The organism is Pseudomonas sp. ACN5 (assembly GCF_002303975.1).
GTDB classification, from domain to species: Bacteria; Pseudomonadota; Gammaproteobacteria; order Pseudomonadales; family Pseudomonadaceae; genus Aquipseudomonas; species Aquipseudomonas laurylsulfatiphila.
This window is the reverse complement of sequence record NZ_MRCP01000005.1, coordinates 230,687-288,357: the sequence shown is the minus strand read 5'-3', so window position 1 is coordinate 288,357 and position 57,671 is coordinate 230,687. Positions and strand designations below refer to the sequence as shown.

Genomic DNA, 57,671 nt, shown 5'->3' with positions numbered 1-57,671 from the left:
CGTCCTGTTCTTTCATTATTCTTTTCGGGGGGCATGCTTACGACGATCTGTCCATCATGCCTTACCCCTGGATTATTCCAGCTGCACAGTATGGATATCCGGGGGGTCAGCTGTTTTTCACGATCAGCGGCTTCGTGATGTTGATGGGCAATGGACGCTTTTCAGCTACTTTTACTCAATACCTCGCCAACATGACAATGCCCAGCGAGTTCATGAAAGTACCGTCTATCGATGGCGCCTACTGGTCAATCTTCATCGAAATCCGTTTTTATCTTTTGATCGCCATCCTGTTGGTCGCCCGACACCACGGAGTGGCGCCGCATCGGTTTTTATCTTGATCGTGTTTATTTGCACCGACATTCACGACAGACAACAAAAAAGGGCCCACCTTAGGGTGGGCCCTTCCAGACCGCCAGGCCGGGCGGATTTTGCCTGGTAGGCGCGATAGCCAATTGGCTGATAGCTAAAAGTTACTTCACGACATACCTGGCGCCGTGTGGATCGTTAAGCTTTGCCTGCAAAATCCCCCACTCGCGCTGAATGATCGAGTAAGGAATAAAGATGCTGATCCTCTCAGCACCCTTTACACCGGAGTGATTGCTCACATCGTTCAGAGTGGTTGAGTAGAAACCGATATTGATGCCGACAATACAGCCGTCACTGGTGAGGACCGGCCCACCCGACATGCCCTTGACCAGCGGGGCATCATGGATGGCATAGAGATCACCGCTGCGTTCATCGGTATTGAGGAACGGCGTTTGATACACCTTGCCTTTCCCGGTAGTGGTCATGAGGTAAGGACTCGCCCCAACGGCAGTGATGCTCTCGCCCACACGCGGTGCGCGCCATGATGGGTAGCGGCCGCTGGCCTTGTGCAGGATGAAGACGAGATCACAGCCTGTGCTGCAACTGTACTTCACGTTGGGGATGAACGGAGTGTGGCGCGTGGTTACCGCATAGTCATCGTTCCATTGCACGGCCGAGGCCATGTATAGATACGGTGCGGGAAACCCCGAATGGACTAAAAAGTATGAATCATTGGCAGCACCCGAAAAGTCGGGTTTTACGATGCCGTTGCATCCTGCAGTTACCGCTCCAATTAAAAAGTAGGCCATGATCTTGATCATGATATATCACCGACTTAATTGGGAGAGTGTGACTGTTTTTTGTTGTCAATATTTTGTCTTTTGTCGGGATTGCAGTACTCCTCGCCGCTTGTTCTAGTTGGACGTTTCCTTACTTATGGCTGAGTTTGTAATGACGCGTATGAATAAATCGCGCTAAAGCCAATCGCTTTTCGATCAACTCTAGAAGTTCAAATATTTGGCGCCTGAAAAGTGTTAAAGACGAGAAAGAAAATCAAGAGTTTCTATAGACTGTTTCGTTAGTGGCGCCAGCTGAATAAATCGCTATGCCCGCCAGCCACAAGAGCGACAAGAAGCCTGATGCTAGCCCAGTCGCCCTGCACTGCAGCTGCGCCGCAACTGGCTTGATATTCCGCCACGCGAAATATGATTCATACAGTTAAAGGAAGCTACGCAGAGAAACTTCTGTCAGGGATTCAACATAACTTTAACTAAACATCGCTGATTGCGAATCAACTCAACCCACTTAAATTAATCCAAATGCAAAAGTCCTGATTGATCCCAACCAGGGAACTTCTCTTATTCCTTAATAGTTGTTGGCACCCATTGTCTGACCGCAGGCATTAAAGCCGGGGACTGCTCCAGGCCGAGTAATTTATCGCACTACTGCGCCCCAACCCCTTCCAGACTTTGAGCCTGAATCGCCGTTCACATTGCCCCGCGTGAACGAAGCCGATACTTTGTGAGCGCTCTGCATGAAATCCCATACGAACAGAAGAAAGATGTCACCCCCTCGAATTATCGACGAGTCGGTCAACGAAGAACTCCATATGCCCTCTGGGGGTAGCCAGCAAAGGCCAAGCGTCGACCAATAAAGCGATTTCCTGAAATGCCTGGGCGCACTTGGAGCGCGGAAAGTGTTCGTAGACTGCCCGCTGCTTCTGCACTGCCCTGCGCGCACATTCATCGTACGGAATCGCTCCCACATACCGCAGGGTTACGTCGAGGAAGCGATCGGTGACTTTGGCCAATTTAGCGAACAGCGCGCGACCTTCCGTCGGGCCCTGCACCATATTGACCAACACCCGAAAACGGTCCATTCCGTAATCACGATTAAGCAGTTTGATCAGTGCGTAGGCATCGGTGATCGAGGTCGGTTCGTCGCAGACCACCAGCATGACTTCGTGGGCCGCCCGGACGAGACTGACCACCGACGAGCCGATGCCCGCAGCTGTGTCAATCACCAGCACATCGAGACTGTCACCGATTTCACTGAAGGCCTGGATCAGGCCTGCGTGCTGAGCCGCCGACAAATGCACCATGCTCTGGATGCCAGAAGCCGCGGGGACGATTCGTATCCCGCCCGGACCGCGCAAAAGTACATCGGAAAGCTCACAGCGACCTTCGATTAAATCGGCAAGCGTGTACTGCTGGGAAAGCCCCAACAGGACATCGATATTCGCCAAGCCAAGATCGCCATCAAGCAATACGACTCGCCGTCCAAGTTTCGCCAGCGCCAATGATAGATTCACGGCCACAGTCGTCTTGCCGACGCCGCCCTTTCCGCCGGTCACGGCGATAACTTGTACAGAACGCACACTATCCATGTTATTGGTTCCCTTCCATGTGCAACGCGTGCGAGTAATCGCAAAATAATCCCAGGTACGCAATGGTAACCGAAAAGTGCAGACTCATAGCCACTATGCTGTATCACAGGATCACCAGAAACGCGGCAACCCACCACATGGCAATTTCGCGAACCACTTCGAGAAGTTTAGGGTTGAGGTGCCAGGCGTGTTCAAGCCGGACCTCAGGAGGGTCAGAAAGAGCACGGCATCAACAACCAGCAGGACATTCACCAGCGCCTACTGAAGAGCCTGATAAGCGCCGACTTTGAAACCGCCGCTCGCATGCTTTCGAGTGTCACGACACCTTACGAGATTACCGAAAAGATGTCGCAATTGGTCAGAGCCAAAAGCCTGAGGGCACTGGAACAGGAGCCTGGTGAGCCGGAAGACGAAATAATCGAGCCGGCCTCAATTACCACGGCTGAGCCACAGGCTCTGCGTTGCGCCTGGCGACGTTCACATTGCCGCGTGTGAACGGACCCTATATTTTGTGAACGTTTTGATGAAATCCAGGACAACAAAAAAGGGCCCACCTTTCGGTGAGCCCTTCCAGACCGCCCAGCAGAGCGGATTTTGTTTGGTAGGCGCGATTGGACTCGAACCAACGACCCCCACCATGTCAAGGTGGTGCTCTAACCAACTGAGCTACGTGCCTGCTGTGAGGCGGCATTCTACGGAATTCCGGAGGGGTGTCAACACCTTTTTTCGCGCTAACCCTATGAATATGCAAAATATTTAATTTTGCCGGTACAAAGAAGATTTTCCGGGTGGCTGGCGGGCGATTTTCAACTCGGGTAGGATCAACGCACTCGTAAAATATATTAAACAGAGGCTGCCGGATGGCTAACACTCCCTACCCAGAGTCCTACTACGCCGCATCGGCCAATGCGGTTCCGCCGCGCCCGGCGTTGCAGGATGACGTCGAGACCGATGTCTGTGTGATTGGCGCCGGTTACACGGGGCTGTCCTCTGCCCTGTTTCTGCTGGAGAACGGTTTCAAGGTCACGGTGCTTGAGGCCGCCAAGGTGGGTTTCGGGGCGTCCGGGCGTAATGGCGGGCAGATCGTTAACAGCTATAGCCGCGACATCGATGTCATCGAGCGCACAGTCGGCCCCAAGCAGGCTCAGTTGCTGGGGCAGATGGCGTTTGAAGGTGGCCGGATCATTCGTGAGCGGGTCGCCAGGTACAACATCCAGTGCGATTTGAAGGACGGTGGCGTGTTCGCCGCGATGACCGCCAAGCAGATGGGTCATCTGGAGTCGCAGAAGCGCCTGTGGGAGCGATTCGGCCACACCCAACTCGAGTTGATGGATCAGCGCCGCATTCGCGAAGTGGTGGCGTGTGATCAGTACGTCGGCGGGATGCTGGACATGAGTGGCGGCCACATCCACCCGCTCAACCTGGCGCTGGGTGAAGCGGCGGCGGTCGAGTCCCTGGGCGGGACGATCTACGAGCAGTCGCCGGCCGTGCGTATCGAGCGCGGTGCGAATCCGGTGGTGCACACGCCGCAGGGTAAGGTCCGGGCCAAATTCATCATAGTCGCCGGCAACGCTTATCTGGGTAATCTGGTGCCGGAACTGGCCGCCAAGTCGATGCCTTGCGGAACGCAGGTGATTACCACCGAGCCACTGGGCGATGAACTGGCGAAGACCCTGCTGCCTCAGGACTACTGTGTCGAAGACTGCAATTACCTGCTCGACTACTACCGCCTCAGCGGTGACAAGCGCCTGATTTTCGGCGGCGGCGTGGTGTACGGCGCGCGGGATCCGGCGAACATCGAAGCGATCATTCGACCGAAGATGCTCAAGGCCTTCCCGCAGCTCAAGGACGTGAAGATCGATTACGCGTGGACCGGTAACTTCCTGCTGACCCTGTCGCGCCTGCCTCAGGTCGGACGCCTGGGCGACAACATCTACTACTCCCAGGGCTGCAGCGGCCATGGCGTGACCTACACGCACCTGGCGGGCAAGGTGCTGGCCGAAGCGTTGCGCGGCCAGGCCGAGCGTTTTGACGCGTTTGCCGACCTGCCCCACTACCCGTTCCCTGGCGGACAAATGCTGCGTACGCCGTTTGCGGCATTGGGCGCCTGGTATTACGGATTGCGGGACAAGTTCGGGTACTAAGCGACACGCAATACATTGTAGGAGCGAGCCTGCTCGCGATATCGGTCTGGCAGCCAACGGATGTGTTGGATGTTACGACCTCATCGCGAGCAAGCTCGCTCCCACAGGTTTTGGGGGTTAGAGACGATCTCGTGGGATACCGCTGCGAATCCGCAGGATATCCGCCAGCACCGCCAGGGCAATCTCCGCCGGCGTCTTGCTGCCCAGGTTCAGCCCGATTGGCGCATGAATCCGCCCCAACTCGACCTCCCCCAGACCGCCGATGCGCCGCAAACGCTCGAAGCGCTTCTGCGAGGTCTGCAGGGAGCCCATCACACCGATATAGAACGCCTCGGTGCGAACCGCCTCCATCATCGCCAGGTCATCGATACGCGGGTCGTGGGTCAACGCCACCACCGCCGTGTCGCTGTGGCAGCCGCCGTCGGCGATGAACACCGACGGCAGTTGGCGGCGAATCTCCACGTTGTCCAGCACGACGCCTTCCAGCACTTCGTCCCGCGGATCGCACAGAATCACCTCGAAACCCAGGCCCACGGCAAATTCCGCGCAGGCCTGAGCCACACTGGAATAGCCGGCCAGCAACAAGCGCTGGGCCGCGCCGACACGCACACGCACGCGGTCGATTTCACGCTCGATACGCACACCCTGCTCACGATCATCGAACAGGCTGCGCGCACCGCTTTGCAGATCGACTTCGCGGATCAACCGACGTCGGCCCAACAGTGCCGACTCCAGCTCGCGCAGATGCGCCTGCACCTCGCAATCGGCATCAAGCTTCTCGACCAGCACATCCAGCACCCCGCCACAGGGCAGGCTGACGCGCGAACGTGGGTCGTCGCCTTCGCCGTAACGAACGACGCTGACCGGCTGCAGAAACGCGCCCTCGGCGACTCGCTCGAGAAAATCCTCCTCGACACAACCACCGGACAGCGAGCCAATCCAGTGCCCGTCAGTGTTCACCGCCAGCAGCGAACCCGGTGCGCGCGGTGCCGAGCCGTACGTGGCCAGCACCGTGCACAGCCAGATGCGCTGACCGGCCGTCGACCACTCCAGCGCCCGGCGCACCACTTGCAGATCGAGATGCTGCATATCAGTGCGCCTTGTGCTCGAGCGGCGGCGCATCGGCCCGCAACGCCTGCACGTCGTTCACCGCCAGGTCATTGGGCTGACCACCCCAGCCCTGACGCAGGTAGTTCAGCAGATCCGTGAGTTGCCCGTCGCTCAACTTCTCGGCGAAGCCCGGCATCGGCTGCATGTGCTCGAACCCGGAGAACTTCTGCTCACCGATACCGTCGTCGATCACCCGCAGCAGGTTGCGCGGGTCTTCCAGGCGCAACGTGGTGTTGCCGCGCATGGCGACGGCGATGTGCGGCTTGCCCTCGCCGCCCGGCGCATGGCAACCGGCGCAGACGTTCAAATATTCCTGACGGCCACGCTGGGCACTCGGGCTCAGTTTGTCCAACGGCACTTCGGTGAGCACTTTCGCCGCTGGCGGCTGATCGCCGAGCAGGAAGGTCGCCATCGCCGCCAGATCCGCATCGCTGAGGCCTTGAGTGCTGTTGTGGAACACCGGGAACATCTCGTTGAACATCGTGCCCTGGGCGCTCATGCCGTGCTTGAGGAACGAGCTCAGGTCCTGATGGTTCCAGCCACGGGCCGCCAGGTCAGTGGCCAGCAGGCTTGGCGCCAGATAACCATTGAGAATGCCGCCGGTCATGCGCTTGTCCTGCTGCATCGCACCCGGCAAGCCACGCGGGGTGTGGCACTCGCCACAGTGACCGAGCACGTCGACCATGTACTGGCCGCGCTTCCAGGCTTCGCTTTTGCCTTCGGCAGACTCCAGCTTCACATCCTTGCCGTACATCATGTTCCAGCCCATCAGGCCCAGGCGCACGTTGAACGGAAAGCTCAGGCGGGTGACGGGGGCGGCGCGCTCGATCGGCTCGACGGTTTTCAGGTAGGCATGAATCGCATCGGAATCGGCGCGCGGCATCAGGTGATACGAAGTGTACGGCATCGCCGGATACAGGTTCGCGCCATCGCGGCGTTTGCCTTCGGTCAGCGCGGCGAAGAACTCGTCATCGCTGTACAGGCCGATGCCGTGTTCTTTGCTCGGGGTGATGTTGGTGCCGTAGATCGTGCCGAACGGCGACACGATCGGCAGGCCGCCCGCATAGGGTGCACCACCCGGCGCGGTGTGGCAGGCCATGCAATCGGCGGCGCGGGCAAGGTACGCGCCTTGCTTGACCTGCGCCTCATCGGCGTGGGCCAGCAACACAGGCGCAGCCAGGCCGACCGCCAGCGTCAGGCGGGACAATAGTGACTTCATGCTTAACCCTCCTTGACCAGGCCGAGATCAGTCAGCACGTTGCGGGTGGCGCTGTAGTAGCGCACGTACCCGGTGCAACGGCAGATGTGATGACCGAGGCTGTCCTCGATGACTTTTTCCAGCTGGCTTTTGACGATCGGCTGACGCTGCAGCTTTTCCACCAGCACGGTCGCGGCATTGACGAAGCCTGGTGCGCAGTAACTGCACTGGAAGGCGAATTCGTCGACGAAGCGCTGCTGGATCGGGTTCAGCTCGGTGACCTTGCCCTGCTCGTCGCAGGTCGCATGGCCTTCGATGGTCCGCACTTTCTTGCCTTCGAAATAGTGCGCACCGGTGATGCAGGTGCGCACTTCTTCGCTGGTGCCATCGGGGTTGTCGACGATCACCACGCAGGCGTGACAGATGCCCTGGCCGCAACCCAGGCGCGAACCGGTGAGGTTCTTGTATTCGTGCAGGTAGTCGATCATCGGCAGGTCATCAGGGATGTCCACCGGGCCGACGGATTGACCGTTGAGGGTCAGTTGAAGCGGACGGTTAGCCATTGAGGGCCTCCTTGATGCGTGCAGAAGTGATAGGCAGGTCGCGGACACGTTTACCGATGGCATGGGCCACGGCATTGCCGATGGCACCGACCACCGGAATCATCACCACTTCGGCGATGCCCTTGGACGGGTCGCTTGGCGAGAGTGGCGGCAGGATCTCCGCCGTCTGCTTCCACACCGCAACATGCCGCGCCATGGGCAGGCGGTAACGGTTGAAGTTCCAGTCACCCTCCCCCGGCCCGCCTTCGTACAGCGGCATTTCTTCCATCAGCGCATGGCCGATGCCCATGGCGATGCCGCCCTCGAGCTGGCCCTTGACCAGTTCCGGCACCAGCACACGACCGCACTCGACCCACGAGTGATGGTTGAGTACCGACACCTCGTTCGAACCCTTGTTGACCTTCACTTCCACCAGCGTCGCCACCGGGCTGTAGTAAGTCACTGCCGCGTTGTTCAACTGAGTTGCCGGATAGGCGATGCTCTGCCGGTCCAGCAAATGGAAACCGGCGCTGTTCATCTGCGCCTTCTTCGCTTTCGGTGCACCGTCGCCGTACTTCACGGCCAGGCCATCGAGCGGCAAGCGCTCACGCACGCCGTCGATGCTGAACTCGGCCTCGGCCCAGCTCCAGCGGTTGAAACCGTGCACCGTGGCGCCGCTCACCAGGCCGCGCTCGTGAACACGCTTGGCCAGCATGGCGAACGGCAATGGTTCCATGCCGTTGGCGGTGAGTTTGCCATCGACCCAATGGGCATCTTCGCGGCGCACCACGTAAGGGTTGGCCTGACCGCCGTAAGGGCCTTGGCGCCAGATCTCCATCGCCGCCGGCCACAGGCCGTGGTTGAACAGCACGCGTGCCGCTTCACGGGTGGCGTGGCTGAAGTAGTACGCCGAGTTGGTGGCCGACGATGCCGAAGCCACCTTGCCGACCCAACGCGGGTTGCGCAGGACATTATCCTGTTCGGCCTGGCTCATGATGTACGGGTTGCCGCTGCTGATCAGCTGCAACTCTTTCCATTCGGTTTCACCGGTCTTCACTTCGTGCGCCGGGACACCAAGGAAATCGGCCACGACCATGGCCTGCGAGGTCGACATGCCGGTGCCGATCTCGATACCGATGTGGCGCAGGCTGATGCGACCTTCGGCGGTGAATTCAATGCTGGCCATCGGCGCTTCGGAACCGGTGCCGAAGTCTTTCTGGCAGATGGCAAAACCCACCCCGTACCAGTTATCCGGATCGGCGGCTTCGCGTTGTTTCTTGAGCGCGTCGCGGTTTTTCCAGACTTCGTGGACAGCGGCCTTGTCGAGAATCTCGTGCAGGCGCAAGGCACCGGCCGGGATCGCGCCCTGGGTGTTTTTCATGCCCGAGCGCAGCGCGTTCTTGCGGCGCAGTTCAATGGCATCGATACCGAGGCGATCGGCGATTTCGTCAACCATCATTTCGGTCGACGCCATGCTCTGCAGGGTGCCGTAGCCACGCATCGACCCGGCTTCTACCGCACGGGAATGGTAAGCCGTGACCTGCAGGTCGTTCTGCGGCATGTAATAGATCGATTGCGCGGCCGTGGCGCCCACCGCCGCCACCGACGGGCTGTAGTTGATTCGCCCGCCACCGTCGACGCTCATTTCAGCGCGGAAGATCTTGAAACTGTGGTCGTTCTTGTCCACCGCCAACTGGTAGCGAATGTCGAACGGGTGACGCTTGATGCCGCTCTGGAACTGCTCGTAGCGGTCGTTGGCCAGGCGCACCGGCACACCGGCGCCGTACAACGCGGCCAGCGCTGCGTAGTAGACGAAAATGTTGTGGTCTTTGGAGCCGTAACCGACGGTGTAACCGGGGTGCATGTTCAGGTTGGCCAGGCCGAAACGCGACGGCGCGATCATCTTCGCGGTCTCGGTCGCGGTTTCCAGCGGGCACTGGGTGGCGACAACGAAATGCAAGGTCTTGGTGGCCGGGTCGTACCAGCCGTTGCCGTTGTCCGGCTCCAGGGCGGCCGGCTCGATCGATGGGGTCTTGTAGCGCTCGTCGAACACCAGCCAGTTGTCCGGCGGCGTATCGATCTGCTGCTTCATGCGCTCGGCGTAGAACAACCCGCGCTCAGTCAGGTTGCCGTGCAGGTTCGGCTGGGAGTTCCACACCGGACGACGGTTTTTCAGCATCGGGAACAGGATCGAATCCTTGAGGCTGGCGAATTCGTCTTCGTCGGCCGAGGTCGCACCGCCGACGCGCACGTAGCGGAAGCTGCCGTATGGATCGCCTTCATAGAACGGCACTTTATCGCCGTAGCGGATGGCCTTGTCATTGAACTTGAGCTGGTTCTTGGCCTGACGGAAGCGCTCGAAGTCGTTCCAGATCAGGATCGCCACCGGGTGCCCGATGAACATCGGCACCTTGCCGGCCGGCAACAACGGATCCGGGGCGTGTTCCTCAGGGAACACGATACCGTCCTTGACCAGGTCTTCGGCGGTGACGATGCGGTCCGGCTGCAACCCGGCGCCCAGCCACGACAGGTCGATGCCTGCGAAGATGTGGTCGGCCTTGATGGTTTTGAGCAGCATGGCGTGGCCTTGCTGCTGCGGCCAGCCCGGCATGTCCTTGGCGCGGATGTCGCGGGCAAAGACCTTGCTGCCGCAGACCTTGGACAAGGCATCGTTACGGGCGCGCGCCTGGCCATTGTTGCCGAGCCACTGCTCGGACGGCACGGTCACGCTGTTTTCCATCAAGGCGGCCAGCGCCTGGCTGCTCAATGGCGTGAGCGTCACGCTCACACCCGCTACCAGCCCGCCCTGAAGGAACGAGCGCCGGGATATATCACGGTTGGACATGGATCATCCTCTGGGCGGTTATGGGGTCCGCCCTTCTGGTTATGTACTGGAAATCTCGAGTCGTGCAGAAGCCCTTTTCGACGATGCAAAGGGCTGTTGTTGACAGTGCAAAGCTGACCGAAAGGTTAAGTTTATAGGCTTATGCCTTCGCGGAAAACTAAAAACTGACCAAGGAATCAAAAAACCGCGACTTTTCGACGCAGCAGTTCGATGAACAACCCCAACTCCCGGCTGATGTGCTCGCCCTTGCGCAACAACAACCCGAATGGCGCCATCTGCACATCCAGTTCCACCGGTAACGCCACCACCAGGCCCATTTTAAGATAGTCGCGCAATGCGGTTTCCGACAGGACCATGATCGCGTCGGTCAGCTGAATCAGTTGCTGCATGGAGTACACCGAACTGCATTCGATGATGTCCGCCGGTAGCGGCAAGGCTAACCGCTGCAACGCCTGATCCAGGCCGATGCGCGCCGGACTGGTTTCCGGTTGCAGGATCCACGGCCAACCGCTGACCAGCTCCGCCATGTCCAGTTTTTTGCGCCGGGCCAGCGGGTGGCCGGCGTGCACCACCACCAGCAAGCGTTCGTTACCCAATTGCTCGAAGACGTAATGCTCACTGTCGGTGGCAGCATTGCGCCGGGCGATGGCAAGGTCGATGCGGCCCTGTTCCAGCAACTGGATCACCTGGTCGCTGGTGTCGCCCATGATACGAATCCGCAGCTGCGGATTGAGCGCCTTGATCTCGGCAATCGAATCCATGACCAGGCCTGGCGCCGCGCCCATGATGGTACCGATCGACAGATAGCCGTAGCCGCCCTGCTGCCGCGCCATCAGGTCCTCGGCACAACGGTCCAGACCACTGATGGCCGACTCGGCAAAGCGAATCAGCTCCTGGCCCAGCGCTGTCGGGCGCATCCCCCGCGGCAGGCGCTCGAACAGATCGCAGCCGAACATGTCTTCAATCTCATGGAGCATGCGGGTTGCCGCCGGTTGCGACATGTTCAGGCTTTGCGAAGCGCGGTGCAGGTTCTGGCTGGAGCTGAGCGTCACCAGCATGTGCAGATGCTTGTAGCGCAAGCGATTGAGCAGGCTGCGGGAGATGATCGGCGTGGTCATGGCGGGCCTTTTTTATCGATACCCTCAAGGTATCAGTTGTGAGCTAGATTCGATTTGTAACGCATCGATCAGCGGCCGTACAGTCTTCCCCATAAGAACAAATGCCCTACCAAAGGAAAACTGCGATGAAGACTCTACCCGCGCCTCTGCTCGCCAAAATTTCCTGGCGGCTACTCCCGTTTCTCCTGCTGATGTACATCATGGCCTTCCTCGACCGCGCCAACGTCGGGTTCGCCAAGCAAGCCTTTCAAGCCGACACCAACATCAGCGATGCCGCCTTCGCCTTCGGCGCCGGGGTGTTCTTCGTGGGCTACGCGTTGCTTGAAGTGCCGAGCAACCTGATCCTGCACCGCGTCGGCGCCCGCCTGTGGATGTGCCGGATCATGGTCACCTGGGGCCTGGTCTCTGCGGCCATGGTCTTCGCCCACACAGAAACCAGCTTCTACATCCTGCGCTTCCTGCTGGGCGTGGCCGAAGCCGGCTTCTTCCCCGGCGTGATCCTTTACCTCACCTACTGGTTCCCCAGCGCCGCGCGCGGCAAGGCCATGGGTTTCTTCTATTTCGGTGCGCCGCTGGTGTTCATCTTCGGCAGCCCGCTGTCCGGCCTGCTGCTGGAACTGGACGGCTTCGCCGGCTTCCACGGCTGGCAGTGGCTGTTTGCCGTTGAAGGCCTGATGGCGACGGCGGTGGGCATCTGGGCCTACTGGTACCTGGACAACCGGCCGGCCGACGCCAAATGGCTGACCGTCGAGGAACGCCAGCAAGTACAAAGCCTGCTCGATCAGGAAGACAGCCATAAACAGAACCACGGCCGCAGCCTGCTCAACGTCATTTGCCAACCCTCGGTGCTGTACCTGTGCCTGATCTACCTGTTGATCCAGGCCAGTGTCTACGGCGTGGTGTTTTACCTGCCAAGCCAGGTCGGCGGACTGCTGGGGACCAAGGTCGGGTTGATGGTCGGCCTGGTCACGGCGATTCCATGGATCTGCGCCTTGATCGCCGCCTACCTGATCCCCGGCTACAGCGACCGCACCGGCGAACGCCGCCGCACCGCGTGCCTGACCTTGCTGATGGCCGCCGCCGGGATCGCCTGCTCGGTGACCTTCAGCAATCCGCTGCTGGGGATCATCGCCCTGTGTTTTGCCGCCTCAGGCTTCATCGCGGTGCAACCGGTGTTCTGGACCTTCCCCTCCAGCTACCTCGCCGGCAGCGCCGCCGCGGCCGGGATCGCCCTGATCAACTCGTTCGGCGCCCTCGGCGGCTTCATCGCCCCCATCCTGAAGAACTGGGCCGAAGGCGCTTTCCATTCACCGGCAGCAGGCTTGTACGTGCTGGCCGTGACCACCGTCATCGCCGCGTTGCTGGTGCTGGGCGTACGCGCGCCCGGCCATGAAGCCTCGAACAAACCGGCCACCGTTTAAACCTGACCGCCGTTTAACAAAAGGAATCACACCATGGGCATTCCAACCATCAAACACGTCCGCGCTTTCACCCTGCGTGGCGGCGGCGCGGACTATCACGACCAGGCCGACGGCCACTGGATCGACGATCACATTGCCACGCCGATGAGCAAATACCCCGAGTATCGCCAGAGCCGCCGCACCTTCGGCATCAACGTGCTCGGCACCCTGGTGGTGGAGATCGAGGCCAGCGACGGCACCGTCGGTTTTGCCGTGACCACGGGCGGCGAGCCGGCCGCCTACATTGTCGAGAAGCACCTGGCGCGCTTCCTTGAAGGCGCCCGGGTCACCGACATCGAAAAAATCTGGGACCAGATGTACCAGTCGACCCTGTATTACGGGCGCAAGGGCATCGTCATCAACACGATCTCCGGCGTCGACCTGGCGCTGTGGGATTTGCTCGGCAAGATCCGCCAGGAGCCCGTGCACCAGTTGCTCGGCGGTGCGGTGCGCGACGAATTGCAGTTCTACGCCACCGGCGCCCGTCCGGACCTGGCGCAGAAAATGGGCTTCATCGGCGGCAAGATGCCGCTGCACCACGGCCCGGCCGAAGGCGAAGAAGGCCTGCGCAAAAACCTCGAAGAACTGGCGACCATGCGCGAGCGTGTCGGCCCGGACTTCTGGCTGATGCTCGATTGCTGGATGAGCCTGGACCTCAACTACGCCACCAGACTGGCGGTCGGCGCCCACGAACATGGCTTGAAATGGATCGAAGAGGCCCTGCCGCCGGACGATTACTGGGGCTACGCCGCCCTGCGCAACAACGTGCCCAAGGGCATGCTGGTGACCACCGGCGAACATGAAGCCACGCGCTGGGGCTTCCGCATGCTGCTGGAGATGGGCTGCTGCGACATCATTCAGCCGGATGTCGGCTGGTGCGGCGGGATCACTGAACTGGTGAAGATCTCGGCCCTGGCCGACGCCCACAACGCGCTGGTCATCCCCCACGGCTCTTCGGTGTACAGCTACCACTTCGTCGCCACCCGGCATAACAGCCCGTTCGCCGAGTTCCTGATGATGGCGCCGAAGGCTGACGAAGTAGTGCCGATGTTCCACCCGCAATTGCTCGGCGAACCGGTGCCGGTCAATGGCCGCATGCGCCTGTCCGCACTCGACCAGCCAGGTTTCGGCGTGACCCTCAACCCGGAATGCCAACTGCATCGGCCGTATAACCGCTGAGAAAGGAGTTCGTGATGAACATGCCGCACAACGCGTTCAAGGCCGCACTGAACAACAGCCAAACCCGGTACGGCATCTGGGCCGGGTTCGCCACCGGCTACGCCGCCGAGATCGTCGCCACCACCGGTTACGACTGGATGCTGATCGATGGCGAGCACGCGCCCAACACCGTGCCCGGCGTACTCGCCCAGTTGCAGGCCGTGGCGCCTTACTCGACTGCGCCAGTGGTGCGCGCGGTGAACGGCGATGCCAACCTGATCAAGCAACTGCTGGATATCGGCGCGCAGACGCTGATGATCCCGATGGTCGAAACCGCCGAACAGGCACAGGCGCTGGTGCGTGCCATGCGCTACCCGCCCCACGGCATTCGCGGGGTCGGCGGCGGCCTGACCCGGGCCACGCGCTGGGACGCTGTGCCGGATTACCTGAATACCGCCCACGAACAACTGTGCCTGATCGTGCAGGTGGAATCGCGCACCGGCGTGGAAAACGTCGCTGCGATTGCCGCCGTCGAGGGCGTGGATGCGGTGTTTATCGGGCCGGCGGATTTGTCGATCGGCCTGGGTCACGCCGGCAACCCCGGCCACCCGCAAGTCCAGGAGCGGATTCAACACGCCGTGAACGCCACACTGGCGGCCGGCAAGGCCTGCGGCATTCTCGCACCCAACGAAGAAGACGCCCGCCGCTACCAGCGCTGGGGCTGCCAGTTCATTGCAGTGGCCATCGACATCAGCCTGCTGCGCCAAGGCGCCATGGCCACCCTCGCCCGCTACCGCGAACCTGCCACCCCTCAAGCGCCGTCACGCACTTACTGATCTGCCAAGGAGTCGCACCATGTCATCCGTGCCTGTTTACGAAAACTTCATCAACGGCCAATTCGTGGCCAGCGCTGCCCACCTCGATGTGATCAACCCGGCCACCGGCGCCGTGCTGTCGAAAGTCCCGGCCTCGACCGCCGAGGACGTCGACCGCGCCCTCGCCGCCGCCCGCGCCGCGCAGAAAGACTGGGCGCGCAAACCGGCGAATGACCGCGCCGGCTACTTGCGCCGGATCGCCGCGAAACTGCGGGAAAACGTCTCGCACCTGGCGCGCACCATCACCCTGGAGCAAGGCAAGATCAGCGGGCTGGCAGAAGTCGAAGTCAATTTCACCGCCGACTACCTCGACTACATGGCCGAATGGGCACGGCGCATCGAAGGCGAAATCATCACCAGCGACCGCCAGAACGAAAACATCTTCCTGTTGCGCAAACCACTGGGCGTGGTGGCCGGGATCCTGCCATGGAATTTCCCCTTCTTCCTGATTGCCCGAAAAATGGCCCCGGCCCTGCTGACCGGCAACACCATCGTCATCAAGCCCAGCGAAGAAACCCCGAACAACTGCTTCGAATTTGCCCGGCTGGTCGCCGAAACCGACCTGCCGCCCGGCGTGTTCAACGTGGTCTGCGGTGACGGCCGAGTCGGCGCGGCACTGAGCGCGCACAAGGGCGTGGACATGATCAGCTTCACCGGCAGCGTCGACACCGGCTCACGGATCATGGCCGCCGCCGCGCCGAACATCACCAAGCTCAACCTGGAACTGGGCGGCAAGGCGCCGGCCATTGTGCTGGCGGATGCAGACCTCGACCTGGCGGTCCGGGCGATCCGCGATTCGCGGATCATCAACAGCGGCCAGGTGTGCAATTGCGCCGAGCGGGTCTATGTCGAGCGCAAGGTGGCGGATCAGTTCATCGAACGCATCGCGGCGGCCATGAGTGCAACGCGCTATGGCGATCCGATTGCCCAGCCCGACGTGGAGATGGGCCCGCTGATCAACCGCCAGGGGCTGGACAGCGTCAACCGCAAAGTCCGCACCGCGTTGAGCCAGGGCGCCAGCCTGATCAGTGGCGGGCAAGTGGCCGACCTGCCCATTGGCTTCCACTTCCAGCCCACTGTTTTAGCCGGTTGTCGCGCCGACATGGAGATCATGCGCGAAGAGATTTTCGGGCCAGTGCTGCCGATCCAGATAATCGACGACCTGGACGAAGCCATCGCCCTGGCCAACGATTGCGACTATGGCCTGACTTCGTCGATCTACACCCGTGACCTCAGCAAAACCCTGCAGGCGATGCGCGAGCTGGATTTTGGCGAAACCTATGTCAATCGCGAGAATTTCGAAGCCATGCAGGGGTTCCATGCCGGTGTGCGCAAGTCCGGCATCGGCGGCGCGGATGGCAAGCACGGGCTGTACGAATACACCCATACCCACGCGGTGTATTTGCAAGGCTGAGTCAGGCACTTTCTGTGAAGGGCAGGCGCCTGTGCCATCGTTCAGGCGCCTGCCCCATCACCCTGAATGCACATCTCATCGGCATTTCCCCGGACGTAGCAACGGGCAGGTCGAGCAGTACTCAGCGGGTTCGGTGGCCAGGTAATAGAAGCAACAGGTTCGGCGAAAGCGAATGCTGCGCTGCCCATCGTCCACCCGCGTCGGCGGTCGGCGGAAATGGCTCAGCGGGTTGTAATCGAGACCGAACAACGCAGGCTCGGCGTGTGTCAGCAGCCAATTGAAATCCGCTTCACAGCGCTCGCGCACTGACGGGTCTTCGATTTTCGCCATGCGTTTTTCATACAGCGAGTACACGCGCACGGCCGTGTTTTCCCAGAGGATGCGCCGGGAGACACCGGTGACACGGTTGAAGGTGTGCCACAACGGTTGCAGAAGTCCCGCGAACAGTCCCCGCACCAGGGCCTCCCGCCAGGCCTCGCGCTCATTGGCCCCATAGGTCAGCGGCAGACCGTGATGCAGCGGCATCGACGACGTCCACTGCCCCTCATCGTGGCCGTATTCAATCAGCGTGTTGTCGAGGGTCAACAACAGCCCCTTGTCATACACCGACAGCGCATACAGACAGGCGCCAGTCGCCAGAAACGACAAGCGCTTGCCCAGCAGCGAGGCGGTGATCGCCCGGGTCGGCGAGCCGATCACCGGGCCCAAGGTGTCCAGCAGTTGCTCGCACACGTCCTCCTGCAACAAGTCCCGGGCCATCAGCGAGCGCAACGGGTCGCGCTCGTCGCCGTCCTTGAGCCGCAAGCCGCCGGACAACACCGTCCACTGCGACGCGGTGAAATGACGTGCCAGACTCATTGCGGCAATTCCCGGCCAAAGGGAATGCACAACGGCGTGCCGAAGAACGGATCGGCAATGATCCGGCAATTGAGGTCGAATACGGTTTTGACCAGGGGTTCGGTCAACACCTCGTCGGGCCGCCCTTGGGCAAAGGCCGTCCGGTTGTGCACCGCAACCATGTGGTCGGCGTAACGACAGGCCAGGTTGAGGTCGTGCAGCACCATGATGATGGTCTTGTTTTCGAGCCGGTTGAGGTCGCGCAGCAGGTCCAGCACTTCGATCTGGTGCGCCAGGTCGAGAAACGTGGTGGGTTCGTCGAGCAGCACGATGCCGGTGTCCTGGGCCAGGGTCATGGCGATCCACGCGCGCTGGCGCTGCCCGCCGGACAACGCGTCCACCGGTCGGTCCGCCAGGGCCTGCAGACTGGTTTGCGTCAGCGCGCGGTTGACCATGGCCTCATCTTCAGCCGACCACTGCTGCATCCAGCTCTGATACGGATAACGTCCCAGCGCCACCAACTGCCGCACGGTGATGCCCTCCGGCGCACTGGGGGTCTGAGGCAAAATGGCCAACTCCCTGGCCACGGCGGCCGTGGACTTTTGCTGGATATCCACGCCGTTGAGGATCACCGAGCCCTGCTGCGGTTTGAGCAGTCGGGCGAAGGATTTGAGCAAGGTACTTTTGCCGCAGCCGTTGCTGCCGATCAGTACCGAAATCTTGCCGTGGGGCAGTTGCATGTCCAGCGCGTCAATAATGACCTGGCGCTGGTAACTCAGGGTCAGGCCGCGACTTGCAATCGACGTCATGCGTTGAATTCCTTAATGACGCTGTTTAATCAACAAATAGAGAAAAAAGGGTGTGCCCAGCACGGCGACAAAAATCCCGGCCGGCAGGTCCAGCGGCAAAAACAGGACACGCCCGGCGAGGTCGGCCAGCACCACGAGGTTCGCCCCGACCAACGCCGCCATCGCCGCCTGGCCACCAAAACCCGGGGCTACCAGGCGCTTGGCAATGTGCGGCGCAATCAGCCCGACAAACGCGATCGCCCCGCCCCAGGCAATCGCAGCTCCAGCCAATGCCACGCTCACCAGCAACAAACCGGCGCGCAGCCACTGCACGCGCACGCCAATGCCCTGGGCCAGAGCGTCATCCAGTTGTTGCACCCTCACCTGCCGCGCCAATAGCACCAGCAGCGGGCAGATACCCAACAACCAGCGCCCCAGCGCCAGCGGTTCCGGCCAACTGGCGCCGTACACGCTGCCGGTCAGCCAGACATAAGCCGACAGGGTCGTGGTCAGCGGACTGAAGACCAGGATGAAGGTGGTCGCGGCAGTCAACATCGCGCTGATGCCGACCCCGATCAACACCAGGCGCAGCGGTGAGGCCCCCTGCTTCCAGGCCAGCAGATAGATCGCCAATGCCGCCAGCCCCGCACCGGACATCGCCGCCAGCGGCAGAAACTGCTGGCCCAGCGCCACGGAGAAAAACGCCAGATACAGCACGGCCGCCGCACTGGCCCCGCTGGTGATACCCAGCAGGTCAGGTGAAGCCAGCGGGTTGCGGATGATGCTTTGCAGAATCAACCCCGACACCGACAACGCCGCCCCGACCAACGCCGCCAGGAGCATGCGCGGCAAGCGCAGTTGCTCGACGATGAACGTCAGGCTGGCGTCCTGGCTCGACAGCACAATCCGCAGCACCTCCAACGGCGACAGCATGACTTTGCCCAGCGACAGTGAGCCGAGCATGATCAGCGCCGTCACCATCGACGCTGCCAGCAACCGCCACAACGTGGCGACATTGATCCGTCGGGAAAAGCCGCTACGGCGCCAGGTCAGGACCTTATCCATAACGACCTCCACGCCGGGCCAGCAGAATGAAAAACGGTGCGCCGAACAGTGCCGTCATCACGCCCACCGGGACCTCCTGCGGCAGGATCAACACCCGCGACAAGGTATCGGCCAGCAGCAGGACAATCGCGCCGAGTAGCGCACACCCCGGCAACAACCAGCGATGATCGATGGACAGGCCCTTGCGCACCATGTGCGGCACCAGCAGGCCGATAAACCCGATGCTGCCGGCCAATGCCACGGCACTGCCCGCCAGACAGACCACCAGCACGCTCATCAGCAGCCGGATCAAACCGGTGCGCTGCCCCAGGCCGGTGGCGATCTCCTCGCCTGCGTCAAGCACGTTGACCTGCCCCGCCAGCAACATCGCGCCGAACAACCCGAGTACGCCACAGATCAGCAGTGGCGCGGCGACCGACAGGCTGCGCTCGGTCAACGAACCCGCCAGCCAGAACAGCACCGTGTCCAGTCCATCCTGATTGACCACCAGCAACGCCTGACTGAACGCAGAGAACAAAGCGGCCATCGCCGCACCCGCCAGCACTATGCGCAGTGGGCTGAGACTGCCCTGCCCCATGTTGCCGATCAGCCACACCAGACTGCCGGCCACGGCCGCGCCGATGAACGCGCTCCACAGCCAGGCATCCGGGGATGACAGGGAAAACAGCGAGGAGCACAGGATGATGAAAAACGTCGCGCCGGCGTTGATCCCGAACAATCCGGGGGACGCCAGCGGATTGCGCGTCAGCGCCTGCATCAGGGCCCCCGCCACTGCCAGGCTCGCGCCCACGGCCATCGCCATCAAGGTGCGCGACAGGCGCGTGGTGGTCACCAGCACGTGACTGACGCTCAGCGGATCGGAATGCACGAACGCGGCGGCAATGTGCGACAGCGGAATCCAGGTGGCTCCGACCGCCAGGCTCAATACGCCGCTGAGCAGCAACACGACGGCGGCACAGCACAACTTCAAACCATTGCTCATCAGGACAGGTCCGCCGTGACCAGCCGCGCAATGTCATCGAGCATCAGGTTCGCCCCGAGCATCCCGCCCGACAGGCTCCAGGCCACTCCGTCGACCCGCCACACCTGCCCCTGTTGTGGCGCACGCATTTGCTGCCACAGCGGATGCTGCACCAGGCTTTCATAGTTTCGCTGCACTGCCGGTTTCTCCGCGCGCAAGAAGACAAAGAAAATGTCGGCATTGACCACCGCCAGACTCTCCTTGCTGGTGAGTTTGATCGATACCCCGTTCGCCGCCCGACTGGCCTCACTCCAGCCAAACCCCAGCTCGGTGATCACCGAACCCGGAAAACTGGCCGGCAGATAACTGCGGATATGGTCCTCACGGACATCCAGAATCGACACTGTCGGCGGCCAGCGCCCGGCAAATTCCTGCTGCAGTTGCTCGCGCAGTTGTGCTGTGCGCAACTGCCAGCGGGCCAACACCTCGTCGGCGCGCTGCTGGCGGTGCAAGGCCAGGCCCATCAACGCCAGGGTCTTTTTGAACTCGAACACTTCCTCGAGCATCACCACCGGGGCGATCTGCTTGAGCAACGGCGCGATACGTTCATGGCGAAAGCGCGAGGCGATGATCACGTCCGGCTTGAGCAGCGCGATGTCCTCAAGGCTGGGCTGGGTTTCCAGCCCGACATGGGGCACCGGCTCCAGTGCCGGGCGAAGATAGCGATAGGTGGGCTTTTCACTCCAGGAATCGACAATGCCGCAGGGTGTGATGCCCAACGCCACGGCACTGTCCGTGGCCCCCTGAAACAGGGTGATCACCCGCAGCGGCGCGGCGTCGGCCCGGGCCCACGTCGACGGGGCAAACCTGAGTGCAAGCAGGCCCAGGGACAGGCGCAGCAGCGTGCGCCTGGAGGGCGTATCGGGCTGTTCTTTCTTGAGCGGGTAAATCAGGCCGGGCATGCTTTCGTCCTCTGCAATCGATTCATGACACAACTCGGTCGCGCCCTTCCCTGTGGCGCAATCCACGGTTGAATCGATTCAGAAGTCGACGGTCGCCGAAAGCAGGTAGGTTCGTGGCGTCGCAAGCGTCAATCCAGGCTCGCTGTCATCCGAGGCCCCGGCCGAACTCCAGTAACGCTTGTCGGCCACGTTCTCGATATTGGCGCGCAGGGTGATGTTCTTTTCTTCAACCTTGAAGGCGTAGCGCGCACCCACGTCGATACGCGTCCAGGCATCGATTTCCTTGTTGTTGGACTGGTCCAGATACTGCGAGCTGGAATAGATGCCGCGGCTGGTGAGGGTCAGGCCTTGTACATTCGGCACGTCCCACTCGCCCCCCAGGCTGACGTTGTATTCCGGCGTGGCGGGCGCGCGGTTGCCGTCAAAGGTGCCGTTGGTGGTGTCGGTGAGTTCGCTGTCGATGTACATGACGCCACCGACCAGGCGGAAACCTTTGAGCGGCTCACCGAACACGTTGACTTCCACACCCTTGTTTTCGCGTTTGCCGTTCGGGCCGAAAACCCGCGTCGTGGCGTTGGTTTCATAGGCCGGCTGCTTGATCCGGAACACCGCAGTGGTAACGGCGAATGCACCCGCATCATATTTGGCACCGACCTCGACCTGCCGACTGATGAACGGCGGGAAGATCTCGTCCTCGTTCACCGAGGTCGACGGGGCGATCTTGCCCTGGCTCAGGCCTTCCATGTAGTTGGCATACAACGAGAGCTTGTCGGTGGCCTTGAACAGGATGCCGCCCGAGGGCGAAACCTTTTCTTCATCGTAGCCCGTGTCGCCTTTGACATTATCCGTCCAGTCGTCAACCTGCACTCGCTGCCAGCGTGCGCCGAGGGTCAACAGCACCTGGTCATCGAGAAAACCCAATGTGTCGGACAACGCCACGCTGCTGGAGCGGTTCTCGGTATACACCTGCGAATCAACGCGCGTGGGAATGTTGGGCGTCGGTGTTTCCACCGGGTTGTAGAGGTTGCTCGGGGCGGCGGCATAACGGGCGCCACCGTTTTCGAAGTCCATGTAGAAGTAGCTGGCAGCCAGGTTGATTTCATGACTCACCGGACCGGTATGGAACCAGTTGCGGACCCCGGCATTGGCTGTCCGGACATTTTCGTCGCGGGTGAAGTCACGTGGCTGAACGCTGAAATCGCCCGCGTTGTTGGTGACCGCTACGGCGTGCCGAAGGAAGTCGTGATTACTTTTACGCGCCCCCGCACCGGCGTACACCATGACGGAATCGCTGACATCGTACTCGCCGGTCACCGTACCGAAGGTGTCCTTGGTCCGAGCCTTGCTCCACGGCTGTGCATAGTTGTGGCGAACATCGCTGGCGTGCGGAACCTGAGCTTTGGCGCCGACCTGCACACGCTCCTGCGGGGCGTCGGTGTCACGCTCGTTATGCCCGACGTCCGTCGAGAGCCGCAGGCGCTCACCGCGAAAATCCAGGCCCAGCACTGCCATCTCGCGGTCAACACTCTGGTGATCCCATTCGGTGTCGCCGGACTGCTTCACGCCGTTGAAACGAACACCGAACATGTCCCCCTCACCAAAGCGCCGACCGATATCTACCGCACCGCCGACCTGGCTGTCGGAAGCGTAGTTGCCGGTAAACGAAGTAATGGGCACGTCGGTGGCGCGCTTGGGCACCACGTTGATCCCGCCGCCCACGCTGCCCCGCGGCGAGATGCCATTGATCAGCTGACTCGGGCCTTTGAGGACGTCGACGCGATCGGCCATTTCCATGTCGATGGTGTACGTCGGCAGAATGCCGTAGAGACCGTTGTAGGAGACATCACTGTTGAACAGGCTCATTCCGCGAATGGTGAACTGCTCATACCGCCCACCCGCCGGGTTGGTGGCGCGAACCGAGGGATCGCTGGCAACGAGGTCGCCCAAGGTACGAGCCTGCAGGTTTTTCACCAACTCACTGGTGTAGGTGGTCTCGCTGAACGGCGTCTCCATGAAGTCTTTCGAGCCCAGCAAGCCTTGCGACCCACGGCGTGCGACCTGCCCGCCGGCATACGGATCACCGTGCGCCGTGTCCGCCGTCGCGTAAATAGAGGTAGCGCCCAGTTGCAGGGTGCTGCCTGTTGGCGCCGGGGTCAGCATGTACGCCTGCTCGCCCACCGGTTGCAGTTGCAGACCGGAACCCTGTAGCAGTTGGGCAAAGCCCTCCTCCACCGCGAAGTCGCCGGAAAGGCCAGGGCTGGTGCGCCCGCTCACCAGTGCCGGGTCTACGGACAGATTGACCCCGGCCAACCCGGCGAAACGGGTCAGCGCTGCGCCGAGGCTACCGGCTGGCACCTGATAGCTGCGCCGTGGCGCGTCTTCGGCCCAACCGGCAGTGATGAACAACGGACAGGCACTCAGGCTCAACAACAGACTCAAGTGCATCAACGGGCGCAACCGGGATGGAGCCAGACGCGTACTACAAGGCATCACTGCAGGCATTGAGAATCTCTCTGATTTCGTTTCACTTGCCTTGAATGACAAGCGCCGCGAAAAAAGGGGACACGCGTTAAACACTATTTTTGCGCGGCACCAGCGTTACCCAATAACGCGTACGCGAATGCACCTCCAGCGGCAGGCTGACCGCCAGAAGCGCGAGGATGCGATCGGTGTCTTCCAGGCGAAAACTGCCGGTGATGCGCAGCGATTCCAGCGCTGGCTCCCAACGCAACACGCCCGGACGATAGGTACTGAGTTCGCGCAGGAAATCCCCCAAGGGTTGGTTCTGCGCCATCAGCACTCCGTCACGCCAGCCAGGGGCCAGCACATCGAATGGCTCCACAGCGCCGGCACCCGCCGATTGAAGGCTGACTTGCTGGCCGCCGCGCAACGAAAAGACCGGCCCGTGCAGAGGCTGCAACTGCACCGTGCCTCGAAGCACTGACACCTTGCAGCCCGTCTGCCCCTGACGCACACACACTTCGCTCTGACTGACGGTCACTTGCCCGAAGCGCGTGAGGATCGTCAGCGGCGAAGTCCCGGGCACGTTCAGCGCCATTTCGCCTTCCACCAGTGTCAGGTACCGGTTCTTCAGATCGATATCGACGGCACTGGCCGTGTTCAGTTGCACAGAGCTGCCATCGGCCAACCGGACTTTTTTGCTTTCCCCGGTGGCGGTGCGCAGGTCGGCCCCCCAGGTATCCAGAGGCAACTGCCGACTGATCAACCAGGCGGTCGGCAGCAACGCCACCGCACCGACGGCGCGCTTGAGCACCGTGCGTCGACTGGCTTGCGGCCGGTCCAGACTGGCCATGGCCAGGCCCGATGGCAGGTCGGCAAAACGTTGACGCAAGCACTGCGCTTTCTGCCAGGCCTGCTCATGGCTGCAATGGCTGTCGCGCCAGCTCTGCAGCTGCTCCCGGTCCCGATCATTGGCACAGCCGGATTCCATGAGGGCCAGCCACTGCGCGGCGGCCCGCACGACTTGTCGGGCCTGGGCCGAAGGTGCCGAACCGTTCACATGTCCACCAGCAGGCAATGTTCGTAGGCTTGAGCCATGTAGCGCTTGATCGTGCGTTCCGAGACTTGCAGGCGCTCGGCAATCTCCTGGTAGCCCAGGCCTTCCAGCTGACTCAAGAGAAACGCCCGCCGTACCGGCCCGGGCAATCCATCGAGCAATTCGTCCAGGGCCTGCAGGGTTTCCAGCAGGATCCAGCGTTGCTCCGGGGACGGCACACAGTCCTCGGGCAGCAGCGCCAATGCATCGAGATAGGCTTGCTCCAGGCTGCGGCGCTTGTAGAAGTTGCTCAGCAGTCGTTTGCCGACGGTCGCCAGGTAGGCGCGAGGCTCTTGCAAGTCGGCGATGCGCTGAGAGCTGGCAAGGACACGAACGAAGGTATCCTGGCTCAGGTCCGCCGCATCGCTGCCATTGCTCATGCGTCGTCTCAACCAGCCTTCGAGCCAGCCCCGATGGTCGCGGTACAGGTCGTGGAAGGCTTGCTCCGGCGGCATCGCGGCATCACTCATCTGAAGGAACCCTGGGTGAAGAAATATTTTAAATGCGACTCATTCTAATTAGTGTTGCGCAGACAATCCAAGCCCTTTGTACGAACTGCACCCGGTAAATGCTTGAATTATTTAATGACAGGCAGGCATTTCGGCCGCGCAGGTGCCGGTTTAACAAGGCTGCGGGTTATTGAGGGGGATTTTCGAGAGTCATTGGGCATCCGGCCAGACCGGCAGATGCGAAACCCTGAGGGTCGCGAGGCAGGAGAAAAAGCCAAATCGCAGGCACAAAAAACCCCGGTCTTTCGACCAGGGTCTTTGCTATCGACTCGAAGTAACCCGTGGTTTCTTCGTAGCTCCAAGGCGTTCAGTGGGCCTTGGGGCAGATATGGCGCAGCGGACGGGACTCGAACCCGCGACCCCCGGCGTGACAGGCCGGTATTCTAACCGACTGAACTACCGCTGCGTATCGCTTTGAGCAGATGCTCAAGTAACTCGTCTGATTGAAAACTCAGTAGCTTTTCAATCTCGAACCAGATGAATCTGACTCGGAAAATATGGCGCAGCGGACGGGACTCGAACCCGCGACCCCCGGCGTGACAGGCCGGTATTCTAACCGACTGAACTACCGCTGCGCGTCGGTGGAGGCATTTCAGCCTACCTCTTGCTTTCGCAAGTATCTCGGGAGTGGTGGGTGATGACGGGATCGAACCGCCGACATTCTGCTTGTAAGGCAGACGCTCTCCCAGCTGAGCTAATCACCCGTTTGCATCTCCGAGGCCGCGAAATTTACGCAGGTAGCGAACCTAAGTCAATAGCAGGATTGAAGTTTTTTTCAAAAACAGCTTTTAGCGGCAAGCTTCGAGCTACAAGTAAAAGCAAGCATGCATATAGCAGGCACACCACCGTCACGCTTTAACTTGCAGCTTGAAGCTTGAAGCTGCCTTTCACTGCTCATAGATCATCTTCTTGGTCATGCCGCCATCGACCACGAATTCCTGGCCGGTGACAAAACCGGCATTCCTCGACAGCAGCCAGGCCACCATCGCCGCCACATCCTCGACCGTCCCTACCCTGCCCGCCGGATGCTGGGCATGATCGGCCTCGGTCAAGGGTTCGGCACGCCGCACCGAAGGGTCGCGCGTATCGATCCAGCCTGGGCTGACGGCATTGACCCGGATCTCCGGGCCAAGGCTGATGGCCAATGCGTGAGTCAGGGCCAACAAGCCGCCCTTGCTCGCTGCATAGGCCTCGGTGTCGGGTTCCGACTGCGCGGCGCGGGTCGAGGCCAGATTGACGATGGCGCCGCTGTGAGCGCGCAGGTACGGCGCACAATGCTTGGCCAACAGCATCGGCCCGCTGAGGTTCACCGCCAACACCCGATTCCAGTGGGCCAGATCGAGGCTTTCCAGGGTGATGTTGTGCGGATCGGCAACCGCCGCATTGCAGACCAGCGCATCCAGGCGCCCGAACTGGCCGAGCACCTCGGCCACACCCAGCGCGACCTGCCCCTCGTTGGCGACATCCATGGCGATGAACCAGGCGTTGTCGCCCAGCACTTTCGCCACTTTCGACCCGCGCTCCCGGTCCAGATCCGTCAGCACGACTTGCCAGCCTTCGCTGATCAGCCAGGCCGAAATCCCCAGGCCTATGCCCCGCGCAGCACCGGTCACCAGCGCTACGCGGCCATTGGAGCCGGTGGTCGGCGTAGACAACTCGATCACAACGCAGCCAGGCCGCGCGCCAGATCGGCTTGCAGGTCCGCCACGTCTTCCAGGCCGACCGCAATGCGGATCAGGCTGTCACGAATGCCCGCCGCTTCACGCTCTTGCGGCGCCAGACGACCATGGGACGTGGTGCTCGGATGCGTGATGGTGGTTTTGCTGTCACCCAGGTTGGCGGTGATCGAAATCAGGCGCGTGGCGTCGATAAAGCGCCAGGCGCCCTCTTTGCCACCCTTCACCTCAAAACTGACCACCGCACCGAAACCCTTCTGCTGGCGCAGGGCCAGCTCGTGCTGCGGATGGCTCTTGAGGCCGGCGTAATGGACTTTCTCGATGCCTTCCTGCTGCTCCAGCCACTCGGCCAGTTGCTGGGCGTTGGCACAATGGGCCTTCATCCGCAGGTTCAGGGTTTCCAGGCCCTTGAGGAAAATCCAGGCGTTGAACGGGCTCAGGGTCGGCCCGGCGGTACGCAGGAAGCCAACCACTTCTTTCATCTGCTCGCTGCGACCGGCGACCACGCCACCCATGCAACGGCCCTGGCCGTCGATGAACTTGGTGGCCGAGTGCACGACGATGTCCGCGCCCATTTTCAGCGGCTGCTGCAAGGCCGGGGTGCAGAAGCAGTTGTCGACCACCAGCATCGCGCCTTTGGCGTGAGCGATTTTCGCCAGTTCGGCAATGTCGACCAACTCGGCCAGCGGGTTGGACGGCGATTCGACGAACAGCAGTTTGGTGTTGGACTTGATCGCCGCGTCCCAGCCGGACAGATCCGCCAGCGCCACGTAATCGACCTCGATACCGAAACGCTTGAAGTACTTTTCGAACAGGCTGATGGTCGAGCCGAACACGCTGCGCGACACCAATACGTGATCGCCGGCGCTGCACAGGCTCATCACCACGGCCATGATCGCAGCCATGCCGGTGGCGGTGGCCACGGCTTGCTCGGCGCTTTCCAGAGCGGCGATGCGCTCTTCGAAGGCGCGTACGGTCGGGTTGGTGTAGCGCGAGTAAACGTTGCCCGGTACTTCCCCGGCAAAACGCGCGGCTGCGTCGGCAGCGGTGCGGAATACATAGCTGGAAGTGAAGAACATCGGATCACCGTGTTCGCCTTCCGGCGTACGGTGCTGACCGGCACGTACGGCCAGGGTATCGAACGCTACGCCTTCGAGGTCGCTGTCCAGCCGACCGGCATCCCAATCCTGACTCATGCTGTCACTCCTTTCCCTATTCTCGTAATTTAAAAGCCGGATACAAAACCGGCCCCTCAGGGCCGGTAGAAACTCAGTTGTTGTACAGATCGATGATCGCGCTGACTGCCTGCGTCTTGACCTTGGAGGCATCGTTGCGTGCCTGTTCGATCTTGTTCAGGTAAGCCTCGTCGACGTCGCCAGTGACGTACTGGCCATCGAACACCGCGCAATCGAACTTGTCGATCTTGATCTTGCCGCCACCGACCGCTTCGATCAAGTCAGGCAGATCCTGATAGATCAGCCAGTCGGCGCCGATCAGGTCAGCCACGTCCTGGGTCGAACGGTTGTGCGCGATCAGCTCGTGGGCGCTCGGCATGTCGATGCCGTAGACGTTCGGGTAGCGAACCGCTGGCGCCGCGGAGCAGAAGTAGACGTTCTTGGCGCCGGCTTCGCGGGCCATCTGGATGATCTGCTTGCACGTGGTACCGCGCACGATGGAGTCATCCACCAGCATCACGTTCTTGCCGCGGAATTCCAGTTCGATGGCATTGAGCTTCTGGCGTACGGATTTTTTCCGTGCGGCCTGGCCCGGCATGATGAAGGTCCGGCCGATGTAGCGGTTCTTCACGAAGCCTTCGCGGAACTTCACGCCCAGGTGGTTCGCCAGCTCCAGCGCGGCGGTGCGGCTGGTGTCCGGAATCGGGATGACCACGTCGATGTCGTGATCCGGACGCTCGCGCAGGATCTTCTCGGCCAGTTTCTCACCCATGCGCAGACGGGCCTTGTAGACCGACACGCCGTCGATGATCGAGTCCGGACGCGCCAGGTAGACGTGTTCGAAGATGCACGGGGTCAGGGACGGGTTGGTCGCGCACTGACGGGTGTACAGCTTGCCCTCTTCAGTGATGTAGACCGCTTCGCCGGGCGCCAGGTCGCGAATCAGGGTGAAGCCCAGCACGTCCAGGGAAACGCTTTCCGAGGCGATCATGTACTCGACGCCTTCGTCGGTGTGACGCTGGCCGAAAACGATCGGACGGATGCCGTGCGGGTCGCGAAAGCCCACGATGCCGTAGCCGGTGATCATGGCTACAACGGCATAACCACCGACGCAACGGTTGTGCACGTCGGTGACGGCGGCAAACACGTCTTCTTCGGTCGGCTGCAATTTGCCGCGCTGGGCCAGCTCGTGCGCGAACACGTTGAGCAGCACTTCCGAATCGGAACTGGTGTTGACGTGGCGCAGGTCAGATTCGTAAATCTCCTTGGCCAGTTGTTCAACGTTGGTCAGGTTACCGTTATGCGCCAGGGTGATGCCGTAAGGCGAGTTGACGTAAAACGGTTGAGCTTCAGCCGACGTCGAGCTGCCCGCGGTCGGATAACGCACATGGCCAATGCCCATGTGACCGACCAGGCGCTGCATGTGACGCTGCTGGAACACGTCACGCACCAGGCCGTTATCCTTGCGCAGGAACAACCGGCCATCATGGCTGGTCACGATACCGGCAGCGTCCTGGCCGCGGTGCTGGAGGACGGTTAGCGCGTCATACAGCGCCTGATTGACGTTCGACTTACCGACGATACCGACGATGCCACACATGCGACGCAACCCCTACTTAATGGATCTGAACTGAACAACACTTACTGAGGCGTTTTGGCCATCGGCAAGAGCTGCTCCTTGAACGGAATATCAGCGGGTACGCTGATTCCGCTGGCAAGCCACTGACTGCTCCACCCGAGGATCAGGTTTTTGGACCAGTCGGCGACCAATAGAAATTTTGGCACGAGCTGTGACTCTTTCCACCACCCGTCCTGCTGTACCGGCCCCAGGCTCAACAGCCCGACGGCGATGACCACCAGCAACCCGCCACGCGCGGCGCCGAAGGCCATGCCGAGGAATCGGTCGGTCCCGGAGAGCCCGGTGACGCGAACCAGTTCGCCGATAAGATAATTGATCATTGCGCCTACGATTAAAGTGGCGACAAACATGATGGCACAGCCCGTGATTATACGGGCCGATGGCGTTTGAATGTACCCGCCGAGGTACTCGGACAGTGAGCCACCGAACATCCAGGCAACGACTCCTGCGATGATCCAGGTCAGCAGCGACAGTGCTTCTTTGACGAAGCCGCGGCTCAGACTGATCAATGCGGAGATGGCGACGATTGCTACGATCGCCCAGTCAACCCAGGTAAATGGCACAGTGCAGCCTACAGACGGATAAGGCGGCGCATTTTAGCAGAGCCCATGCTTATCGGTAAGCTGCGATTGTCAGTGCATTTCATATCGGGGCGATAGTTTTAGCCACGTTCAGGCTGAAAGCGCACGACAAACCCCTTCAGGTTCTGCTGGCGGTTCAGCAAATCCCGCAGCCGGTCGGCTTCTGCGCGCTCGATCAGCGGCCCGACAAACACCCGGTTTTTGCCGTCGGCGGTCCGGATGTAGGCATTGTAACCCTGGCTGCGCAGGGTTTTCTGAAGCTTTTCCGCGCTTTCGCGGTTCGCCAGGCTCGCCAGTTGCACCGACCAGCTGACCGACAAACCATTGGCATCGACACGGCTTTGCGTGGTGTCCGGCTTGCCGGGTGCTGCCGTGATGGGTTGGGCAGGCGCGGTCGCAGGTTTGGCGGCCAGCGCCGGGACTGGCGCAGGCGCAGGCGGCGGCGTAACCGGTTTGGCAGCAGGCGCCGGAGCCACCGGCACAGCCGGCACCGCCGATTCCTGCTGGGCGATTTCGTCATCGCTCGGCACGGGTTCCTGGGGCAAGGCTTGCGGCTCAGGCACCACCACGGGTTCGACCTGCACCTGGGGCAATGCAGGCGCCTGCGGAGCCGCCGGCGCTTCGACCGTCACCTGGCGCTGTTCGTCCTGGCGGGAAAACAGCATCGGCAGAAAAATAACCGCCAGCGCGACCAACACCAGGGCGCCAACCATGCGCTGTTTGTATGCCTTATCCAGCAACGCCATTTGCCGCTTCCTCCGTGGAGCGCCGGGCCAGCCATTCAAGGGCCTCGGCGACACAATAAAATGATCCGAACAACAGGATTTCGTCGTCGCTCGTGGCCTGCGCGCACTGCCCTTCCAGGGCGGCCGCTACACTGTCGTACGACGTGACCGAGGCCCCAAGACCTTGCAATGCATCGTGCAGATCCGCAACCGGACGCGCCCGAGGTGAATCCAGCGGTGCAACAGCCCAGTGCTGGACACTAGCATTCAATTCGCCGACAACACCACCCAGATCCTTGTCCGCCAGCAGCCCGAACACCGCCAGGCGCTTGCCGACCGGTGGACGGTTGGCCAGACGACGGGCCAGATACTCCGCCGCATGCGGGTTATGCCCCACATCCAGCAATAAATTCAAACGCTTGCCCTGCCACTCGAACGCGCGGCGATCCAGACGACCGACCACCTTCGTAGCCCGCAGCGCGTCGATAATCTGCGCATCCACCCAAGGCAAGCCAAGCAGCAGGTAAGCCTGCAACGCCAGCGCGGCGTTTTCCATCGGCAGGTCGAGCAGCGGCAAGTCGCGCAGCTCAACCGCACACCCCTGCGCATCGACACCGCGCCATTGCCAGTTGTGATCGGTCATGCCCAGATCAAAATCGCGCCCACGCAGGAAAAACGGGCAATTGAGCTCGCGCGCCTTGTCCAGCAAGGGTTGTGGAGGATTCAGATCGCCGCAGAGCGCAGGCGCGCCCTGGCGGAATATCCCGGCCTTCTCGAAGGCCACGGACTCTCGGGTATCACCCAGGTAATCGGCATGATCGACGCCAATACTGGTGACCAGTGCCATGTCGGCATCCACCACGTTGACCGTGTCCAGACGACCGCCCAGACCGACTTCCAGCACCACCGCATCAAGCCCGGAATGCTGGAACAGCCAGAACGCCGCCAGGGTGCCCATTTCGAAGTAGGTCAGAGAAGTGTCGCCACGCCCGGCCTCTACCGCAGCAAAGGCCTCGCACAGCTCGGCGTCAGTGGCTTCGACGCCGTTGACCGTTACCCGCTCGTTGTAGCGCAGCAGGTGCGGGGAGTTGTAAACCCCCACTTTCAAGCCCTGGGCCCGCAGCAAGGAAGCCACGAACGCGCAGGTGGAACCCTTGCCGTTGGTCCCGGTGACCGTAATCACCCGTGGCGCCGGCTTGCCCAGTCCCATGCGGGACGCTACCTGCTGCGATCGCTCCAGCCCCATGTCGATGGCCGAAGGGTGCAACTGCTCGAGGTAGGCGAGCCATTCGCCAAGGGTACGTTGGGTCATAGGCTGGCAGGTACCGGTGGAACCACGATTGGAACGATGGGTGCAGCCACGAACTTCGGCGTCGGCAGGCCCATCATTTGCGCCAGCAGGTTACCCAGGCGCGGACGCAGCTCCTGACGGTCGATGATCATGTCGATGGCACCGTGCTCCAGCAGGAACTCGCTGCGCTGGAAGCCTTCCGGCAGTTTTTCACGCACGGTCTGCTCGATCACACGCGGACCGGCAAAACCGATCAGCGCCTTCGGCTCGCCGACAATCACGTCGCCCAGCATCGCCAGGCTGGCGGAAACGCCGCCGTAGACCGGATCGGTCAGCACGGAGATGAACGGGATGCCTTCTTCACGCAGACGCGCCAGCACCGCAGAGGTCTTGGCCATCTGCATCAGGGAAATCAGCGCTTCCTGCATCCGCGCACCGCCGGAAGCCGAGAAACAGACCATCGGGCAACGTTTTTCCAGGGCGTAGTTGGCGGCGCGAACGAAACGCTCACCGACGATGGCGCCCATCGAACCACCCATGAAGGAAAACTCGAACGCCGAAACCACGATCGGCATGCCCAGCAACGTGCCGCTCATCGAAACCAGCGCATCTTTTTCGCCGGTCTGCTTTTGTGCAGCGGTCAGGCGGTCCTTGTACTTCTTGCCGTCGCGGAACTTCAGACGGTCAACCGGCTCCAGGTCTGCACCCAGTTCGGTACGGCCTTCAACGTCGAGGAAGATGTCGATACGGGCGCGGGCGCCGATACGCATGTGATGGTTGCACTTGGGGCAAACGTCCAGGGTCTTTTCCAACTCCGGACGATACAGCACAGCCTCGCAAGACGGGCATTTGTGCCAAAGACCTTCAGGCACCGAGCTCTTCTTGACCTCGGAACGCATGATCGAAGGGATCAGTTTGTCTACTAACCAGTTGCTCATGCTTTCTTTCTCCAGTACCGGCGGCCCGAACGCTCTGGTTCGCAGCCCCGTGTATGCCCTAGCGCTAAATTCATGTGTGCGGCGATGATCAGTGAATGGCCGGATCAGCGAAACGTGACCTGCGTACCACCCCATGACCCTCAGCCGTTTTGTACAGTGCAGTGGACGGCGGCAGTCTGCCAGCCGTCACATCAACAGGTGCTACCGCGTACCGCCTTGATAAATGCCTGAACCTTTGCGTGATCCTTGATGCCCTTGCTCGCCTCTACCCCGCCGCTGACATCCACGGCATAAGGCCGGACGCGGGCAATGGCTTCGGCGACGTTATCCGGCGTCAGGCCGCCGGCCAGAATGATCGGTTTGCTCAAGCCTTGCGGTATCAGTGACCAGTCAAACGCCTCACCGGTTCCTCCGGGAACGCCTTCGACATAGGTATCGAGCAGGATACCGCTGGCACTGGCATACGCATCACAGGCCGCGGCGATGTCATCACCGGCCTTGACCCGCAGCGCCTTGATGTACGGACGGTGCCAGCCTTCGCAATCCGCCGCGCTTTCATCGCCGTGAAATTGCAGCAGGTCCAGGGGCACTGCGTCGAGGAGTTCACCCAGTTCGCAACGGCTCGCATTGACGAACAGGCCCACGGTGGTCACGAACGGCGGCAGCGCCTGGATGATCGAGCGCGCCTGCTGGAACGTCACCGCACGGGGGCTTTTGGCATAGAACACGAAACCGATGGCATCCGCCCCGGCCTCGACGGCTGCCAACGCATCCTCTATGCGGGTAATCCCACAGATCTTGCTGCGAACGGCTGACATGTCGACACAACTCCAAGACAAATCCGGGAAAGTCCCGGATGGTAACAAAAGCATTCGAGGGCGTCAGCCGCCAAGTTCGGAGAAGCCGGTCAGGAAGTGTGGACCGATGTAACGTTCTGGCAATTGGAACTCGTCACGGTACTCGACCTGCACCAGATACAAGCCGAATGGATGCGCCGTCACGCCACCGGTCCGGCGAATCCGGCTCTCCAGCACCTCTTTCATCCACTCCACCGGACGCTCACCGGCGCCAATGGTCATCAGCACACCGGCGATGTTGCGCACCATGTGGTGCAGGAAGGCGCTGGCGCGAATGTCCAGCACGATCATCTTGCCGTGGCGGGTGACGCGCAGGTGATGCAGCTCCTTGATCGGCGACTTGGCCTGGCACTGGCCGGCACGGAAAGCGCTGAAATCATGGGTGCCAAGCAGGTATTGAGCGGCCTCGGCCATGCGCTCGACGTCCAGCGGACGGTGGTTCCAGGTCACTTCTTCGTTCAGGTGCGCGGGGCGGATCTGATCGTTGTAGATCACGTAGCGATAACGCCGGGCAATAGCCTTGAACCGCGCATGGAAATGCGCCGGCATGACCTTGGCCCAACTGACACTGACGTCGTGGGGCAAGTTGATGTTGGCGCCCATGGTCCAGGCCTTCATCGAACGCTCGACCTGGGTATCGAAATGCACCACCTGTCCGCAGGCATGCACCCCGGCGTCGGTACGCCCGGCGCACATCAGCGAGACGGGCGAATCGGCGACTTTGGACAAGGCGTTTTCGAGGGTTTCCTGCACAGTGAGCACCCCGGACGCCTGGCGCTGCCAGCCACGGTAGCGCGAGCCTTTGTATTCGACGCCCAGCGCGATCCGGAAAAAGCCGTCGGCTGCCATTTCGGCGGCCGGGTTATCTATATTTGCCAAGGAGGGACAGCCTGATGATGTACCAAAGGCGGGCATTATAAGGCCGCCGGGCGGGGATACCAGAGAGATCTCCTTTGACTGTTCCGGCCTCTTCGCGGGCAAGCCCGCTCCCACAGGTATTGTGAACGCCACAGAACCTTGTGGGAGCGGGCTTGCCCGCGAAGAGGCCACAGCAGACGACATCAATTCATCGCCCAAACAAAAACGGCAGCCTCACCGGGCTGCCGCTTTGTTTACAACGTACCGATCACTCAAGCCAGGCGCGAAAGCATCTCCCTGGCTTCGCTCTTCTGCTCGTCACTGCCTTCGCTCACGACCTCATTGAGGATGTCGCGGGCACCGTCGCTGTCTCCCATGTCGATATAGGCCTGCGCCAGATCGAGCTTGGTAGCGGCTTCATCGGTACCCGAGAGGAAGTCGAACTCGTCATCGCCATCCAGTGCGGCATCGGCTTCGGTAAAGGTCGGCTCACCGATGCTGTTGGACAGGCTTTCCAGCTCGGCATTGACATCATCCAGCTCGGCGGCGAACGCATCCGGTGTGCTCATTTCGTCGGCCAGCGACAGGTCGAAGTCGGCAGGCAAATCCAGATCATCCAGCGCAACGTCAGGAACAGCCGGAGTTTCGACGACGGGAAAATCCTTCACGCCCTCATCCAGATCCAGCAGGAAATCATCTTCAGCCAGCATCGCCGGCGAGGGTTGCGCACCGAGATCCAGGTCAAGGTCGAAGTCCGACAGATCGTCGAGGTTTTCCTTGATTTCAGTCTGTTGCTGCAACACCGACTCAAAACTCAGATCGTCATCCAGCGGGAATTCGTCCAGATCCGCCAAAGCCGCCACTTCAGGCTCCGGTACAGGTGCCGGTGCCGGTGCAGGCGCCACTGGCTGGATCGTGTCCAGATCATCCAGGCTCAGGTCGAAGGCGCTGTCGAGGTCATCCTCGAACGACGTCGGTTCCGGCGCGGGTGCTTGCGGCTCATCGAGCAACAGGTCCTTGACGTACTGCGCGTCCAGTTCGGCCGCAACGGCGGCGGCGGCGATGCCACCGGCAGCCACCAGCGCCATGGCCGGGAAGCGGCTTTTGAGCTTTTCCACCTGGGCGAAGTTGTCGCCATTGGCCACCAGCTTGCGCTCCTGGCTGACGAACGCATCGCGGTCGCCTTGCTGGCCGTAGACTTCCATCAGCTTCAAGCGCAAATCGCTGCGCTGCGGCTCTCGCTTGACGCCGTCCTCCAGCAACGCAGCCGCCTGGTTCAGGCGACCGGCATCGATGTGCGACTGAGCCTGGCCCAGTACATCGTCGGAACGCTCGGCAGCCGGCGACACCAATGGCGCGGCGATCGGCGTGGTCATCACGACCGGGGCAATGACCGGCGCAGGCGCGGGAGCTGGCGTCGGTGCAGTCGCCAGCTTCACGCTTGGCGACGGAACTTCCAGGCCTTCGAAGCTGCTTTCCGGCAAGTCGAGATCGGCCGAGAATGGCTGTTCTTCAGCCAGGGCACGCGCCATGCGCTGATGCTTCTCGGCTGCTTGCTGGGCTTTGCGGCGGCGCGCCAGCAACAGCAGCAAGAGCAGCAGAACGACAGCACCGCCACCCACCAGGCCCAGCAGCACCGGATTGCTCAGCAACTCATTGAATTTCTGATCGTCGGATGCGGCCGGCGTCGTCTCGACAGGTTGCCCGACCGGCGCCGCAGCTGCCTCGGGCGCCGCGGCCACAGGCGCAGTGTCTGCCGGCGCAGGTGCAGCCGGGTTGGGCGCCAGCTCGGCCGACATTGCCGGAGCCGTTGCGGTGCCTGGCGCGCCAGCCGCGCCCTCGGCCTGCAACTTGGCCAGTTGATTGTTCTTCAGCTCGATCAGGCGCTGCAGCTTGTCCACCTGGCTTTGCAGGTCGGCCATGCGGCTTTTCAGTTCGGCGTTATCACGACGACTGGAGTCGAGGCTTTCCTGAGTCACCGCCAGCTTGTTGCTAAGGGCCGCAGCATCGCCGGCAGGTCCTTTGCCACGATTCTTGCCGGACTCGGCAGACACCAGGCTCAGTTTGTCGCCGGCCGCTTGAGTCGGAGCAACATCGGTGCGAGCGCGATTGGTGGCGTCCAGTTGCTGCTGCCCTGCCCCGGGCTTGGCGACATAACGGCGCCCCTGACGCCAGGCCTTGTTCTGCGCGGCCACTTCGGCGATGGCCTTGGGTTGCGGCAGGTTCGTGCTCTGCGCCTGATCCGGCATACGCAGCACCTGGCCGGTTTTCAGGCGGTTGATGTTGCCGTCAATGAAGGCGTCCGGGTTCAGCGCCTGAATGGCCAGCATGGTTTGCTGGATCGAACCGCCATTACGCGCTTTCGCGGCGATTTCCCACAGGGTATCGCGCCGCGTAGTGGTGTATTGCGACGGTTTGGTCGCGCCGGTGACCGGCGCAGCGACGGTTGAAGTCGGTGCGGGCTGCGCAGCCGCATCAGCGGCTTGCGGCGAGAATTTCGATGGATCGAGCAGCACACTGTAGTCGCGCAGCAAACGGCCATTCGGCCACATCACCTGAACCAGGAATTTCACCATCGGTTCGGAGAGCGGCTTGCTGGAGGTCACGCGCAGGATGCTTTTGCCGTTGGCGTTAAGCACCGGGGTGAAGGTCAAGTCATTCAGAAACGCCTGGCGGTCGACGCCGGCCTTGGCGAAATCTTCCGGCGAAGCCAGGCTCGGCACCAATTCGGCAGCGGTGAGGTCCTTGACATCGAGCAGCTCGATTTCCGCCACCAGCGGCTGGTTGAGCGTCGATTTCAGGGTCAGTTCCCCGAGCCCGAGGGCATGCGCCATACCGGAGGACAGCGCCGAGGCGGCCGCTATTGCTAACACCAGTTTGCGAACTTGAACCATTAGCTCATCCTTAGTTTGAACATTCCTCGGCCAGCGAGAAGATATTGATAGCCGCCGCCGTACGGCATTGCGTGAAACGACGAAGGTCGTCGCGCGCGATCATTTGATTGATGCCCCGCAAAGCCCCGCGGAGTGGCTCGCCTACAGCACTCCGGCAAGCATAGGCTCGTGCGGAATCAATCGACAAATTGTTGCAAAGTATCTTTTACAGCAGGTCTTTAATCAACAACTCAGCCAACTGCACAGCGTTGAGCGCGGCGCCTTTGCGTACGTTATCTGACGTCAGCCACAAATTAAGTTCCGACAGGTCGTCGATACCGTGGCGAACCCGCCCCACGTAGACCACATCCTGGCCTACCGCGTCACCTACCGGCGTCGGGTAATCGCCCGCCTCGACCAGCTCGATACCGGGCGCGTCTTCCAACGCAGCATTGACTTTGGCCAAATCAATGTCCTTTGCGCACTGCAGGGTCACGCTATAGCTATCGCCAAAAAACACGGGGGCTTGAATGCAAGTGACGGAAATCTTCAATGAAGGCAGCGCCATGACCTGACGCAGCTCACGCACCAGGCGTTTTTCCAGCAGCGTATGACCTTGTTCATCCGGCTTGCCGACCTGGGCCAACAGGTTGAAGGCCATCTGCCGGTCAAAGAATTTCGGTTCCAGCGGCCGCACATTCAGCAGCTCGGCGGTTTGCCGGGCGAGCTCACTCACGGCTTCACGGCCCTGGGCCGATACCGCCAGGCTGGCGGTCAGGCTGACGCGCTGCAAATCGAGCACATCCATCAGCGGCGCGAGCACCACCGCCAGCGTGGTAGCCGAAGGACTTGGACTGCTGACCAGAAACGGCTTTTTCAAGCCCGCCAGCACCTGAGCGTTGGCCTCAGGCACGACCTGCGGTGCCTTATCCGCCGGCAAGGCACCGGACAGATCGATCACCGAGCAACCGGCATCGTTCGCACGGGAAGCAAAACTCAAGGAAACCGCCGGGCCGGCGGCAAAAAATGCCAACTGCACCTTGCTGAAGTCGAACTCATCGACTTCCCGCACCCGCACGTTCTTGCCACGAAAGGGTACGGAACTGCCGGCCGACTCGCTGCTGGCCAACAGGTGCAGGGTGCCGATCGGGAAATCGCGCTCTTCGAGAATCTGCACGAGTGTTTCGCCGACAGTACCGGTGGCGCCGATCACGGCAATATCAATGGTCTGGCTCATGGTTTTACCTCTGGCGAAACGGGGGGAGCGGCACTTTACCGGGTGGTGGGGATGCAGGCAATTCTGCCGGATATTTACGCTGGCTGTACCGGCCCCTTCGCGGGCAAGCCCGCTCCCACAGTGTTCGGTGTCGAGCACAAGGTTTGTGTACACCACTGAAACCTGTGGGAGCGGGCTTGCCCGCGAAGAGGCCGGTACGGGCAACCCATAAACGTCAGACAGTCAGGGATAAAAAAACCCGCACCTCTTTCAAGGCGCGGGTTCTTTCATTGCATCAGTCGATCAACGCTCGAGCAGGATCCGCAACATGCGACGCAGCGGTTCGGCCGCGCCCCACAGCAACTGGTCGCCGACGGTGAACGCGCCGACGAACTGCGAGCCCATGTTCAGCTTGCGCAGACGGCCAACCGGGATGTTCAGGGTGCCGGTGACCTTGTTCGGGCTCAGCTCCTGAATGCTGGTCTCACGGCTGTTCGGCACCAGCTTGACCCAAGGGTTGTGCTGGCTGATCAACCCTTCGATATCGGCGATCGGCACGTCTTTGTTCAGCTTGATGGTCAGCGCCTGGCTGTGGCAGCGCATGGCGCCGATGCGCACGCAGATGCCATCGACCGGGATCGGGCTCTTGAAGCGACCGAGGATCTTGTTGGTCTCGGCCTGGGCCTTCCACTCTTCACGGCTTTGACCGTTCGGCAGTTCCTTGTCGATCCACGGGATCAGGCTGCCAGCCAGCGGTACGCCGAAGTTTTCGGTCGGGTACGCGTCGCTGCGCATGGCTTCGGCCACACGACGGTCGATGTCGAGGATCGCGCTGGCCGGATCGGCCAGTTGATCGGCGACAGCGGCGTGGGTCGCGCCCATCTGCTTGATCAGTTCACGCATGTTCTGCGCGCCGGCACCGGAGGCCGCCTGATAGGTCATGGCGCTCATCCACTCGACCAAACCGGCTTCGAACAGGCCACCGAGGCCCATCAGCATCAGGCTGACGGTGCAGTTGCCGCCGATGTAGTTCTTGGTGCCCGCATCGAGCTGCTGGTCGATGACCTTGCGGTTCACCGGGTCCAGCACGATCACCGCGTCATCCTGCATGCGCAGGCTCGAAGCGGCGTCGATCCAGTAGCCCTGCCAGCCGGCTTCGCGCAGCTTGGGGAAGACTTCGCTGGTGTAGTCGCCACCCTGGCAGGTCAGAATCACGTCGAGGGTTTTCAGCTCTTCAATGCTGTAAGCGTCCTTGAGCGGAGCAATGTCCTTGCCCACGGACGGGCCTTGGCCACCGACATTGGAAGTGGTGAAAAACACCGGCTCGATAAGATCGAAATCCTGCTCTTCCAGCATCCGCTGCATGAGCACGGAACCGACCATACCGCGCCAACCGATCAGACCTACACGTTTCATCGCAACTACACCTTCTTGAAATGTGGGCCGCTGCCTTGTCTTGAATTTGGCAGCGGGCCCGAGAGATTACAGATTCCGCAGCGCGGCGACTACTGCGTCACCCATTTCCTGCGTACCGACTTTAGTGCAACCGACCGACCAGATGTCACCTGTGCGCAAGCCCTGATCGAGCACCAGGCTCACGGCTTTCTCGATGGCGTCGGCGGCAGCCTGCTGATTGAAGCTGTAACGCAGCATCATCGACACCGACAAAATGGTCGCCAGCGGGTTGGCAATGCCCTTGCCCGCGATGTCCGGTGCCGAACCGTGGCACGGCTCGTACATGCCCTTGTTGTTGGTGTCCAGGGACGCCGACGGCAGCATGCCGATGGAACCGGTGAGCATCGAAGCCTGGTCGGACAGGATGTCGCCGAACATGTTGTCGGTGACGATCACGTCGAACTGCTTCGGTGCACGCACCAGCTGCATGGCGGCGTTGTCGACGTACATGTGGCTCAGTTCGACTTCAGGATAATCCTTGGCCACCTGCTCGACCACTTCACGCCACAGCTGGCTGGAAGCCAGTACGTTGGCCTTGTCCACCGAGCACAGCTTCTTGCCGCGCACCATGGCCATGTCGAAGCCGACACGGGCGATACGACGGATTTCGCTTTCGCTGTACGGCAGGGTGTCGTAGGACTGACGCTCGCCGTTTTCCAGGGTACGGGTGCCACGCGGGGCACCGAAATAGATGCCGCCGGTCAGTTCGCGAACGATCAGGATGTCCAGCCCGGCAACGATTTCCGGCTTCAGGCTGGAAGCCTCGGCCAGTTGCGGGTACAGAATCGCCGGACGCAGGTTGCCGAACAGGCCCAGTTGCGCACGGATTTTCAACAGGCCGCGCTCAGGGCGGATGTCACGCTCGATGGTGTCCCATTTCGGGCCACCAACCGCGCCCAACAACACAGCATCGGCCGCGCGGGCACGCTCCAGGGTTTCATCGGCCAAAGGCACGCCGTGTTTGTCGATGGCCGCGCCACCGATCACGTCGTGGCTCAGCTCGAAGCCCAGAGAGAACTTGTCACTGGCCAGTTCCAGCACCTTGACCGCTTCGGCCATGATTTCCGGGCCAATACCGTCACCTGGGAGAATCAGAATCTGCTTGCTCATGCTTTCCTCATGTCATCAGTCGGTGCACCCTGGGGCGCTCCCGGAAAAATTCTATCGCTCGATACCTATCGTTCTACAAACAGCACCAGTACATCGGTACTGAACGAACCATCGGCCTCAATCTCAAAATATTCGCGCACTTCGTTGCCCATGGACTGCTGCAACTGGCGGATCGCCGCGCGCATCACTTCAGGGGTGCGCATGCGCTCGACCCAGCTGTTGTACTCCAGGCGCAAGCGCTGACGGGTGGTACTGCGGGTGTGCAACCCCGCCTCACTGACCTGACGCAACCACTCTCCGGCGGAATAATCGCGCACATGGCTGGTGTCACGCAGCACTTCGACGCTTTGCAGGTAAGTGTCGAACAACGGACTGCCCGGTGACAACACGTCGACAAATGCCGCCACGCCACCCGGTTTCAACACCCGGCGCACTTCCCGCAGGGCCACGCCCAGGTCGCTCCAATGGTGCGCCGAATAGCGGCTGAAGACGAAATCGAATTCGCCATCGGCGAACGGCAGGCGCTCGGCGGCACCGTTGACCGTGGACACATTGCTCAAACCCCGCTCGGCAGCGGCAACCGTCACCACATCGAGCATCTGTTGCGACAGGTCGTAGGCCACGACTTCCTTGACCAGCGGCGCTACGTGGAAACTCACGTGACCGGCGCCGCAACCCAGGTCCAGGACCCGGGCATCGCCCTGTCCCGCCAGTTCGGCCTGTAGCAGCGCGAATTCAGTGCCTTGAGCGTGGACGGCGCTGCTCAGGTAGGCGGCTGCCTGTTCACCGAATTGCTTTTGGACTACCTGACTGTGCTGGGCGGTGCTGGTCATGGGGACTTCCTTTTTGGGGTGAGCCTTGCGTTGTCTGGTCGGCCGTCTTCGCGAGCAAGCCCGCTCCCACATTGGAACGCATTTCAAAATGTGGGAGCGGGCTTGCTCGCGAAGAGGCCGGCCCTGCCTACATCAAATTCAGATCAATCACGCGTCGCGAAACAACCAGGGCTGGCTCGCCCGGTGCTTGGCCTCAAACGCTGCAATCGCATCACCGTCCTGCAAGGTCAGGCCGATATCGTCCAGGCCGTTGAGCAGGCAATGCTTGCGGAACGCATCGATTTCAAAGCTCAACACCTTGCCGTCAGGGCGGGTCACGGTCTGGGCTTGCAGATCGACCTGCAACTGATACCCCGGATTGGCCTCCACTTGCTGGAACAGTTCGTCGACTTCCGCATCGCTCAGGATGATCGGCAGCAAGCCGTTCTTGAAGCTGTTGTTGAAGAAGATGTCGGCATAGCTCGGCGCGATGATGCTGCGGAAACCGTACTCTTCCAGCGCCCACGGCGCGTGTTCACGACTGGACCCGCAACCGAAGTTCTCACGGGCCAGCAACACGCTGGCGCCCTGGTAACGCCCGGCATTGAGGACGAAGTCTTTGTTCAGCGGACGCTTGGAGTTGTCCTGGTACGGCTGCCCCACATCCAGGTAACGCCATTCATCGAACAGGTTCGGGCCAAAACCGGTGCGCTTGATCGACTTCAAGAACTGCTTCGGAATGATCTGGTCGGTGTCGACGTTGGCACGATCCAAAGGCGCGACAAGTCCAGTGTGCTGGGTAAAAGCTTTCATGCTGCGCTCCTTAAATCAATTCACGGACGTCGACGAAACGACCGTTTACGGCAGCGGCCGCGGCCATGGCCGGGCTGACGAGGTGGGTACGGCCACCGGCGCCCTGACGGCCTTCGAAGTTACGGTTGGAGGTCGAGGCGCAATGCTCGCCACTTTCCAAACGGTCCGGGTTCATCGCCAGGCACATCGAGCAACCCGGCTCACGCCATTCGAAACCGGCTTCGAGGAAAATCTTGTCCAGGCCTTCCGATTCAGCCTGAGCCTTCACCAGGCCCGAGCCTGGAACGACGATGGCCTGCTTGATGGTCGAGGCCACTTTGCGGCCCTTGGCGATCACCGCGGCGGCGCGCAGGTCTTCGATCCGCGAGTTGGTGCAGGAACCGATGAACACGCGGTCGAGCTGGATGTCGGTAATCGCCTGATTGGCGGTCAAACCCATGTATTTCAAGGCACGGACGATGGAATCACGCTTGACCAGGTCCATTTCCTTCGCAGGATCCGGCACGTTCTGGTCGACTGCCAGTACCATTTCCGGCGAGGTGCCCCAGCTGACCTGCGGCTTGATTTGCGTTGCGTCGAGCTCGACCACGGTGTCGAATCTGGCGTCGGCGTCAGACACCAGGTCTTTCCAGGCTTCGACGGCCAGGTCCCACTCCGCGCCTTTCGGAGCGAACGGACGACCCTTGACGTATTCCACAGTCTTTTCGTCTGCAGCCACCAGGCCTACGCGAGCGCCGGCTTCGATGGACATGTTGCAGATGGTCATGCGGCCTTCCACGGACAGGTCGCGAATTGCACTGCCGGCGAACTCGATGGCGTGGCCGTTACCGCCGGCGGTGCCGATCTTGCCGATCACGGCGAGCACGATGTCCTTGGCGGTCACGCCGAACGGCAATTGGCCTTCGACGCGCACCAGCATGTTTTTCATTTTCTTGGCGACCAGGCACTGGGTGGCGAGCACATGCTCGACCTCGGAAGTGCCGATACCGTGGGCCAATGCGCCGAATGCGCCGTGGGTCGAGGTATGGGAGTCGCCGCAGACCACGGTCATGCCCGGCAAGGTGGCGCCCTGCTCCGGGCCGATGACGTGGACGATGCCCTGGCGAACGTCGTTCATCTTGAATTCGACAATGCCGTATTCATCGCAGTTGTCATCGAGGGTCTGGACTTGCAGGCGCGAGACCTGGTCAACGATGGCGTCGATGCCACCCTTGCGCTCCGGGGTGGTCGGTACGTTGTGGTCCGGGGTCGCGATGTTGGCATCGATGCGCCATGGCTTGCGCCCGGCCAGACGCAGGCCTTCAAAGGCTTGCGGCGAAGTCACTTCGTGGATGATGTGACGGTCGATGTAGATCAGCGCAGAGCCATCGTCGCGCTGCTTGACCAAATGCGAATCCCAGAGCTTGTCGTAGAGCGTTTTGCCGGCCATCAGACGGTTTCCTCATCAGCTTGTTTCTATGCCCCGGATTTTGAATGACTCAATAACCCCTTGGCTTGTGAGGTCGATCCTATGGGGTTACATTAAATAACTCAAATTCATATTTTTTATGCTTTGGATAACCAACTGGAATGCGAACATGGACCTGGCCAACCTCAATGCTTTTATTGCCATTGCCGAGACCGGAAGTTTCTCCGGCGCAGGTGAACGGCTGCACCTGACCCAGCCGGCCATCAGCAAGCGCATCGCCGGACTGGAGCAGCAATTGAAGGTGCGGCTGTTCGATCGCCTGGGCCGTGAAGTGGGCTTGACCGAGGCCGGGCGCGCCCTGCTGCCACGGGCCTATCAGATTCTCAATGTGCTGGATGATACGCGCCGCGCCCTGACCAACCTCACTGGCGAAGTGACCGGCCGTCTGACCCTGGCCACCAGTCACCACATCGGCCTGCACCGCTTGCCGCCTTTATTAAGGGAATTCACCCGACGCTACCCGCAAGTGGCGCTGGATATTCAGTTTCTCGATTCGGAAGTGGCCTACGAGGAAATTCTCCATGGCCGCGCAGAACTGGCGGTCATCACCCTCGCACCGGAACCCCACACACTGGTCAAGGCCACACCGGTGTGGGACGACCCGCTGGATTTCGTGGTCGCCCCGGAGCATTCACTGCTCAACAACGGCAAGGTCAGCCTGGCGGACATCGCCCGACACCCGGCGGTATTCCCCGGCGGCAACACCTTTACCCACCACATCGTGCAACGGCTGTTTGAAGCCCAGGGCCTGACACCCAACATCGCCATGAGTACCAACTACCTGGAAACCATCAAGATGATGGTCTCGATCGGCCTGGCCTGGAGTGTCCTGCCGCGCACCATGCTCGATGACCAGGTGGCGCGCATACCTTTGCCGGGCATACAGCTCACTCGCCAGCTAGGCTATATCCTGCACACGGAAAGGACGCTGTCGAATGCTGCGCGGGCCTTCATGGCCTTGCTGGACGCTCAACTCGATCTGCCAGGGACTCAAGGCTAACTTGTGCTACTCCTATAGAGCCGCGAATGCCTGCAACAAACGCCCAACACCAGCCCAAGGCTTGCCAATGCCGAAATCTGTAGACCGTATTCCGCCGATGCCGCGTATCCAGGCAATTGATCCGAAAAGCTCCGAACAGAGCTGGGAAAGCGCCTCGCAATTGCTGGCCGCGCTCAACGGTGCGCGCCTGGGCGCCTGGTATTGGGACATCGAGCGCGGGCAGATCAGCTGGTCCCGGGGCACGCAGGCGCTGTTCGGGTTCGATCCACGGCAACCGCTGCCCCATGACCTGGAATACCTCGACCTGCTGCCACCCGAGGATCGCGCCAAAACCGTTCGCGCCTTTCACGCGGTCATTGGCGGTGCGCCACTGGAGCAGGCCATGCACCACCGTATCCGCTGGCCCGACGGCAGCCTGCACTGGCTGGAAATCAGCGGCAGCCTGTTGCCGGACAAGCATGGCCGGCCGCGGATGATTGGCGTGATCCGCGAGATCACTCACCAGCGCCAGCGTGAGCAGGCCTTGAGCAGCTCGGAAAAGCGCTTCGCCACCCTGTTTCACCTGTGCCCGAACATGGTTCTGCTGACCCGCCAGGAAGACGGCCTGATTACCGAAGCCAACCAGTATTTCGAAAGCCTGTTCGGTTGGCCTGTGCAAAACGCGATCGGGCGCACCACCCTGGAACTGGGGCTGTGGGTACACCCCGAGCAACGGACCGATCTGGTCAAGGCCACTAAAGCCAAAGGCGATGTGGTCAGCATGGAAGTGCAGTTTCGTGCCAGCAACGGCCAGATCCATGACGGCATCCTCAGTGCGCAAAAAGTCGAGCTCGAGGGCCAGCCCTATCTGCTGAGCACTTTTCTCGACACCACCGAACGCAAAGCCGCCGAACACGCCCTCAAGGACAGCCAGGAACGCCTCGACCTGGCCCTGGATTCGGCGCAACTCGGTACCTGGGACTGGCACATTCCCAGCGGCATGCTCTACGGATCGGCACGGGCCGCCCAACTGCACGGTCTGGAAGCCAAACCCTTTCACGAATCCTTCGACGCGTTTTTCGAAGGCGTGCCCGGCGAAGAGCGCGACACCATGCGCGACGCCTACCGCAGCCTGCGCGAAGGCCCGGCCGGCAACTATCAATTGACCTACCGCGTGCAATTGCCCGACGGCAGCTCACGCTACCTGGAAAGCCGCGCCCGCCTCTACCGCGATGACAACGGCGTGCCGGTGCGCATGGCCGGCACCTTGCTCGACATCACCGACCAGGTGGAGCGCGAACAACGGCTGGTGGCCTCCGAAGAAAAATTCGCCACGCTGTTCCAGGTCAGCCCCGATCCGATCTGCGTCACCCACCAGGACAGCGGCCAGTTCATAGAAATCAACTCCAGCTTCACCCAGACCTTCGGCTGGAGCGCCGCCGATGTGATCGGCCGCAGCGCCGACGAAATCGGCCTGTGGGACGCCTCGGCGAAAAGCCTGCGACGGATCGAACAAGTGATCCGCGAACAAGGCCTGAACAACGTCGCCATTCTCGTCCAGCACAAGGACGGACAGGCCCTGACCTGCGTGATTTCCAGCCGCCAGATCAGCGTCGGCGACCAGGCCTGCATCGTCACCACGCTGCGCGACATCACCCAGCAACAACGCTCGGAAGCGGCGCTCAAGGCCAGCGAAGAGAAATTCGCCAAGGCCTTCCACTCCAGCCCCGACGCCATCACCATCACCGAGCGCGACACCGGCCGCTATCTGGAGGTCAACGACGGTTTCTGCCGCCTGACCGGCTACCGCGCCGAAGAAGTGGTGGGGCGCACGGTGTACCAGGTCGGGATCTGGGCGGAAGAAAAACAACGCTCGGCGCTGCTGGCCGAATTGCAGATCAAGGGCCGGGTTCATCACCAGGAAATGCTCGGGCGCAACAAGCGCGGCGAACTGCTCACCGTCGAAGTCTCGGTGGAGCCGATCACCCTCAACGAAACCGCCTGCCTGCTGTTGACCGCGCGGGACGTGAGCCTGCTGAAAAACGCCGAAGCACAGATTCGCCATCTGGCCTACCACGACCCACTGACCAACCTGCCCAACCGTGCCTTGCTGATGGACCGCCTGAGCCAGCAGATCGCCCTGCTCAAACGGCATAACCTGCGCGGCGCGCTGATGTTCCTCGACCTCGACCATTTCAAGCACATCAACGACTCCCTCGGGCACCCGGTGGGCGATACCGTGCTGAAAATCATCACCGCGCGCCTGGAGGCCAGCGTGCGCATGGAGGACACCGTTGCACGCCTGGGTGGCGACGAATTCGTGGTGCTGCTCAGCGGTCTCGAAGGCTCGCGCAGCGAAGTCAGCGATCAGGTTCGGGAACTGGCCGACACCCTGCGCGACCTGCTGTCCGAACCGATGTTCCTCGACGGCCAGCGCCTGCAAGTGACGCCCAGTATCGGCATTGCGCTGATCCCCGATCACGGCTCGACCCCGACCGACCTGCTCAAGCGCGCCGACATTGCGCTCTATCGCGCCAAGGACTCGGGGCGCAATACCGCGCAGATGTACCACAACACCATGCAGAAGGCCGCGAGCGAACGCCTGCGCATGGAAACCGACCTGCGTCTGGCCCTGTCCCGGGGCGAGTTTCGCGTGCATTACCAACCCCAGGTCGACGCCCGGGGCGACCGCATCGTCGGCGCCGAGGCCCTGGTACGCTGGAATCATCCAGAGCTCGGCGCACAGTCACCCACCGAGTTCATCAAGGTGCTGGAAGACAGCGGACTGATCCTGGAGGTCGGCACCTGGATCCTCGACGAAGCCTGCCAGGCCTTCAAGAAATTGATCGACCGGGGCCTGGTGAACCCGTACAAGTTCAGCCTGTGCGTGAACATCAGCCCGCGCCAGTTCCGCCAGAACGATTTCGTTGAACGCGTTGAAAACAGCCTCGCCACCTATGGGCTGCCCTGCACGTTGCTGAAACTGGAAATCACCGAAGGCATCGTGATCCAGAACCTGGAAGACACCATCGGCAAAATGCGCCGCCTGAAAAAACTCGGTGTGAGCTTCGCCATGGACGACTTCGGCACTGGCTACTCCTCGCTGACCTACCTCAAGCGCTTGCCGGTCGATACCCTGAAAATCGACAAGTCGTTCATCCGCGACGCCACCAGCGACCCGAACGACGCCGAGATCATCCGCGCCATCGTCGCCATGGCCCACAGCCTGGATTTGAAAGTGATTGCCGAAGGGGTGGAAACAGCGGAGCAGCTTGAGTTCCTGCAGGGGCTGGAGTGTCATTTCTACCAAGGGTATTTGCACAGCCCGCCGCTGCCGGTGGAAGAGTTTCAGTTGTTGCTCAAATAGACGTTGGGGGGATCATTCTCACGCGCCAATTATCAGACAACCTGAGTAAAGAACACTCCTACACCAGATAAAGAAACGCCTGATTTATGCCTGCCTTCCACTTGCCTAACGTGCCCGCCCCTGCAGACAACAAAAAGGCGGTGCAGGCATGAGGCGCTCTCGCATCACGGACGGGCAACTGGACGCGCGCCGCAAGAACCCATCTACACTGAAAAATCGTATCGATCGACGCTCGCTCCACATACTCCTCCGGCTGAGACCCTATCGACGTGCCCAGCATCTACCAGATCAAACCCGCATTCCAAAACCTCCTGCGTCCCTTGGTCCGACGCTTGTTCGACAACGGCACCACGGCCAATCAGATCACTGTGCTGGCCGGCATCGGCTCGGTGCTGGTGGGCGCGGTGATCGCCGGTTTCGTGCATCACCCGTGGGTGTTCGCGCTGGTGCCGGTATGGATGATCGTGCGCATGGCGCTCAATGCCATCGACGGCATGCTGGCTCGGGAATTCGGCCAACAGTCGCGCCTGGGCGCCTACCTCAATGAGCTGTGCGATATCGCCGCCGACTGCGCCCTGATCCTGCCTTTTGCCCTGTTGCCGGACGTCAGCCTGTGGCTGGTGCTGCTGGTGACCCTGTTCGCCTTGTTCAGCGAGTACAGCGGCGTGCTGGGGCCGATGATCGGCGCCTCGCGGCGTTACGACGGGCCCATGGGCAAGAGTGACCGGGCTTTCGTGCTGGGGGTCGTGGCCGCCGGTATCGCCTTGGGTTGGATCAACGCCCCGTGGATCAATGGGGTGTTCGCGACCATCGCGGTGCTGCTGCTCTGCACACTGATCAATCGGGTCCGCCAGGGCCTCAGGGAAGTACAACAAGACGGCTCTTCAGCCTAAGGAATTGGCAATGCGCGAAGCTCGCGAGCAGACATTCACCACCCATGACGGCGTGGAACTGTTTTACCGATACTGGCCTGGCACCCCTGCCCCGGCCGTGGCGCGCAAGGCCGTGCTGTTGTTTCATCGCGGCCATGAGCACTCGGGGCGCATTGCCCACCTGGTGGATGAACTGGACCTGCCCGACTACGACTTCTTTGCCTGGGATGCCCGGGGTCATGGCCTCTCGCCGGGCGCCCGCGGCGACAGCCCGGGCTTTGCCACCAGCGTGCGCGACGTGCAGACCTTCTGCGAGCACCTGAAGGCGACTTACCGGATTGACGAGGAAAATCTCGCGGTGATCGCCCAGAGCGTCGGCGCAGTGATCGTCGCCACCTGGGCCCACGATTACGCGCCACGCGTAAGCTCGCTGGTGCTGGCGTCGCCGGCGTTCAAGGTCAAGCTCTATGTGCCCTTCGCCCGCCAAGGGTTGGCACTGCTGCGCAAGTGGCGCGGCAACTTTTTCGTCAACAGCTACGTCAAGGCGCGCTTTCTCAGTCATGATCCGCAACGCGTCGCCAGCTACGACAACGACCCGCTGATCACCAAGGCCATTTCGGTCAACGTCTTGCTCGGCCTCTACGAAGCCGCCGAACGTGTCGTGGCCGATGCCCAGGCCATTCAGATCCCCACCCAGTTGTTGATCTCCGGTGCCGATTTCGTCGTGCATCGCCAACCTCAGGAACAGTTCTTCGATCGCCTGGGCAGCCTGCACAAGGAAAAACACGTGCTGCCGGGGTTCTTCCACGACACCCTGGGCGAAAAGAATCGCAGCCCGGCCGTCGCCAGTGCACGCCGCTTCATCCTGCAGAACTTCGACCAACCGAGCGCCCGCCCTTCCCTGTTGGCCGCCGATCGCCTGGGCCTGACCTGCGCCGAGTCCGAATCGCTGGCCGCACCGCTGCCACACAACTCCTTGCGCGATCTGTATTGGCGCGCGACCCGCGCCAGCCTGCGCCTGGGCAGCCAGCTATCGTCGGGGATCAAGCTGGGATTCGACACAGGGTTCGACTCAGGCAGCACCCTGGACTACGTCTACCGCAACACACCCACCGGTACATCCGGTCTCGGTCGCATGATCGACCGCAATTACCTGGACTCCATCGGCTGGCGCGGCATTCGCCAACGCAAACTGCACGCCGAGGAACTGCTGCGCCTGGCGATGCAGCAATTGCGCGCCCAAGGACACGAAGTGCGCATCGTCGACATCGCCGCCGGACACGGGCGCTACATTCTCGAAGCCTTGCAGGGCGTCAGCCCGCTGCCCGAGTCGATTCTGTTGCGCGACTACAGCGACATCAATGTGCGCGACGGCAGTGCGCTGATCCGCGAAAAAGGCCTGGAGGGGATCGCTCGATTCGTCAAGGGCGATGCCTTCGACCGCGCCGATCTGGCCGCACTGGCCCCCAAGCCGACCCTGGCGGTGGTATCCGGTTTGTACGAGTTGTTCGCCGACAATCAAATGGTCAGCGCGTCCCTCGCCGGGCTGGCCGAAGCCGTCGAGCCCGGTGGCTATCTGGTCTATACCGGTCAACCCTGGCACCCGCAGCTGGAACTGATCGCCCGCGCTCTGACCAGCCACCGTGAAGGTCAGGCCTGGGTCATGCGCCGCCGCACTCAGGCGGAAATGGACCAACTGGTGGAGGCCGCCGGCTTTCGCAGAATCGACCTGCGCGTTGACGAGTGGGGCATTTTCAGCGTGGCCCTCGCGCAACGGGTGCCGTGATGCAGCTCACGGCAACGGCGGTACGCGAGCCTGGCTTGCTCAAATCGGCGGTGCTCTGGCTATTGCTGCTGGCGCCGATGTTTTTCGGCACCTACGGTTTCGCCACTTGGGTCACGACCCAGCGCGGCGATGTCGGCAGCCTGGTGTTCGAGTGGGAAAACCACATGCCATTCTGGGCCTGGACCATTGTCCCTTACTGGTCCATCGACCTGCTGTACGGTTTGTCCCTGCTGCTGCCACGCAGCCGCGAGGAACTGAAACGCCATGCCTTGCGCCTGCTGACCGCGCAGGTGATTGCCGTCAGTTGTTTCCTGATCTGGCCGCTGCGCTTCACCTTTGTCCGACCGGAACTGGATGGCGTATTTGGCTGGATGTTCGACGTCCTCGCCGGCTTTGACAAGCCGTTCAACCAGGCACCATCGCTGCACATCGCCTTGCTGGTGATCCTCTGGGCCTGCTATCAGCGGCATTTACAGGGCATCTGGCGCACGGTGATGCATGGCTGGTTCGCCCTGATCGGGATCTCGGTCCTGACCACTTACCAGCACCACTTCATCGATCTACCCACCGGAGCGATGCTCGGTTGGCTGTGTGTATGGCTATGGCCGCTGGAGGGCCCCTCCGTCCTGCAAACCGTGCGCCTGGCACCTCGGGGGAAACGCTGGAAACTGGCGCTGTATTACCTGCTGGGGGTGGCAGCGTTCACTGTTCCGGCTTTGGCGTTGGGGGGAGTCTGGCTGTGGTTACTCTGGCCGGCGCTGGCACTGCTGCTGGTGGCGTTCAATTACGCCGTGCTGGACGCTGGCGGCTTTCAGAAACGCGCCAATGGACGCCTGTCAGCCGCCGCCCGCTGGCTCCTGGCCCCCTATCTGGCCGCCGCCTGGCTCAATTCGCGCCTGTGGACCCGCAAGGATCCAGATCCCGATCGGGTACTCGACAACGTCTGGCTCGGGCGCATACCGACTCGCCAGGAACTCGAGGACCGTGCCTTTACTGCCGTGTTCGACCTGTGTGCCGAACTCTCGCTGAACCCGGGCTCCGTCGCTTACCGATCGCTGCCTGTATTGGACCTGACCGCCCCCAACGCCGCGCAATGCCAGGAGGCGGCGCAGGCCATCGAAAGCCTGCGTCAGCAAGGACCGTTGCTGGTCTGCTGCGCCCTGGGCTATTCGCGCAGCGCCACGGCGGTGGCCGCCTGGCTGCTGCAGACCGGGCGGGCCACGAGCGTCGATGATGCTATCCACCTGATCCAGCGCGCACGCCCGGGAATAGTGTTGGGTCCAATTCACCGAAAAGCCCTGCAGCAGGTAGCGACCCGCATGGAGAGCAGCATTGTCCATTGATATGCAACTGCAGGTGACAGCCAGTCTGTTGCGTCGTGGTGACTCACTGGATCGGCTGTCCACCGGGTTCACCCTGTTGGGCGCTTTGCTCGGCCTCAGTCAGTACGTCCTGACCAGCCCGGGGTTCTGGGGCGAGACCTTAAGCAGCGGGCTGCTGGTGCTCGGTCTGTGGCAGAAATACTGGGCAACGCGGGTCGCTTTCGATGCCGATCTGTTCCAGCGCCTTGCCGAGAGCGCTGCAGATCTCGGCGAGCGCACCCAGGCCCTGGATCAAGCCCTGGCAGCGCTGAATCTACAGCCCGCCGAACGCGCCGGCCGTACCTGGGACCAACGCATTGCCGGCGCCCTGAAGCTGTTGCGTCGCCAGGCATTGCTGGTGGCGGCACAAGTTCTGTTGACCCTGGTTTTCATCTTGGCCGCCCCTTGGCTGGCCGTAGCGGGATAAGGAGTTCTCATGCTGGAACCCGTGGTTGCCACACTCATCACCTCTGCCGCGCGTCTACTCACTGGCGCCCGTAGCCTATGGCTCGGTTGCGCACCGCAAGCAGTGCAGCGCATCTATTTCGCCAACCACAGCAGCCACGGCGATTTCGTGCTGCTGTGGGCGTCGTTGCCGCCGACCTTGCGCGATATCACCCGACCGGTCGCTGGCGCCGATTACTGGCTCAAAAGCCCACTACGTCGGTACATCATCAAACAGGTATTCAATGGCGTGCTGATTGACCGGGAGCGCAAGGACAATACCGAGAATCCGTTGCAGCCGATGCTCGATGCCCTGGCGAACGGCGATTCGCTGATCATCTTCCCCGAAGGTACACGCAACCCCGAAGACGGCCTGCTGCCGTTCAAAAGCGGGCTGTATCACCTGGCTAAACAGTACCCCGACGCGCAATTGATACCGGTGTGGATCGCCAACCTCAACCGGGTCATGCCCAAGGGACGCGTGCTGCCGCTACCGCTTTTATGCACCATCAGCTTTGGCGCCGCGCTGGCCCTGGACGAAGAGGAAAGCAAGGCGCAGTTTCTCGAGCGCAGTCGCGTAGCGCTGCTGGATCTGGCCGGGGAGCATGCCTGACATGGACAGACAGACATTGATGTTATTTGCCGGCATCGGTGCATTTCTACTGCTGGCCTCGCTCATCGGTTTCGTACTCAAACGACGCACCCAAGGCACCGCCAACCCGGTGATCGACAACCTCAACGCCCGGATAAATGCCTGGTGGGTGATGGTGCTGGTGATCGGGGCGGCCTTCTGGCTCGGTACCACTGCAGTGATCCTGCTGTTCTACACGGTATCGTTCTACGCCCTGCGCGAATTCATGACCCTCATGCCAACCCGCCGCAGCGACTACCCGGCCCTGGTCGCGGCTTTCTACCTGGCACTGCCGCTGCAATACCTGTTGATTTACTACGATTGGTACGGGCTGTTTTCGATCTTCATCCCGGTCTACGTGTTTTTGCTGCTGCCAATCCTGGCGTCCCTGGGCGGCGACAGCACACACTTTCTCGAGCGCGCCTCGAAGGTTCAGTGGGGCCTGATGATCGCGGTGTTCTGCGTGTCCCACGTGCCCGCCCTGCTGACGCTGGACATCGCTGGCTATGAAGGTCGAAACCTGCTGTTGATCGCCTATCTGGTGATCGTGGTGCAGATGTCGGATGTGCTGCAATACGTGTGCGGCAAGTTGTTCGGCAAACGCAAGATCGCGCCGAAACTGTCGCCCTCCAAAACTGTGGAAGGCTTTGTCGGCGGCATTTTGCTGGCCTCGCTGATCGGCTGCGCCTTGTGGTGGATCACACCGTTCACCGCCTGGCAGTCACTGTTCATCGCCTTACTGATCAACTTGCTGGGGTTCGCCGGTGGCATCGTGATGTCGGCGATCAAGCGCGACCGTGGCGTAAAGGACTGGGGGCACATGATCGAAGGCCATGGAGGCATGCTCGACCGACTGGACTCGGTCTGTTTTGCGGCGCCGATCTTCTTTCATCTGGTGCGCTACGGCTGGACTTGAACGCAAAAAAAGACCCCGACAAGTCGGGGTCTTTTTGTTCTAGCCGGCTGTTTGATCAATCACGACACCCGGCATCAAGCTCGACTCAGTGTTGCAGAGCCGGTTTTTGTGCCCCGTTGATCGGGATGCGCTTGGCTTTCGCCTCTTCCGGAATCACCCGCAGCAGGTCGATGCTCAACAGACCGTTGCTCAGGCCGGCCGCCTTGATCTCGATGTGATCCGCCAGACGGAAGGACAGCTTGAACGCACGCTGGGCAATGCCCTGATACAGATAAGTGACGTCTTCGTTTGCGTCGCGCTTACCGCCACTGATGGTCAGCACACCCTTCTCGACTTCGAGCTCCAGGTCTTCTTCCTGGAAACCAGCCGCTGCGATGACAATACGGTACTGGTCGTCGCCATGTTTTTCCACGTTATAGGGTGGATAGCTGCTGCCTGGTTCGTTGCGCAGGGCGGTCTCGAACAAGTCGTTGAAACGGTCGAAACCTACCGAGGACCGAAACAGTGGGGCCAGGGAAAATGTAGTAGCCATGATTCAAATCTCCTGAAAACAATCAGCAAGGTTTTTTGTCTCCGCGACCCGAATTCGGCATCGCGTAACCCTTAGATAGGGACCGCTGATTGCATTTCAAGAGCCTATTTTCTGCTTTTTTTTAAAACAGCCTCAGGCGGCTTCAGCCACCGGCAGCCCCAACAAACGCGAGACGTTATCCAGTTCGGTCTCACGACGCAGGACGGTGAACAGCTCTACCGCCTCGGGATAATTGCGGGTCAGCATCGCCAGCCATTGCTTCAGGCGACCCGGCGATTGGCGTGGCGTCATCTGCGCCTTGGCTTGCAGCCAGAAGTCCTGGATCAGCGGCAGCAGCTCGTTCCAGGTCATCTCCACGACCTCTTCACCGGCCCGGGCAGCGGCGATCTGCCTGGCCAGATCGGGGCGCGAGACCAGGCCGCGACCGAGCATGATGTCTTCCACGCCACTGATCTCGCGGCAACGCCGCCAGTCTTCGACGCTCCAGATATCACCATTGGCGAACACCGGCACCGTGACCACGTCCTGGACACGTGGAATCCACTCCCAGTGCGCCGGCGGCTTGTAGCCATCCACCTTGGTCCGCGCGTGCACCACGATGTGTTCCGCACCGCCTTCGGCCAGGGCCGTGGCACACACCAGCGAACCGTCCGGGCTGTCGAAGCCCAGGCGCATCTTGGCGGTGACCGGAATGTGCGCGGGGACGGCACGACGGACGTGCTCGACGATCTGGTTGAGCAGCTCGGGTTCCTTGAGCAGGACCGCGCCACCACGGGATTTGTTGACGGTCTTGGCCGGGCAGCCGAAGTTCAGGTCAATCACTTCGGAACCCAGCTCGCACGCCAGCGCGGCATTTTCCGCCAGGCACACCGGATCGGAACCGAGCAGTTGCACACGCAGCGGCACGCCGGAGGCGGTCCGGGCACCGTTGAGCAGCTCCGGGCCGAACTTGTGGAAATAGGCAGGCGTCAGCAACTGGTCGTTGACCCGAATGAACTCGGTGACGCACCAGTCAATACCACCCACGCGGGTCAGTACATCGCGCAGGATGTCGTCGACCAACCCCTCCATGGGCGCCAAAGCAATTTGCATGAAAAACACACTCGAGGAAAAACGTGGGGCAGTTTACTGGGTTTCAGAGAAAATCTGCAGAACATCGCAAATCCAATGTGGGAGCGGGCTTGCTCGCGAAAGCGTCGTGTCAGCCAACATTTAATTTGCTGACACACTGCATTCGCGAGCAAGCCCGCTCCCACAGGGAATCAGGGTTGCACCAACTCCTGCACCTGGATCGCCAGGCCATAGCCTTCGATGAACTCCGTCGGCATGCGCTTGGGCTTGCCGGTGGACAGCTCGATGCAGACGAACGTGGTTTGCGCACGCAGCAACGTTGCATTATCGCTGGGGCGGATCAGCTGGAAGTGTCGGGTCATTTTCAGGCGCTGATCCCAATCGACGATCCAGGTCGCCAATTGCAGCTCATCGCCTTCGTAGGCCGCTGCCAGGTAATCGATCTCGTGGCGCACCACCGCCATCGCCCGGTCCAGCCGCCGGTATTCGACCAGATCCAGGCCAAGGCGTTGGGAGTGGCGCCAGGCGCAGCGCTCGAGCCAGGTCACGTAGACCGCGTTGTTCGCGTGTCCCAACCCGTCGATGTCCTCGGCGTCCACTTGCAGATCAATGATAAATGGCGTTTCCCGATCCCAGCCCATGCCCCACTCCCGGTCAGATGATTTCGACCGGCGCAGTGTAACGGAAGCTCAAGCGGATTGGCGTGATTGCAGACTGCGACCGGCCAGCAGTGATAACACGCCATCAATCACTCGGGGGTCGGCCAATACACGCTGATGACCACCCTCCGTCAAACGCAGCAAGCGACTGTCGAACCACGCTTCGTGGATCAATTGCGACTCGCTGACCGGGACGAAGTTGTCATCTTCGGCATGAACGATCAGGCCGGGCATATCGAGTTGATAGTGCGCGACATCCAGCATTGCGGCGCGCATGCCGACATCATTTTCCACCTGGCGAATGAACGCCGAGCGAGCCTTCGGTGGCAGCC

The 57,671-nt window shown here is 61.3% G+C and carries 49 protein-coding genes and 4 tRNA genes (1 of these 53 cut by a window edge); 14 read left to right on the top strand and 39 right to left on the bottom strand.

The features are described from left to right. Positions 1-56 precede the first annotated feature (56 nt). Positions 57-338, top strand: coding sequence for a hypothetical protein (locus tag BSF40_RS12295; RefSeq protein WP_095965320.1), 282 nt, complete (start codon positions 57-59; stop codon positions 336-338). Between the two features lie 132 nt (positions 339-470). Here BSF40_RS12295 and BSF40_RS12290 read toward each other — a convergent pair whose 3' ends face one another. From BSF40_RS12290 to BSF40_RS12275, 3 genes are all read right to left on the bottom strand, one after another. Continuing rightward, positions 471-1,127, bottom strand: coding sequence for a trypsin-like peptidase domain-containing protein (locus BSF40_RS12290; RefSeq protein WP_095965319.1), 657 nt, complete (start codon positions 1,125-1,127; stop codon positions 471-473). 743 nt (positions 1,128-1,870) lie between these two features. Continuing rightward, positions 1,871-2,692, bottom strand: coding sequence for a MinD/ParA family protein (locus tag BSF40_RS12285; RefSeq protein ID WP_095965318.1), 822 nt, complete (start codon positions 2,690-2,692; stop codon positions 1,871-1,873). 599 nt (positions 2,693-3,291) lie between these two features. Then, positions 3,292-3,368: transfer RNA gene (locus tag BSF40_RS12275), tRNA-Val, on the bottom strand. Positions 3,369-3,552: 184 nt separating this feature from the next. Between BSF40_RS12275 and BSF40_RS12270 the strand changes: the two genes are divergently transcribed. Further along, positions 3,553-4,836, top strand: coding sequence for an FAD-binding oxidoreductase (locus BSF40_RS12270; protein WP_095965317.1), 1,284 nt, complete (start codon positions 3,553-3,555; stop codon positions 4,834-4,836). 117 nt (positions 4,837-4,953) lie between these two features. Here BSF40_RS12270 and BSF40_RS12265 read toward each other — a convergent pair whose 3' ends face one another. From BSF40_RS12265 to BSF40_RS12245, 5 genes are all read right to left on the bottom strand, one after another. After that, positions 4,954-5,925, bottom strand: coding sequence for an XdhC family protein (locus tag BSF40_RS12265; RefSeq protein WP_095965316.1), 972 nt, complete (start codon positions 5,923-5,925; stop codon positions 4,954-4,956). Between the two features lies 1 nt (position 5,926). Then, entirely contained in the window at positions 5,927-7,165 is a 1,239-nt protein-coding gene (locus tag BSF40_RS12260; RefSeq protein WP_095965315.1) for a cytochrome c, read from the bottom strand. Between the two features lie 2 nt (positions 7,166-7,167). After that, positions 7,168-7,707, bottom strand: coding sequence for a (2Fe-2S)-binding protein (locus BSF40_RS12255; RefSeq protein WP_015095868.1), 540 nt, complete (start codon positions 7,705-7,707; stop codon positions 7,168-7,170). Beyond that, positions 7,700-10,531, bottom strand: a complete 2,832-nt coding sequence (locus BSF40_RS12250) for a xanthine dehydrogenase family protein molybdopterin-binding subunit (RefSeq protein WP_095965314.1) — start codon at positions 10,529-10,531, stop codon at positions 7,700-7,702. The genes BSF40_RS12255 and BSF40_RS12250 overlap by 8 nt, the downstream gene beginning before the upstream one ends. Before the next feature lie 176 nt (positions 10,532-10,707). Continuing rightward, positions 10,708-11,649, bottom strand: a complete 942-nt coding sequence (locus tag BSF40_RS12245; protein WP_015095870.1) for a LysR family transcriptional regulator — start codon at positions 11,647-11,649, stop codon at positions 10,708-10,710. Between the two features lie 125 nt (positions 11,650-11,774). Between BSF40_RS12245 and BSF40_RS12240 the strand changes: the two genes are divergently transcribed. The 4 genes from BSF40_RS12240 to aldA are packed head-to-tail and all read left to right on the top strand — an operon-like array spanning position 11,775 to position 16,556. Next, positions 11,775-13,070 (top strand): MFS transporter, encoded by a 1,296-nt coding sequence (locus BSF40_RS12240; protein ID WP_095965313.1) that lies wholly within the window; start codon positions 11,775-11,777, stop codon positions 13,068-13,070. Between the two features lie 33 nt (positions 13,071-13,103). Next, positions 13,104-14,288, top strand: coding sequence for an L-rhamnonate dehydratase (gene rhmD / locus BSF40_RS12235; RefSeq protein ID WP_008047298.1), 1,185 nt, complete (start codon positions 13,104-13,106; stop codon positions 14,286-14,288). 14 nt (positions 14,289-14,302) lie between these two features. Then, entirely contained in the window at positions 14,303-15,103 is an 801-nt protein-coding gene (locus tag BSF40_RS12230) for an aldolase/citrate lyase family protein (protein ID WP_095965312.1), read from the top strand. Between the two features lie 19 nt (positions 15,104-15,122). Beyond that, a complete protein-coding gene (aldA, locus tag BSF40_RS12225) occupies positions 15,123-16,556 on the top strand; it encodes an aldehyde dehydrogenase (protein ID WP_095965311.1) in 1,434 nt (477 codons plus the stop codon). A gap of 75 nt (positions 16,557-16,631) precedes the next feature. Here the strand turns inward: aldA and BSF40_RS12220 are convergent, their stop codons facing one another. The 27 genes from BSF40_RS12220 to leuC form a co-directional block, all read right to left on the bottom strand. Continuing rightward, a complete protein-coding gene (locus BSF40_RS12220) occupies positions 16,632-17,414 on the bottom strand; it encodes an IucA/IucC family C-terminal-domain containing protein (protein ID WP_095965310.1) in 783 nt (260 codons plus the stop codon). Further along, positions 17,411-18,202 carry an ABC transporter ATP-binding protein gene (locus tag BSF40_RS12215; protein WP_095965309.1) on the bottom strand — a complete coding sequence of 264 codons (792 nt, stop codon included), beginning with the start codon at positions 18,200-18,202 and terminating at the stop codon, positions 17,411-17,413. The genes BSF40_RS12220 and BSF40_RS12215 overlap by 4 nt, the downstream gene beginning before the upstream one ends. 12 nt (positions 18,203-18,214) lie before the next feature. Beyond that, entirely contained in the window at positions 18,215-19,246 is a 1,032-nt protein-coding gene (locus tag BSF40_RS12210; RefSeq protein ID WP_095965308.1) for an iron chelate uptake ABC transporter family permease subunit, read from the bottom strand. Next, entirely contained in the window at positions 19,239-20,228 is a 990-nt protein-coding gene (locus BSF40_RS12205; RefSeq protein WP_095965307.1) for an iron ABC transporter permease, read from the bottom strand. Before BSF40_RS12205 ends, BSF40_RS12210 begins: the two co-directional genes overlap by 8 nt. Continuing rightward, a complete protein-coding gene (locus BSF40_RS12200; RefSeq protein WP_095965306.1) occupies positions 20,228-21,169 on the bottom strand; it encodes an ABC transporter substrate-binding protein in 942 nt (313 codons plus the stop codon). The genes BSF40_RS12205 and BSF40_RS12200 overlap by 1 nt, the downstream gene beginning before the upstream one ends. Before the next feature lie 78 nt (positions 21,170-21,247). After that, on the bottom strand, positions 21,248-23,671 hold the full coding sequence (locus tag BSF40_RS12195; RefSeq protein ID WP_095965305.1) for a TonB-dependent receptor: 2,424 nt from the start codon (positions 23,669-23,671) through the stop codon (positions 21,248-21,250). 67 nt (positions 23,672-23,738) lie between these two features. Beyond that, on the bottom strand, positions 23,739-24,689 hold the full coding sequence (locus tag BSF40_RS12190) for a FecR domain-containing protein (protein ID WP_095965304.1): 951 nt from the start codon (positions 24,687-24,689) through the stop codon (positions 23,739-23,741). Beyond that, positions 24,686-25,195 carry a sigma-70 family RNA polymerase sigma factor gene (locus BSF40_RS12185; RefSeq protein WP_095965303.1) on the bottom strand — a complete coding sequence of 170 codons (510 nt, stop codon included), beginning with the start codon at positions 25,193-25,195 and terminating at the stop codon, positions 24,686-24,688. The genes BSF40_RS12190 and BSF40_RS12185 overlap by 4 nt, the downstream gene beginning before the upstream one ends. 368 nt (positions 25,196-25,563) lie before the next feature. Further along, a tRNA-Asp gene (locus BSF40_RS12180) sits at positions 25,564-25,640 on the bottom strand. A 92-nt stretch (positions 25,641-25,732) separates the two neighbouring features. Beyond that, positions 25,733-25,809 (bottom strand) — tRNA-Asp (locus BSF40_RS12175). Between the two features lie 53 nt (positions 25,810-25,862). Further along, positions 25,863-25,938: transfer RNA gene (locus BSF40_RS12170), tRNA-Val, on the bottom strand. Positions 25,939-26,121: 183 nt separating this feature from the next. Then, positions 26,122-26,898: an SDR family oxidoreductase gene (locus BSF40_RS12165; protein ID WP_095965302.1), complete on the bottom strand. Its 777-nt coding sequence runs from the start codon at positions 26,896-26,898 to the stop codon at positions 26,122-26,124. Next, entirely contained in the window at positions 26,895-28,106 is a 1,212-nt protein-coding gene (locus BSF40_RS12160) for an O-succinylhomoserine sulfhydrylase (RefSeq protein WP_015095883.1), read from the bottom strand. Before BSF40_RS12160 ends, BSF40_RS12165 begins: the two co-directional genes overlap by 4 nt. Before the next feature lie 73 nt (positions 28,107-28,179). Beyond that, complete coding sequence (purF, locus tag BSF40_RS12155) at positions 28,180-29,685, bottom strand: amidophosphoribosyltransferase (protein ID WP_007975670.1); 1,506 nt, start codon at positions 29,683-29,685, stop codon at positions 28,180-28,182. A 41-nt stretch (positions 29,686-29,726) separates the two neighbouring features. Next, complete coding sequence (locus BSF40_RS12150; protein ID WP_007975669.1) at positions 29,727-30,287, bottom strand: CvpA family protein; 561 nt, start codon at positions 30,285-30,287, stop codon at positions 29,727-29,729. A 98-nt stretch (positions 30,288-30,385) separates the two neighbouring features. Continuing rightward, the gene (locus tag BSF40_RS12145; protein ID WP_095965301.1) at positions 30,386-31,051 is read right to left on the bottom strand and encodes an SPOR domain-containing protein; all 666 of its coding nucleotides are present in this window, start codon (positions 31,049-31,051) and stop codon (positions 30,386-30,388) included. After that, positions 31,035-32,342, bottom strand: coding sequence for a bifunctional tetrahydrofolate synthase/dihydrofolate synthase (folC, locus tag BSF40_RS12140; RefSeq protein ID WP_095965300.1), 1,308 nt, complete (start codon positions 32,340-32,342; stop codon positions 31,035-31,037). Before folC ends, BSF40_RS12145 begins: the two co-directional genes overlap by 17 nt. Continuing rightward, the gene (gene accD / locus BSF40_RS12135) at positions 32,339-33,259 is read right to left on the bottom strand and encodes an acetyl-CoA carboxylase, carboxyltransferase subunit beta (RefSeq protein ID WP_015095887.1); all 921 of its coding nucleotides are present in this window, start codon (positions 33,257-33,259) and stop codon (positions 32,339-32,341) included. Before accD ends, folC begins: the two co-directional genes overlap by 4 nt. Positions 33,260-33,450: 191 nt before the next feature. After that, on the bottom strand, positions 33,451-34,077 hold the full coding sequence (locus BSF40_RS12130) for a phosphoribosylanthranilate isomerase (RefSeq protein ID WP_095965299.1): 627 nt from the start codon (positions 34,075-34,077) through the stop codon (positions 33,451-33,453). Between the two features lie 63 nt (positions 34,078-34,140). Continuing rightward, positions 34,141-34,965 (bottom strand): tRNA pseudouridine(38-40) synthase TruA, encoded by an 825-nt coding sequence (gene truA, locus BSF40_RS12125; RefSeq protein WP_095943676.1) that lies wholly within the window; start codon positions 34,963-34,965, stop codon positions 34,141-34,143. Between the two features lie 281 nt (positions 34,966-35,246). Further along, a complete protein-coding gene (locus BSF40_RS12120) occupies positions 35,247-37,868 on the bottom strand; it encodes a FimV/HubP family polar landmark protein (protein WP_095965298.1) in 2,622 nt (873 codons plus the stop codon). A 205-nt stretch (positions 37,869-38,073) separates the two neighbouring features. Then, positions 38,074-39,084 (bottom strand): aspartate-semialdehyde dehydrogenase, encoded by a 1,011-nt coding sequence (locus tag BSF40_RS12115; RefSeq protein ID WP_095965297.1) that lies wholly within the window; start codon positions 39,082-39,084, stop codon positions 38,074-38,076. Between the two features lie 282 nt (positions 39,085-39,366). Next, a complete protein-coding gene (gene asd, locus BSF40_RS12110) occupies positions 39,367-40,479 on the bottom strand; it encodes an aspartate-semialdehyde dehydrogenase (protein WP_007975660.1) in 1,113 nt (370 codons plus the stop codon). Positions 40,480-40,545: 66 nt separating this feature from the next. Next, positions 40,546-41,628 (bottom strand): 3-isopropylmalate dehydrogenase, encoded by a 1,083-nt coding sequence (gene leuB / locus BSF40_RS12105; RefSeq protein WP_095965296.1) that lies wholly within the window; start codon positions 41,626-41,628, stop codon positions 40,546-40,548. Positions 41,629-41,693: 65 nt separating this feature from the next. Then, positions 41,694-42,461 carry a class I SAM-dependent methyltransferase gene (locus BSF40_RS12100; RefSeq protein ID WP_095965295.1) on the bottom strand — a complete coding sequence of 256 codons (768 nt, stop codon included), beginning with the start codon at positions 42,459-42,461 and terminating at the stop codon, positions 41,694-41,696. Between the two features lie 147 nt (positions 42,462-42,608). Further along, a complete protein-coding gene (gene leuD, locus BSF40_RS12095; protein WP_095965294.1) occupies positions 42,609-43,253 on the bottom strand; it encodes a 3-isopropylmalate dehydratase small subunit in 645 nt (214 codons plus the stop codon). Positions 43,254-43,263: 10 nt separating this feature from the next. Further along, complete coding sequence (leuC, locus tag BSF40_RS12090) at positions 43,264-44,682, bottom strand: 3-isopropylmalate dehydratase large subunit (RefSeq protein WP_008047334.1); 1,419 nt, start codon at positions 44,680-44,682, stop codon at positions 43,264-43,266. Between the two features lie 148 nt (positions 44,683-44,830). Here leuC and BSF40_RS12085 point away from each other — a divergent pair, with 148 nt between their 5' ends. From BSF40_RS12085 to BSF40_RS12050, 8 genes are all read left to right on the top strand, one after another. Beyond that, complete coding sequence (locus BSF40_RS12085) at positions 44,831-45,721, top strand: LysR family transcriptional regulator (protein ID WP_007975654.1); 891 nt, start codon at positions 44,831-44,833, stop codon at positions 45,719-45,721. Positions 45,722-45,788: 67 nt separating this feature from the next. Next, a complete protein-coding gene (locus tag BSF40_RS12080; RefSeq protein ID WP_095965293.1) occupies positions 45,789-49,067 on the top strand; it encodes a PAS domain S-box protein in 3,279 nt (1,092 codons plus the stop codon). Between the two features lie 269 nt (positions 49,068-49,336). Continuing rightward, positions 49,337-49,960: a CDP-alcohol phosphatidyltransferase family protein gene (locus tag BSF40_RS12075; protein WP_095965292.1), complete on the top strand. Its 624-nt coding sequence runs from the start codon at positions 49,337-49,339 to the stop codon at positions 49,958-49,960. Between the two features lie 10 nt (positions 49,961-49,970). Then, positions 49,971-51,725, top strand: coding sequence for a bifunctional alpha/beta hydrolase/class I SAM-dependent methyltransferase (locus BSF40_RS12070; RefSeq protein ID WP_095965291.1), 1,755 nt, complete (start codon positions 49,971-49,973; stop codon positions 51,723-51,725). Continuing rightward, a complete protein-coding gene (locus tag BSF40_RS12065; RefSeq protein ID WP_095965290.1) occupies positions 51,725-53,068 on the top strand; it encodes a phosphatase PAP2/dual specificity phosphatase family protein in 1,344 nt (447 codons plus the stop codon). Before BSF40_RS12070 ends, BSF40_RS12065 begins: the two co-directional genes overlap by 1 nt. Then, positions 53,058-53,513: a hypothetical protein gene (locus BSF40_RS12060; RefSeq protein ID WP_095965289.1), complete on the top strand. Its 456-nt coding sequence runs from the start codon at positions 53,058-53,060 to the stop codon at positions 53,511-53,513. Before BSF40_RS12065 ends, BSF40_RS12060 begins: the two co-directional genes overlap by 11 nt. 9 nt (positions 53,514-53,522) lie before the next feature. Continuing rightward, entirely contained in the window at positions 53,523-54,143 is a 621-nt protein-coding gene (locus tag BSF40_RS12055; RefSeq protein ID WP_095965288.1) for a 1-acyl-sn-glycerol-3-phosphate acyltransferase, read from the top strand. 1 nt (position 54,144) lies between these two features. After that, positions 54,145-55,077 carry a phosphatidate cytidylyltransferase gene (locus BSF40_RS12050; RefSeq protein ID WP_095965287.1) on the top strand — a complete coding sequence of 311 codons (933 nt, stop codon included), beginning with the start codon at positions 54,145-54,147 and terminating at the stop codon, positions 55,075-55,077. An 85-nt stretch (positions 55,078-55,162) separates the two neighbouring features. On the opposite strand, the gene BSF40_RS12045 is transcribed toward BSF40_RS12050, so the two are convergent. From BSF40_RS12045 to BSF40_RS12030, 4 genes are all read right to left on the bottom strand, one after another. Then, positions 55,163-55,609: an Hsp20 family protein gene (locus BSF40_RS12045; RefSeq protein ID WP_095965286.1), complete on the bottom strand. Its 447-nt coding sequence runs from the start codon at positions 55,607-55,609 to the stop codon at positions 55,163-55,165. 132 nt (positions 55,610-55,741) lie between these two features. Next, positions 55,742-56,701, bottom strand: a complete 960-nt coding sequence (locus tag BSF40_RS12040; protein ID WP_095965285.1) for a tRNA-dihydrouridine synthase — start codon at positions 56,699-56,701, stop codon at positions 55,742-55,744. 170 nt (positions 56,702-56,871) lie between these two features. Continuing rightward, the gene (locus BSF40_RS12035) at positions 56,872-57,321 is read right to left on the bottom strand and encodes a thioesterase family protein (RefSeq protein ID WP_095965284.1); all 450 of its coding nucleotides are present in this window, start codon (positions 57,319-57,321) and stop codon (positions 56,872-56,874) included. 48 nt (positions 57,322-57,369) lie between these two features. Next, positions 57,370-57,671, bottom strand: partial view of an alpha/beta fold hydrolase gene (locus tag BSF40_RS12030; RefSeq protein ID WP_095965283.1) — the 3' end only. Its footprint extends 532 nt past the window's final position; only the last 302 of its 834 coding nucleotides appear in the window; its start codon lies beyond the right edge, outside the window; its stop codon occupies positions 57,370-57,372.

Coding starts and splice junctions, on each gene's coding strand:
- BSF40_RS12120 (WP_095965298.1), bottom strand. CDS start 37,868: ATGGTTCAAGTTCGCAAACTGGTGTTAGCAATAGCGGCCGCCTCGGCG.
- BSF40_RS12065 (WP_095965290.1), top strand. CDS start 51,725: ATGCAGCTCACGGCAACGGCGGTACGCGAGCCTGGCTTGCTCAAATCG.
- BSF40_RS12270 (WP_095965317.1), top strand. CDS start 3,553: ATGGCTAACACTCCCTACCCAGAGTCCTACTACGCCGCATCGGCCAAT.
- BSF40_RS12045 (WP_095965286.1), bottom strand. CDS start 55,609: ATGGCTACTACATTTTCCCTGGCCCCACTGTTTCGGTCCTCGGTAGGT.
- BSF40_RS12195 (WP_095965305.1), bottom strand. CDS start 23,671: ATGCCTGCAGTGATGCCTTGTAGTACGCGTCTGGCTCCATCCCGGTTG.
- accD (WP_015095887.1), bottom strand. CDS start 33,259: ATGAGCAACTGGTTAGTAGACAAACTGATCCCTTCGATCATGCGTTCC.
- BSF40_RS12085 (WP_007975654.1), top strand. CDS start 44,831: ATGGACCTGGCCAACCTCAATGCTTTTATTGCCATTGCCGAGACCGGA.
- BSF40_RS12050 (WP_095965287.1), top strand. CDS start 54,145: ATGGACAGACAGACATTGATGTTATTTGCCGGCATCGGTGCATTTCTA.
- BSF40_RS12145 (WP_095965301.1), bottom strand. CDS start 31,051: ATGGCGTTGCTGGATAAGGCATACAAACAGCGCATGGTTGGCGCCCTG.
- leuD (WP_095965294.1), bottom strand. CDS start 43,253: ATGAAAGCTTTTACCCAGCACACTGGACTTGTCGCGCCTTTGGATCGT.
- BSF40_RS12285 (WP_095965318.1), bottom strand. CDS start 2,692: ATGGATAGTGTGCGTTCTGTACAAGTTATCGCCGTGACCGGCGGAAAG.
- BSF40_RS12115 (WP_095965297.1), bottom strand. CDS start 39,084: ATGAGCCAGACCATTGATATTGCCGTGATCGGCGCCACCGGTACTGTC.
- BSF40_RS12215 (WP_095965309.1), bottom strand. CDS start 18,202: ATGACGTCGATTGCAAGTCGCGGCCTGACCCTGAGTTACCAGCGCCAG.
- folC (WP_095965300.1), bottom strand. CDS start 32,342: ATGACCCAACGTACCCTTGGCGAATGGCTCGCCTACCTCGAGCAGTTG.
- BSF40_RS12055 (WP_095965288.1), top strand. CDS start 53,523: ATGCTGGAACCCGTGGTTGCCACACTCATCACCTCTGCCGCGCGTCTA.
- BSF40_RS12265 (WP_095965316.1), bottom strand. CDS start 5,925: ATGCAGCATCTCGATCTGCAAGTGGTGCGCCGGGCGCTGGAGTGGTCG.
- BSF40_RS12290 (WP_095965319.1), bottom strand. CDS start 1,127: ATGATCAAGATCATGGCCTACTTTTTAATTGGAGCGGTAACTGCAGGA.
- BSF40_RS12035 (WP_095965284.1), bottom strand. CDS start 57,321: ATGGGCTGGGATCGGGAAACGCCATTTATCATTGATCTGCAAGTGGAC.
- BSF40_RS12245 (WP_015095870.1), bottom strand. CDS start 11,649: ATGACCACGCCGATCATCTCCCGCAGCCTGCTCAATCGCTTGCGCTAC.
- BSF40_RS12230 (WP_095965312.1), top strand. CDS start 14,303: ATGAACATGCCGCACAACGCGTTCAAGGCCGCACTGAACAACAGCCAA.
- BSF40_RS12240 (WP_095965313.1), top strand. CDS start 11,775: ATGAAGACTCTACCCGCGCCTCTGCTCGCCAAAATTTCCTGGCGGCTA.
- BSF40_RS12160 (WP_015095883.1), bottom strand. CDS start 28,106: ATGAGTCAGGATTGGGATGCCGGTCGGCTGGACAGCGACCTCGAAGGC.
- rhmD (WP_008047298.1), top strand. CDS start 13,104: ATGGGCATTCCAACCATCAAACACGTCCGCGCTTTCACCCTGCGTGGC.
- BSF40_RS12250 (WP_095965314.1), bottom strand. CDS start 10,531: ATGTCCAACCGTGATATATCCCGGCGCTCGTTCCTTCAGGGCGGGCTG.
- asd (WP_007975660.1), bottom strand. CDS start 40,479: ATGAAACGTGTAGGTCTGATCGGTTGGCGCGGTATGGTCGGTTCCGTG.
- aldA (WP_095965311.1), top strand. CDS start 15,123: ATGTCATCCGTGCCTGTTTACGAAAACTTCATCAACGGCCAATTCGTG.
- truA (WP_095943676.1), bottom strand. CDS start 34,965: ATGGCAGCCGACGGCTTTTTCCGGATCGCGCTGGGCGTCGAATACAAA.
- BSF40_RS12080 (WP_095965293.1), top strand. CDS start 45,789: ATGCCGAAATCTGTAGACCGTATTCCGCCGATGCCGCGTATCCAGGCA.
- BSF40_RS12070 (WP_095965291.1), top strand. CDS start 49,971: ATGCGCGAAGCTCGCGAGCAGACATTCACCACCCATGACGGCGTGGAA.
- BSF40_RS12130 (WP_095965299.1), bottom strand. CDS start 34,077: ATGTCAGCCGTTCGCAGCAAGATCTGTGGGATTACCCGCATAGAGGAT.
- leuC (WP_008047334.1), bottom strand. CDS start 44,682: ATGGCCGGCAAAACGCTCTACGACAAGCTCTGGGATTCGCATTTGGTC.
- BSF40_RS12200 (WP_095965306.1), bottom strand. CDS start 21,169: ATGCCCGGCCTGATTTACCCGCTCAAGAAAGAACAGCCCGATACGCCC.
- BSF40_RS12255 (WP_015095868.1), bottom strand. CDS start 7,707: ATGGCTAACCGTCCGCTTCAACTGACCCTCAACGGTCAATCCGTCGGC.
- BSF40_RS12100 (WP_095965295.1), bottom strand. CDS start 42,461: ATGACCAGCACCGCCCAGCACAGTCAGGTAGTCCAAAAGCAATTCGGT.
- BSF40_RS12185 (WP_095965303.1), bottom strand. CDS start 25,195: ATGAGTGATGCCGCGATGCCGCCGGAGCAAGCCTTCCACGACCTGTAC.
- BSF40_RS12205 (WP_095965307.1), bottom strand. CDS start 20,228: ATGAGCAATGGTTTGAAGTTGTGCTGTGCCGCCGTCGTGTTGCTGCTC.
- BSF40_RS12295 (WP_095965320.1), top strand. CDS start 57: ATGCCTTACCCCTGGATTATTCCAGCTGCACAGTATGGATATCCGGGG.
- purF (WP_007975670.1), bottom strand. CDS start 29,685: ATGTGTGGCATCGTCGGTATCGTCGGTAAGTCGAACGTCAATCAGGCG.
- BSF40_RS12040 (WP_095965285.1), bottom strand. CDS start 56,701: ATGCAAATTGCTTTGGCGCCCATGGAGGGGTTGGTCGACGACATCCTG.
- BSF40_RS12210 (WP_095965308.1), bottom strand. CDS start 19,246: ATGGATAAGGTCCTGACCTGGCGCCGTAGCGGCTTTTCCCGACGGATC.
- BSF40_RS12260 (WP_095965315.1), bottom strand. CDS start 7,165: ATGAAGTCACTATTGTCCCGCCTGACGCTGGCGGTCGGCCTGGCTGCG.
- BSF40_RS12220 (WP_095965310.1), bottom strand. CDS start 17,414: ATGAGTCTGGCACGTCATTTCACCGCGTCGCAGTGGACGGTGTTGTCC.
- leuB (WP_095965296.1), bottom strand. CDS start 41,628: ATGAGCAAGCAGATTCTGATTCTCCCAGGTGACGGTATTGGCCCGGAA.